The 55,875-nt window shown below is 62.9% G+C and carries 57 protein-coding genes (2 of these 57 running past the window's edge); 35 read left to right on the top strand and 22 right to left on the bottom strand.

All coding sequences use genetic code 11. The annotated features are described in order from the left end of the window. On the bottom strand, nt 1-708 hold the 5' portion of the coding sequence (locus CAQUA_RS08090; RefSeq protein ID WP_196823742.1) for a M23 family metallopeptidase. The gene continues 9 nt to the left of window position 1, outside the view; 708 of the gene's 717 nt are visible here — the first part of the coding sequence; the start codon lies at nt 706-708; its stop codon lies off the left edge, out of view. A 214-nt stretch (nt 709-922) separates the two neighbouring features. On the opposite strand from CAQUA_RS08090, the gene CAQUA_RS08085 reads away from it, so the two are divergent. From CAQUA_RS08085 to CAQUA_RS08060, 6 genes are all read left to right on the top strand, one after another. Further along, a complete protein-coding gene (locus CAQUA_RS08085; RefSeq protein ID WP_196823743.1) occupies nt 923-2,227 on the top strand; it encodes a cell division protein PerM in 1,305 nt (434 codons plus the stop codon). 73 nt (nt 2,228-2,300) lie between these two features. Further along, nucleotides 2,301-2,912 (top strand): phosphoribosylglycinamide formyltransferase, encoded by a 612-nt coding sequence (purN, locus tag CAQUA_RS08080; RefSeq protein WP_196825500.1) that lies wholly within the window; start codon nt 2,301-2,303, stop codon nt 2,910-2,912. Further along, a complete protein-coding gene (purH, locus tag CAQUA_RS08075) occupies nt 2,905-4,446 on the top strand; it encodes a bifunctional phosphoribosylaminoimidazolecarboxamide formyltransferase/IMP cyclohydrolase (RefSeq protein ID WP_196823744.1) in 1,542 nt (513 codons plus the stop codon). Before purN ends, purH begins: the two co-directional genes overlap by 8 nt. A gap of 134 nt (nt 4,447-4,580) precedes the next feature. Beyond that, nucleotides 4,581-5,345, top strand: a complete 765-nt coding sequence (locus CAQUA_RS08070; RefSeq protein WP_196823745.1) for a hypothetical protein — start codon at nt 4,581-4,583, stop codon at nt 5,343-5,345. Nucleotides 5,346-5,389: 44 nt separating this feature from the next. Next, nucleotides 5,390-5,845, top strand: a complete 456-nt coding sequence (locus tag CAQUA_RS08065; RefSeq protein ID WP_196823746.1) for a hypothetical protein — start codon at nt 5,390-5,392, stop codon at nt 5,843-5,845. Then, a complete protein-coding gene (locus CAQUA_RS08060) occupies nt 5,845-6,798 on the top strand; it encodes a serine hydrolase (protein WP_231375313.1) in 954 nt (317 codons plus the stop codon). The genes CAQUA_RS08065 and CAQUA_RS08060 overlap by 1 nt, the downstream gene beginning before the upstream one ends. A 219-nt stretch (nt 6,799-7,017) precedes the next feature. Here the strand turns inward: CAQUA_RS08060 and rpsR are convergent, their stop codons facing one another. From rpsR to rpmB, 4 genes are read right to left on the bottom strand one after another with little or no spacing between them, the layout of a single operon-like run. After that, a complete protein-coding gene (gene rpsR, locus CAQUA_RS08055) occupies nt 7,018-7,266 on the bottom strand; it encodes a 30S ribosomal protein S18 (protein ID WP_196823747.1) in 249 nt (82 codons plus the stop codon). Between the two features lie 18 nt (nt 7,267-7,284). Then, entirely contained in the window at nt 7,285-7,590 is a 306-nt protein-coding gene (gene rpsN, locus CAQUA_RS08050; RefSeq protein ID WP_196823748.1) for a 30S ribosomal protein S14, read from the bottom strand. Between the two features lie 2 nt (nt 7,591-7,592). After that, nucleotides 7,593-7,757 (bottom strand): 50S ribosomal protein L33, encoded by a 165-nt coding sequence (gene rpmG / locus CAQUA_RS08045; protein ID WP_196823749.1) that lies wholly within the window; start codon nt 7,755-7,757, stop codon nt 7,593-7,595. Continuing rightward, entirely contained in the window at nt 7,757-7,993 is a 237-nt protein-coding gene (gene rpmB / locus CAQUA_RS08040) for a 50S ribosomal protein L28 (protein ID WP_196823750.1), read from the bottom strand. The genes rpmG and rpmB overlap by 1 nt, the downstream gene beginning before the upstream one ends. Before the next feature lie 437 nt (nt 7,994-8,430). On the opposite strand from rpmB, the gene CAQUA_RS08035 reads away from it, so the two are divergent. The 7 genes from CAQUA_RS08035 to CAQUA_RS08005 all read left to right on the top strand — a co-directional run bounded on the left by CAQUA_RS08035 (nt 8,431) and on the right by CAQUA_RS08005 (nt 13,500). Next, nucleotides 8,431-8,706: a type B 50S ribosomal protein L31 gene (locus CAQUA_RS08035; protein WP_196823751.1), complete on the top strand. Its 276-nt coding sequence runs from the start codon at nt 8,431-8,433 to the stop codon at nt 8,704-8,706. A 30-nt stretch (nt 8,707-8,736) separates the two neighbouring features. Continuing rightward, complete coding sequence (gene rpmF / locus CAQUA_RS08030; protein WP_196823752.1) at nt 8,737-8,910, top strand: 50S ribosomal protein L32; 174 nt, start codon at nt 8,737-8,739, stop codon at nt 8,908-8,910. 254 nt (nt 8,911-9,164) lie between these two features. Beyond that, complete coding sequence (locus tag CAQUA_RS08025; protein ID WP_196823753.1) at nt 9,165-9,863, top strand: response regulator transcription factor; 699 nt, start codon at nt 9,165-9,167, stop codon at nt 9,861-9,863. 1 nt (nt 9,864) lies between these two features. After that, the gene (locus CAQUA_RS08020) at nt 9,865-11,313 is read left to right on the top strand and encodes a HAMP domain-containing sensor histidine kinase (RefSeq protein WP_196823754.1); all 1,449 of its coding nucleotides are present in this window, start codon (nt 9,865-9,867) and stop codon (nt 11,311-11,313) included. A 76-nt stretch (nt 11,314-11,389) separates the two neighbouring features. Further along, complete coding sequence (locus tag CAQUA_RS08015) at nt 11,390-12,658, top strand: S1C family serine protease (RefSeq protein WP_196823755.1); 1,269 nt, start codon at nt 11,390-11,392, stop codon at nt 12,656-12,658. Nucleotides 12,659-12,755: 97 nt separating this feature from the next. Next, nucleotides 12,756-13,322 (top strand): MogA/MoaB family molybdenum cofactor biosynthesis protein, encoded by a 567-nt coding sequence (locus CAQUA_RS08010; protein ID WP_196823756.1) that lies wholly within the window; start codon nt 12,756-12,758, stop codon nt 13,320-13,322. Nucleotides 13,323-13,350: 28 nt separating this feature from the next. Further along, nucleotides 13,351-13,500: a hypothetical protein gene (locus tag CAQUA_RS08005; protein ID WP_231375314.1), complete on the top strand. Its 150-nt coding sequence runs from the start codon at nt 13,351-13,353 to the stop codon at nt 13,498-13,500. A 66-nt stretch (nt 13,501-13,566) separates the two neighbouring features. Here CAQUA_RS08005 and mscL read toward each other — a convergent pair whose 3' ends face one another. From mscL to CAQUA_RS07990, 3 genes are all read right to left on the bottom strand, one after another. Next, the gene (gene mscL / locus CAQUA_RS08000) at nt 13,567-14,010 is read right to left on the bottom strand and encodes a large conductance mechanosensitive channel protein MscL (RefSeq protein ID WP_196823758.1); all 444 of its coding nucleotides are present in this window, start codon (nt 14,008-14,010) and stop codon (nt 13,567-13,569) included. Between the two features lie 71 nt (nt 14,011-14,081). Further along, entirely contained in the window at nt 14,082-14,798 is a 717-nt protein-coding gene (locus CAQUA_RS07995; RefSeq protein ID WP_196823759.1) for an SAF domain-containing protein, read from the bottom strand. A 153-nt stretch (nt 14,799-14,951) separates the two neighbouring features. Next, nucleotides 14,952-15,563 (bottom strand): 5-formyltetrahydrofolate cyclo-ligase, encoded by a 612-nt coding sequence (locus CAQUA_RS07990; protein WP_196823760.1) that lies wholly within the window; start codon nt 15,561-15,563, stop codon nt 14,952-14,954. A gap of 113 nt (nt 15,564-15,676) precedes the next feature. Here CAQUA_RS07990 and CAQUA_RS07985 point away from each other — a divergent pair, with 113 nt between their 5' ends. The 6 genes from CAQUA_RS07985 (at nt 15,677) to CAQUA_RS07960 (ending at nt 21,443) form a co-directional block, all read left to right on the top strand. Then, on the top strand, nt 15,677-16,672 hold the full coding sequence (locus tag CAQUA_RS07985) for a UTP--glucose-1-phosphate uridylyltransferase (protein WP_196823761.1): 996 nt from the start codon (nt 15,677-15,679) through the stop codon (nt 16,670-16,672). 6 nt (nt 16,673-16,678) lie between these two features. Continuing rightward, nucleotides 16,679-17,959, top strand: coding sequence for a molybdotransferase-like divisome protein Glp (gene glp, locus CAQUA_RS07980; RefSeq protein ID WP_196823762.1), 1,281 nt, complete (start codon nt 16,679-16,681; stop codon nt 17,957-17,959). Further along, on the top strand, nt 17,956-18,654 hold the full coding sequence (locus tag CAQUA_RS07975) for a GNAT family N-acetyltransferase (protein WP_196823763.1): 699 nt from the start codon (nt 17,956-17,958) through the stop codon (nt 18,652-18,654). Before glp ends, CAQUA_RS07975 begins: the two co-directional genes overlap by 4 nt. A gap of 117 nt (nt 18,655-18,771) precedes the next feature. Further along, on the top strand, nt 18,772-20,097 hold the full coding sequence (gene sepX, locus CAQUA_RS07970; protein ID WP_196823764.1) for a divisome protein SepX/GlpR: 1,326 nt from the start codon (nt 18,772-18,774) through the stop codon (nt 20,095-20,097). A 115-nt stretch (nt 20,098-20,212) separates the two neighbouring features. After that, on the top strand, nt 20,213-20,755 hold the full coding sequence (locus CAQUA_RS07965; protein ID WP_196823765.1) for a hotdog fold domain-containing protein: 543 nt from the start codon (nt 20,213-20,215) through the stop codon (nt 20,753-20,755). Between the two features lie 46 nt (nt 20,756-20,801). Further along, nucleotides 20,802-21,443: a DUF305 domain-containing protein gene (locus CAQUA_RS07960; protein WP_196823766.1), complete on the top strand. Its 642-nt coding sequence runs from the start codon at nt 20,802-20,804 to the stop codon at nt 21,441-21,443. A gap of 38 nt (nt 21,444-21,481) precedes the next feature. On the opposite strand, the gene CAQUA_RS07955 is transcribed toward CAQUA_RS07960, so the two are convergent. Together CAQUA_RS07955 and CAQUA_RS07950 are read right to left on the bottom strand one after the other, a co-directional pair. Beyond that, nucleotides 21,482-23,167, bottom strand: a complete 1,686-nt coding sequence (locus CAQUA_RS07955; protein WP_196823767.1) for a thiamine pyrophosphate-dependent enzyme — start codon at nt 23,165-23,167, stop codon at nt 21,482-21,484. Between the two features lie 33 nt (nt 23,168-23,200). Then, the gene (locus CAQUA_RS07950) at nt 23,201-23,695 is read right to left on the bottom strand and encodes a DNA-3-methyladenine glycosylase I (RefSeq protein ID WP_231375315.1); all 495 of its coding nucleotides are present in this window, start codon (nt 23,693-23,695) and stop codon (nt 23,201-23,203) included. Nucleotides 23,696-23,916: 221 nt separating this feature from the next. Here CAQUA_RS07950 and CAQUA_RS07945 point away from each other — a divergent pair, with 221 nt between their 5' ends. Both CAQUA_RS07945 and CAQUA_RS07940 read left to right on the top strand, forming a co-directional pair. Next, complete coding sequence (locus CAQUA_RS07945; RefSeq protein WP_196823769.1) at nt 23,917-24,324, top strand: DoxX family protein; 408 nt, start codon at nt 23,917-23,919, stop codon at nt 24,322-24,324. Beyond that, nucleotides 24,317-25,018: a zf-HC2 domain-containing protein gene (locus tag CAQUA_RS07940; protein ID WP_196823770.1), complete on the top strand. Its 702-nt coding sequence runs from the start codon at nt 24,317-24,319 to the stop codon at nt 25,016-25,018. Before CAQUA_RS07945 ends, CAQUA_RS07940 begins: the two co-directional genes overlap by 8 nt. 76 nt (nt 25,019-25,094) lie before the next feature. Here CAQUA_RS07940 and pmt read toward each other — a convergent pair whose 3' ends face one another. Further along, complete coding sequence (gene pmt / locus CAQUA_RS07935; protein WP_231375316.1) at nt 25,095-26,804, bottom strand: protein O-mannosyltransferase; 1,710 nt, start codon at nt 26,802-26,804, stop codon at nt 25,095-25,097. Here pmt and rsmI point away from each other — a divergent pair. The 11 genes from rsmI to ppk2 all read left to right on the top strand — a co-directional run bounded on the left by rsmI (nt 26,731) and on the right by ppk2 (nt 41,060). Continuing rightward, the gene (gene rsmI / locus CAQUA_RS07930) at nt 26,731-27,588 is read left to right on the top strand and encodes a 16S rRNA (cytidine(1402)-2'-O)-methyltransferase (protein ID WP_196823772.1); all 858 of its coding nucleotides are present in this window, start codon (nt 26,731-26,733) and stop codon (nt 27,586-27,588) included. The two genes, pmt and rsmI, sit on opposite strands and share 74 nt — an antisense overlap. 104 nt (nt 27,589-27,692) lie before the next feature. Then, nucleotides 27,693-29,474: a BCCT family transporter gene (locus CAQUA_RS07925; RefSeq protein WP_196825502.1), complete on the top strand. Its 1,782-nt coding sequence runs from the start codon at nt 27,693-27,695 to the stop codon at nt 29,472-29,474. A gap of 20 nt (nt 29,475-29,494) precedes the next feature. Beyond that, nucleotides 29,495-31,414, top strand: coding sequence for a methionine--tRNA ligase (gene metG, locus CAQUA_RS07920; RefSeq protein WP_196823773.1), 1,920 nt, complete (start codon nt 29,495-29,497; stop codon nt 31,412-31,414). Between the two features lie 17 nt (nt 31,415-31,431). Next, nucleotides 31,432-32,271 carry a TatD family hydrolase gene (locus CAQUA_RS07915; protein WP_196823774.1) on the top strand — a complete coding sequence of 280 codons (840 nt, stop codon included), beginning with the start codon at nt 31,432-31,434 and terminating at the stop codon, nt 32,269-32,271. A 62-nt stretch (nt 32,272-32,333) separates the two neighbouring features. Further along, complete coding sequence (locus tag CAQUA_RS07910; protein WP_196823775.1) at nt 32,334-33,473, top strand: resuscitation-promoting factor; 1,140 nt, start codon at nt 32,334-32,336, stop codon at nt 33,471-33,473. Between the two features lie 9 nt (nt 33,474-33,482). Next, nucleotides 33,483-34,364: a 16S rRNA (adenine(1518)-N(6)/adenine(1519)-N(6))-dimethyltransferase RsmA gene (gene rsmA / locus CAQUA_RS07905; protein WP_196823776.1), complete on the top strand. Its 882-nt coding sequence runs from the start codon at nt 33,483-33,485 to the stop codon at nt 34,362-34,364. Further along, a complete protein-coding gene (locus CAQUA_RS07900; protein WP_196823777.1) occupies nt 34,364-35,392 on the top strand; it encodes a GHMP family kinase ATP-binding protein in 1,029 nt (342 codons plus the stop codon). The genes rsmA and CAQUA_RS07900 overlap by 1 nt, the downstream gene beginning before the upstream one ends. Nucleotides 35,393-35,513: 121 nt before the next feature. Then, nucleotides 35,514-36,125, top strand: a complete 612-nt coding sequence (locus tag CAQUA_RS07895) for a hypothetical protein (protein ID WP_196823778.1) — start codon at nt 35,514-35,516, stop codon at nt 36,123-36,125. A gap of 5 nt (nt 36,126-36,130) precedes the next feature. Next, nucleotides 36,131-38,023 carry an ABC-F family ATP-binding cassette domain-containing protein gene (locus CAQUA_RS07890; protein ID WP_196823779.1) on the top strand — a complete coding sequence of 631 codons (1,893 nt, stop codon included), beginning with the start codon at nt 36,131-36,133 and terminating at the stop codon, nt 38,021-38,023. Nucleotides 38,024-38,105: 82 nt separating this feature from the next. Further along, nucleotides 38,106-40,130: a neutral/alkaline non-lysosomal ceramidase N-terminal domain-containing protein gene (locus CAQUA_RS07885; RefSeq protein ID WP_231375319.1), complete on the top strand. Its 2,025-nt coding sequence runs from the start codon at nt 38,106-38,108 to the stop codon at nt 40,128-40,130. A 54-nt stretch (nt 40,131-40,184) separates the two neighbouring features. Next, entirely contained in the window at nt 40,185-41,060 is an 876-nt protein-coding gene (ppk2, locus tag CAQUA_RS07880; protein ID WP_196823780.1) for a polyphosphate kinase 2, read from the top strand. 95 nt (nt 41,061-41,155) lie between these two features. On the opposite strand, the gene CAQUA_RS07875 is transcribed toward ppk2, so the two are convergent. The 9 genes from CAQUA_RS07875 to CAQUA_RS07835 all read right to left on the bottom strand — a co-directional run bounded on the left by CAQUA_RS07875 (nt 41,156) and on the right by CAQUA_RS07835 (nt 51,895). Further along, nucleotides 41,156-42,397: an HNH endonuclease signature motif containing protein gene (locus tag CAQUA_RS07875; RefSeq protein ID WP_196823781.1), complete on the bottom strand. Its 1,242-nt coding sequence runs from the start codon at nt 42,395-42,397 to the stop codon at nt 41,156-41,158. Between the two features lie 253 nt (nt 42,398-42,650). Then, on the bottom strand, nt 42,651-43,253 hold the full coding sequence (locus tag CAQUA_RS07870; RefSeq protein WP_196823782.1) for a DNA-3-methyladenine glycosylase: 603 nt from the start codon (nt 43,251-43,253) through the stop codon (nt 42,651-42,653). Between the two features lie 2 nt (nt 43,254-43,255). Next, nucleotides 43,256-44,107, bottom strand: a complete 852-nt coding sequence (locus CAQUA_RS07865) for an HtaA domain-containing protein (RefSeq protein WP_196823783.1) — start codon at nt 44,105-44,107, stop codon at nt 43,256-43,258. 180 nt (nt 44,108-44,287) lie between these two features. Beyond that, complete coding sequence (locus CAQUA_RS07860) at nt 44,288-45,220, bottom strand: HtaA domain-containing protein (RefSeq protein WP_196823784.1); 933 nt, start codon at nt 45,218-45,220, stop codon at nt 44,288-44,290. Between the two features lie 70 nt (nt 45,221-45,290). Then, nucleotides 45,291-46,748, bottom strand: a complete 1,458-nt coding sequence (locus CAQUA_RS07855; RefSeq protein ID WP_196823785.1) for an HtaA domain-containing protein — start codon at nt 46,746-46,748, stop codon at nt 45,291-45,293. Nucleotides 46,749-46,850: 102 nt separating this feature from the next. Further along, entirely contained in the window at nt 46,851-47,660 is an 810-nt protein-coding gene (locus tag CAQUA_RS07850) for an ABC transporter ATP-binding protein (protein ID WP_196823786.1), read from the bottom strand. Next, nucleotides 47,657-48,733 carry a FecCD family ABC transporter permease gene (locus tag CAQUA_RS07845; protein ID WP_196823787.1) on the bottom strand — a complete coding sequence of 359 codons (1,077 nt, stop codon included), beginning with the start codon at nt 48,731-48,733 and terminating at the stop codon, nt 47,657-47,659. Before CAQUA_RS07845 ends, CAQUA_RS07850 begins: the two co-directional genes overlap by 4 nt. Further along, nucleotides 48,733-49,800 (bottom strand): heme/hemin ABC transporter substrate-binding protein, encoded by a 1,068-nt coding sequence (locus CAQUA_RS07840; RefSeq protein ID WP_231375320.1) that lies wholly within the window; start codon nt 49,798-49,800, stop codon nt 48,733-48,735. The genes CAQUA_RS07845 and CAQUA_RS07840 overlap by 1 nt, the downstream gene beginning before the upstream one ends. 43 nt (nt 49,801-49,843) lie before the next feature. Then, on the bottom strand, nt 49,844-51,895 hold the full coding sequence (locus CAQUA_RS07835) for an HtaA domain-containing protein (RefSeq protein WP_196823788.1): 2,052 nt from the start codon (nt 51,893-51,895) through the stop codon (nt 49,844-49,846). Between the two features lie 131 nt (nt 51,896-52,026). On the opposite strand from CAQUA_RS07835, the gene CAQUA_RS07830 reads away from it, so the two are divergent. Next, entirely contained in the window at nt 52,027-52,476 is a 450-nt protein-coding gene (locus CAQUA_RS07830; protein ID WP_196823789.1) for a hypothetical protein, read from the top strand. Here CAQUA_RS07830 and CAQUA_RS07825 read toward each other — a convergent pair whose 3' ends face one another. After that, entirely contained in the window at nt 52,477-53,154 is a 678-nt protein-coding gene (locus CAQUA_RS07825; RefSeq protein WP_231375321.1) for a biliverdin-producing heme oxygenase, read from the bottom strand. A 155-nt stretch (nt 53,155-53,309) separates the two neighbouring features. Between CAQUA_RS07825 and CAQUA_RS07820 the strand changes: the two genes are divergently transcribed. Together CAQUA_RS07820 and CAQUA_RS07815 are read left to right on the top strand one after the other, a co-directional pair. After that, a complete protein-coding gene (locus CAQUA_RS07820) occupies nt 53,310-54,320 on the top strand; it encodes an enoyl-CoA hydratase/isomerase family protein (protein ID WP_196823790.1) in 1,011 nt (336 codons plus the stop codon). A 10-nt stretch (nt 54,321-54,330) separates the two neighbouring features. Next, entirely contained in the window at nt 54,331-55,770 is a 1,440-nt protein-coding gene (locus tag CAQUA_RS07815; protein WP_196823791.1) for a glyceraldehyde-3-phosphate dehydrogenase, read from the top strand. A gap of 11 nt (nt 55,771-55,781) precedes the next feature. On the opposite strand, the gene CAQUA_RS07810 is transcribed toward CAQUA_RS07815, so the two are convergent. Further along, nucleotides 55,782-55,875, bottom strand: partial view of a glycosyltransferase family 4 protein gene (locus CAQUA_RS07810; RefSeq protein ID WP_196823792.1) — the 3' portion only. Its footprint extends 1,064 nt past the window's final position; only the last 94 of its 1,158 coding nucleotides appear in the window; its start codon lies off the right edge, out of view; its stop codon occupies nt 55,782-55,784.

Genomic DNA, 55,875 nt, shown 5'->3' with positions numbered 1-55,875 from the left:
GATGCCACGGGCAGCCAGCCACGGCACCGGGTCGATGGCGCCCTCGCCGGTCGGGTGGACCTCAAAGTGAAGGTGGGAGCCGGTGGAGAAACCGCGGGAACCCATGCCGGCGATCTTCTGGCCAGCGGTGACGCGCTGACCAGCAGCGCAGTCGATGGTCTCCATGTGGCCGTAGACGGTCACCGTGCCGTCGTCGTGGCGGATGCGGACCCAGTTGCCAAAGCCCTGTGCCGGGCCGGCCTCAATGACGGTGCCGTCCATCACGGACACGATCGGCGTCATAACAGCGTTGGCGATGTCGATGCCGTTGTGCATGGAACCCCAGCGCATCCCGAAGCCGGAGGTGAAGGCGCCCTCGGCGGGCTTGACGGCCATGGGTGCGCGCGCAGCCTGGTCAGCAGCCTCCCGGACCTCTTGGTACTTAACAGCCTTCCCCAGCTGTTCAGCAAGGTTGTCCACGGGCTTGTACTCGCTGATAGCGAGGATCTGCGGTGCTGCGATCGGGTCGGTAGCCTCGGCGGCATCCGCATCATTAGCAAGCTGGATATCGGACGGCTTAGCAGAGGCGTTGTTAGCGGCAGCTGCGGCAGTGACGCCGGCTGTGGATACAGCGCCGGTGGTGAAGGCGACGAGAGCGACGCGGCCCTTGTTCGGGGTCTGCTTACGGTGCTTGCCTTTGTACGCTGCCGGACGTGACGACGAGTTCACATGTACCTTCTTAGATCTTCCCGCGGTAACGATTGCTTCGTGGAATCGTGACCTAGTTGTTATCTACTCGACGTAACACTACTCATGGTTCGAGCGACATTCAACATATTTCTTACGGATTTCTCAGAACCTGGCGTCTACCTGGATCGCAGGCAGGTATTTAATCGTGTCGAGTGCCGTCTGCACGGCGTCCTCATGGGAGAGTAGGGGAGCAATGAGCAATAAGTCCAGTCCGCGTTCACGCACCCCGTCGTCCGCACCGTCGTCTGCCCCGTCGCACCCCCGCCGCAAGCCCCGTGCTGTGCGGTCACATCAGGATGCGCAGGCGAACGCAAAGGCCGCGCAACCTGCGACGATGCAGGAGCGCCTGAAGAAGATCGCCCCGGTGGTGGCAGTTCCGAATGTGGTGATGGTCTTGGCCATCATCGCCCTGAGCCTGGCCGGCTTGTTGCTCGGTGGCCACAAGCTCTCGGCGCTTCCTGCCACTATCGCGGAATCATGGTTCATCATGCATGCCGCGCCACTGGAATTCGATGGGGTGATTCTGGGCACACTTCCGCTTATGCCCGCTATCGCGGTCATCGCGTTCCTCGCGTGGCGCGTCCGTACGTCCACCATCAGTGCCGGGCGCAGCGTTGGGCAGCGTGGCCGAAGCAACAGTGGTCCCGTGAATCGAGCGAGCACAACGCCATCGGCTGAGCTGGACCTGCAGGACCTTTACGCTCTAGCTGCGCTGAGCGTCCTAATTCCCATCACTTTGTCGGGCATCGCCTGGTTCATGGTGATGGATGCATCCACTGTCTTCCCGGTAGCCACGCCGAACGTGTTCAAGGCCCTGTTCATCCCAGCCTTCGTGCAATTGCTGGGCGTTGTCTTTGGGCTACGTCCCGCTCAGTGGCGTGAGATCTTCCGTCAGGTCGGGGCGCCCGAATGGATCGTCGATGGGATCATCGACGGTCTGCGCCTGTGCGGCCGAATGTTCATGGCCGCAGCCGTGGTTTTTGTCATCGCCTTGTTCGCTTCCTACCCCCGCGTGCATGACCTGGTCAACCAGTACCCAGCGTTGGACGGCGGTAGCATCGCCGGGATTACGGCCGTGAGCTTCCTCTACGCGCCAAACGCCGTGATCGCCACCGCCGCGGTGCTCATGGGCGCGCCGTTTGAATTCGGCAACGGATCGGTTTCCCTTTTCGCCGCCAACCACGTTCCACTGCCACCGCTGCCGCTGTTCGGCGCGCTCCCACCGACGGTGTGGCCATGGGCCCCGGTCCTCATGCTCGTTCCGCTCGCGGTGTTCATCCACCACGCCCTTGGGGCCAATTCCCGCACGGAAGTCATGGCGGTTACCGCGGGCACCGCCGGAATCGTTGCCCTGATCAGCGGGCTCATGGCTGGTGGCGTTGCTGGCGCGTACGGCTGGGTCGGCGCCAACCCCTGGGTCTTCGCTTTAGGGGCACTCGCGTGGGCAGCGATCGTCGGCGGGGTAGCGCGCGGTGTCATGCAGTTTCGTTCCAACTAGGGTTCGCTCCAGCTAGGCAGAGTGAATCGGGCAGCACCAAGTAGACTGAGCAAACGTGGCAGAAACTTTCGGCATGGTGGGTAGAACACGCGTCGCCGTCTTGGTATCCGGAACAGGCACGTTGCTGCAATCGATCCTGGATAACCAGGGGCAGGAGTACTCGGTCGTACTCGTGGTTGCAGATGTTGCCTGCGCGGCGTTAGATCGCGCTGAAGCGGCGGGAGTTCCCACCGCGGTAGTGCCGCTCGGGGCAGACCGCGAGGAATGGAATAAGCAGTTGGCTGCGGCCGTCGATAAGCATGCTCCTGACATTGTTGTGTCGGCTGGTTTTATGAAGATCGTCGGTGCGCCGTTCTTGGAGCGCTTCGAGGGCCGGCTGATCAACACCCACCCTGCGCTCCTGCCGTCTTTTCCCGGTGCCCATGCGGTGCGTGACGCGCTTGCGTACGGCGTCAAAGTGACGGGAACGACCGTCCACTACATTGATGCCGGCGTGGATACGGGCGAGATCATCGCTCAGCGTGCCGTGGACATTCGCCCGGATGAGACTGAAGAAGACTTGCACGAACGGATCAAAATTGAAGAGCGCGCCCTCATCGTGGACGTTCTCCGCCGCGTGCTTCCCCCTGCTAATGACCCAAATGACCCCAATAACCACGGAAAGGTTCGGTTTGCAAATGGCTGAGACGACAGAAATCATCCCGATTAAACGAGCGCTGGTCAGCGTTTTTGACAAGACCGGGCTGGAAGATTTGGCCCGCGCGCTGGGTGAGGCGGGAGTGGAGATCGTCTCCACCGGATCGACCGCAGCGACCATCAAGGCCGCGGGGGTTGATGTGACTGAGGTCGCGGACCTGACCGGCTTCCCCGAGGTGCTGGACGGCCGCGTGAAGACGTTGCACCCGCGCGTCCACAGCGGCATCCTGGCAGACCTGCGCAAGCCAGACCACGCTGACCAGCTGGAAGAGCACGGTATTGAACCGTTCCAGCTCGTGGTAGTCAATCTGTACCCGTTCGAGGAGACCATCGCGTCCGGCGCGGGCTACGACGACGTTGTGGAAATGATTGACATCGGCGGCCCCGCGATGGTGCGCGCTGCGGCGAAGAACCACCCGTCCGTGGCCGTGGTTGTGAACCCCGAGGACTACTCGCAGGTGGCCGACGCAGTGCGCGGCGGCGGATTCTCTTTGGATCAGCGCCGCGAGTTCGCGTCCAAGGCCTTCACCCACACCGCGCGGTATGACACCGCGGTCAGCAACTGGTTTGCGCAGCAGCTCGGCCGCACCACGGAAAAGCAGCTCCGCTACGGGGAGAATCCACACCAAAGCGCTCATCTGCTTATCGACGAAGGCGGGGCCGGCCTTGCCAGCGCCACCCAGCACGGCGGCAAAGAGATGAGCTACAACAACTACCAGGACGCCGACGCTGCGTGGCGTGCCTGCTGGGACCACGAGCGCGCGTGCGTGGCGATTATCAAGCACGCCAACCCGTGCGGCATCGCGGTATCGGATGAATCCATCGCGGATGCGCACAAGAAGGCGCATGCCTGCGACCCAGTGTCCGCATACGGCGGCGTGATTGCCGTCAACCGTGAGGTCACCCTGGAACTCGCCGAGCAGGTGAAGCCGATCTTCACCGAGGTCATTGTTGCTCCCGGCTACGCGCCGGACGCCCTAGAGCTGCTGCAGACAAAGAAGAACCTGCGCATCCTGGAAGCAGAGCAACCGTTGCGCGAAGGCAAGGAGATCAAGCAGATCTCCGGCGGCACCCTGATCCAGGACCGCGACATCTACCAGGCTGAGGGCGACGACCCAGCCAACTGGACCCTTGCCGCCGGTGAGCCGTGCGACGAGGCCACCCTGGCCGACCTTCAGTTCGCCTGGAACGCGATCCGCTGCGTGAAATCCAACGCGATCCTAATCGCCCGAGACGGCGCCAGCGTGGGTGTGGGCATGGGCCAGGTCAACCGCGTCGATTCCGCGAAACTGGCCGTGGACCGCGCCAACACGCTTGATGAGGGCCGCAACCGCTCCAACGGTGCCGTCGCCGCCTCCGATGCGTTCTTCCCCTTCGCCGACGGGTTCCAGATCCTCGCCGATTCCGGTGTGACAGCTGTTGTGCAGCCGGGTGGCTCCATCCGCGACGAGGAAGTCATCGCCGCCGCCAATGAGGCCGGCGTGACCATGTACCTCACGGGGACACGTCACTTCTCCCACTAAGGGGTGGCTATTTGACACCCCGGAGGAACGGACCACCCCGGGGGAACCGACCACCCCGAAAACTGCCAGAATGTGCGCATTAGTCTGCACAATCGGGCACAATAATTGACGGATCAAAAGGTAAGGAGCGCATCATGTCGAACAATGAGTGGCCCAGCTTCGGCGGCAACGGAGGAAATTTCGACGACAGCGTCGACGATTTTGAAATTCGCTACGACGCGCCGCGAAGCTCGCAGTCAAGCGATTCCACTGCCCAGAACGCCGCATACGATGCGGGCTCGACCCGATACGATGCGCCCGTCAGCGAACCATACGGCGCGCCCGCCGCAGCCCCCGCGCAGTCCGGCCCGGACCCGTTCTACACCGGGTACATGCCGCCGGTGCAGCCGCCCGGATACGTCACGGAGAAGAAGGGCAACAACGCCGCTCTCTGGGCGCTAGTAGCGGTTCTTGCGCTGGCTCTCGTCGGCGGTGGCGCGTATGTCTTTGGCAAGCAGGGCGGCACCAACACCGCCTCCGGCGGCAGCGACGTCCCAGTGCCGCAGACCCCCGAGACATCTTCTTCCGCTTCCAGCGACGACTACACCTATGAAGAGGACACCGAGGAAGAAACCACCACTAGCTCCCGCAAGCGAAAGTCAACTTCGCCCGCCCGCGAGGCAAACGACACGGACTGCAATTTCTCCAACTACAGGCGCGAAACCAGCGTCACGTCGCAGGCCTTCGCGGAGCAGGTGTACTACGCCTTCGTAAGCGCGTGCCGGGCAGAAGATTCCTACAATGTCACGGTTGTAGCGAACAGTCCGGTAACGGGCTACAACTACACAATGACGTGTGGTCAACACAACGGTGGTGTGTTGTGCTCCGGTGGTAACAACGCGCAGGTCTACATCTACTAACTGATTCTTACTCCACTACCCTTAACAGGAAGCGGAGCCCTACCATGATGAACCAGACTTCAGCTCACAGCAATGCCGAAGACGGCAGCACCGTTGCAAAGAGAAACAGCAGGAAAACCGCACTGATTGCCGCGATGTCCGTTTTGGGTCTTGCTCTTGTTGGTGGGGGCATCTACGCGTGGAGCCAGCAGGCAAACGACGGCGAGAATGCAGCAGCTCAGGGTGATTCACAAACAAGCGAGACCGCACTTGTGGCAGCGAATGAGGGATCGGTGTGCGACATGGTTGGACACAAGCCTTTCACCTCGAATACGTCTCCAGGCTTCGCCGAGCAAGTGTTCAATGACTTCGTCACCGCCTGTGAGGCTGAGAACAAAGTGTCGGTTATGTTCGAATCAGAAAGCCAGATCACGGGAACGTCAATTGAGATGGCTTGCAAAGAGTACGACGAAGGTGTGCTGTGCACCGGCGACCAAAACGTAGAGGTATACATCTGGTGATGAGCAGGACCGCGATGACCCGTAGGGCAGGATTGACCGCAGCGGTTACTGCCGTTGCTCTTCTAACCGGCTGCACAATAGGGGAGCCCGGTAAGGGCGACAACGGGGCGTCGGGAAGCGCGCAAAGCGAAGAAGCCGGCCAGCCGCAAGTCTACGTGGACCCCAACGACCCGGAGAAGAAGAAAAAGTATGCGCCGCCAAAGGGTAGCGGAGAGCCCGGGGCTGCGGTGACAGACGATAACGCCAAGTCCCTCGGTGCTAGCATCAACCAAGCTATCCAGGAGGTGGTCGCTCAATACGGCGGCCAAGCTGCGGTTGGTATCGCTAACGGCGATGGTGCAATTTCCGTCGGCGATGCGTTAGATTTTCCTGCCTGGTCCACGATCAAGGTGCCCATCGCTATCGCCGCGCTACGCAGCAACCCGAACATGAGCGCGCAAGCGGCGTCGGCTATCCAGGTCTCTGACAATGAAGCGGCTAAAGCGCTGTGGGCCTCCATCGATCCTGCAGAAGCCGACAAGGTTCTAGCCGAAGGCAACAGTCCCGTTCAGATCCAGCGCGAAGTAACTCGCCCTGAGTTCACCCCGTTCGGACAAACCATCTGGAAGCCGACCGACCAAGCGAAGTTTGCGTCTAACCTCAAATGCATCGCCGGATCTGAAGAGGTACTGGGATACATGGGCCAGATCGCGGCCGACCAGCGTTACGGCCTGGGACAGATCGAAGGCGCACGCTTCAAGGGCGGCTGGGGTCCGACGCCGGACGGCAAGTACGTCGTACGCCAGTTTGGTCTCGTCCCCGTTCAATCCGCGGACGGCAAGAACTTCGACGTCGCCATCGCGATCACCGTGTTCCCTGCCTCCGGGACCTACCAAGATGGCCAAGCGATGGCCAACGCCCTCGTTGAAAAGCTCCGGCCGGTGCTCAAAGACGCGCCGATCGCGCGCTGCTAGCTCCAGCGGCGCTAGCGAATCGAAGCGGTATACTTCGATGCATCTGACATAATCCGCAACTCGCTGACCTGCGTGTTTACGGGCGCGATTCACCCAGATTTCATCGAAGTATACTGCCACGATCGAAGGCGCCCGAAGACACCGGGGAGCGCCACAGGAAATAAAAAACGCCCCCCGGATCACCGGGGAGCGTGTGTCGAAGTTACCGCGTGGGTACCACTAGCGAGTGGTGAACGGCAGGAGAGCCATCTCGCGTGCGTTCTTCACAGCGGTAGCGACCTGGCGCTGCTGCTGCGGGGTCAGACCCGTGACGCGACGGGAGCGGATCTTGTGGCGGTCGGAGATGAACAGACGCAGGGTCTCAACATCCTTGTAGTCGACTGCCTCAATGCCCTTGGCCTTGAGCGGGTTCTTCTTCGGGCGGCGGGACTGCTCCATCCGCGCCTTACGGTTAGTGTTGCGCTTCATTGATGCGTTTCCCTTCTATTACCACGAAGACTTGCGGACACCCGGGAGCTCACCGCGGTGGGCCATCTCGCGCATACGAACACGGGAGAGGCCGAACTTGCGGAGGTAGCCACGGGGGCGACCGTCGTGGGAGTCGCGGTTGCGGAGGCGAGCCGGGGAGGCGTCGCGCGGCTGACGGTTGAGCTCAAACTGAGCCTCGAGACGGTCCTCGTCGGACGTCTCCGGGTTGCGGATGATCGCTTTGAGCTCGTTGCGGCGTTCCGCGTAACGAGCGACGATCTCTTTGCGCTGGTTGTTCTTAGCGATCTTGGACTTCTTCGCCATATTTATCGCTCCTCGCGGAATTCAACGTGCTTCTTCACAACCGGGTCGTACTTCCGCAGGGAGATACGGTCCGGGTTGTTGCGCTTGTTCTTACGGGTCACGTAGGTAAAACCGGTGCCCGCGGTGGACTTGAGTTTGATGATCGGACGAACGTCGTTCTTTGGCATTAGACCTTCTCCCCTCGAGCGCGGATCGCGGCCACAACGGACTCAATGCCGTCGCGGTCGATGATCTTGAGGCCCTTCGTGGAAACGTTCAGCGTGATCGTACGGCCCTCAGAGGGCAGGTAAAACCGCTTCTTCTGCACGTTGGGGTTCCAACGGCGCGAGTGGCGGCGGTGCGAGTGCGAGACGGTCTTGCCGAACGACGGCTCCCGTCCCGTGACCTGGCAATGTGCCGACATGGGTTTCTTCTTTCTCCTTGCCGCCCAAACCCACTAGCTACTAGATGCCGCAAAAAGCATCGGGACAAGCCCAAACAAAAGTGAGGAATCGGCCTAAATGTGAGGATGGCCGTGTGCCTGGGATACCCATGGGTAGCTGGTTGACTTAGGCGTATACGTGTACTTCGACAACAGCGAGAGTCAACCCTACACGCTTACGGGCCATAAACCTAATCGCTATTAGCAGCACGCTTATCGACGAAAACCCCCACAGCGCGCTCCGACGATTTTTGATTAGGGCCTTTGGTCTGTACCATATTGCGAGTTGTACAGTTCGCACCCAATTCAGGCACGATCCTTACGTCTAGCCGGGGCATACCCGTTACCGGGCACGCTTTCCGAAGCTTCTGTTGTAAGGAACCGACCTGAAGTTACTACCTTGAGGGATACGAAGAAACATGAAGAAAGATATTCACCCTGATTACCACCCGGTGATTTTCCAAGATGCCGGTACTGGTCACCAGTTTTTGACTCGCTCCACCGTCACCTCCCCGCGCACCGCGCAGTGGGAAGATGGCAACGAGTACCCGCTGATCGTCGTGGACGTCACCAGCGAGTCCCACCCGTTCTGGACTGGCGCTCAGCGCGTTATGGACACCGCCGGCCGTGTTGAGAAGTTCAACCGCCGTTTCGGTGGCATGGCCCGCCGCAAGAAGAAGTCCGACGCCAACTAATCACTGGAAGCTTTGTAAGGAGGAAAAACAATGGCAACACCAAAGTTCCGTAAGTCCCGTTCCAAGACTCGCCACCGCCGCTCCCAGTGGAAGGCTGACAACGTCGCTCTGCAGGAAGTGAAGATCGACGGCCAGACCGTGCGTATTCCGCGCCGCCTGGTCAAGGCTGCTGAGCTCGGCCTGGTTGACGTAGAGCAGTTCTAAGAAGCACAAGGCTTCTTAGAAGGCTAGGGCTTCTTAGAAGAAACTAGAGCTTCATCGATAGCGCCGGCCGTGGGGTACAGACCTCACGGCCGGTTTCTCTTTGCGCAATAAGTTTGCGCAAAGAGGAAGAGTTTGCGCAGAAGAGTTTGTGTAGAAACTTAGCGCAGACAAAATTTACTAAGAATTTTGCTATGAAAAGTTTCGGCGTCACCTAATTAACGTCTATGTAACCTAAATGGTTCATAATATGAAGTATGAAAATTCTGGTTGCGGACGACGAGCAAGCGGTGCGCGAATCCCTCCGCAGGTCTTTGCAGTTTAACGGCTACGAGGTCGTGCTCGCTGAAGATGGCGAAGAAGCGCTTGAGAAAATTCGTACGGAGCAACCGGACCTCACGGTGCTTGACGTCATGATGCCGAAGCTCGACGGGCTAGGGGTATGCCGCACGCTGCGGTCCTCTGGGTACGAGCGCCCGGTGTTGATGCTCACCGCACGTGACGGCGTGGCTGATCGCGTTGCGGGCCTTGACGCTGGGGCGGATGACTACCTGCCGAAGCCTTTTGCACTTGAGGAACTGCTCGCGCGTGTTCGCTCGCTCATGCGTCGCGCGAAGGCGGAAGCGATTCAGCCGGTCAACGAACCTTCGGCGGTCCTCAAATTTGAAGACCTGCTCCTAGACACCGATACGCGTGATGTGCGTCGCGGCGACCGCGCGATCTCCTTAACGCGCACGGAGTTTTCCCTTTTGCAGCTCCTTATGGAGAACCCGCGCCGGGTTCTTTCGCGGCAGACCATTTTGGAAGAGGTCTGGGGATATGACTTCCCAACCTCCGGTAACGCGCTTGAGGTGTACGTTGGCTACCTTCGTCGTAAGACTGAGGCGGGTGGAGAGGGCCGCCTGATCCACACGGTCCGTGGCGTCGGATACGTCTTGCGGGAGACGGCTCCGTAACATGCTTCTCCGCCAAGCCGCCGAAAGGGCGGTCAACGTTGGCGGTGATGGCACGCCACCGCGGCGGCAACCTCTCATCGCCCGGCCTCGTTCTCACCGCAGCCGGATTTCCATGCTCGCTGGAGCTGGCGTCGCTTTGGCCGTGGGGACCACGTCGTTGATCACCTACTTTGGTGTTGTTAATTCCCTGGGGCAGCTCTACACCAATGAGCTCGATGCCAAGGCGATGAATCTCGCTTCCGCTGTGGCCACAGTCGACGACGAACGGCTTCGGGACGAGCTGTTGTTCTTCCGCCGCACCAACCCCGGTTACCGGGTGGCTGTGTCCCCGGAACCGCATACTGCTTTTATCGGGGATCCGATTCACGTCGACCGCATGGCGCGGGCTGGCCAAGGTGAGACAACTCAGTCGACGACAACCGTTGGTGGTGAGTGGATCACCGTTATACGCCAAGATTCCGGCCAAACCGTAGCCCTCGCCCGAAGCACGGGCACCTATGAGGTGTTTCGCGGGGCGCTCATGGGTCTGCTCATGGGCATCGTGGGTTTGGGAATTCTGCTCGCCGCGGTAGCCGCAGCGGTGATTGCGCCGGCCACGGTCCGGCCCGTCGAGAAGCTTCGGCGCTCTGTGGAGGGCGTGACCAGCACGGACGAGCTGAAGCCGATCGATGTCGAGGGCGAAGATGAACTCGCGCGGCTCACGCTGTCGCTCAATGACATGATGGCCTCGTTGAAGGAGTCTCGCGTGCGGCAGACCCAGCTCGTCGCGGACGCCGGCCATGAGCTGCGCACGCCGTTGACGTCCATGCGCACGAACATTGAGCTGCTCATGCTTCTCTACCGCACTGGCCAGGAGGCGGGCATCTCAGAGGAGGACCGCAAGGATTTAGAAAGCGATGTCCTGGCGCAGATGGATGAAATGGCGACTTTGGTCGGGGACTTAGTCGATCTTGCGCGAGAAGATCTGGCGGAGGCGCCGTTTGAAGACGTCCGCTTCGACGGTCTGCTCCACGACGCGCTCGAACGCGTTCAGCGCCGCCGCCCGGATGTTCGCTTCCAGTTCCACGCCGACCCGTGGGTGCTCGAGGCTGATCGCTACTCCCTGTCGCGCGCCCCCGTGAACCTGCTGGACAATGCCGCGAAGTGGTCGCCCGAGGGCGGCACCGTGCGCGTGTCCCTTCGCGCGGCCAAGCGCAGGGCCGTGCTAATTATCGACGACTCCGGGCCGGGCATTGCGCCCGAGGAGCGGGAGAAAGTCTTTGAGCGCTTCTACCGGGCGCCCGAGTCTCGGTCCATGCCGGGGTCTGGCCTTGGGCTAGCGATCACGAAGCAAGTGCTGGACCGTCACGGGGCGAAAATCTTCGTCGAAGAGTCCGACGACGGTGGTACGCGCATGCGCGTTGTTCTACCGGGCCATCCCCCGGTAGACGAGGATCAAGCCTCACAGTAACCTTTAAGCAACTGTTACGTTGAACGGTGTTCTGCCGTAAGAGCAGCCACAGCGCACCAAGGGACAATGATCGACCATGAGTACACCGTATAACCCCAACATCCCTGGGGGAGAGCCTTTCCCGTATCCCCCCGCCGATAGCCAGCAGCCACAGGTCACCGCGGATCTTGGTGGGGAGCAGGTGTACAACGCCGCGCCGGGTGTGCCGGGCAACGATGGTTTCGGCCAGCAGCCACAGGTTGCGCCATACCGTGCGCCCGAACCGAAGAAAGCAGGCATTGGTGTAGGAACGGCGATCGCGTTGTCGCTGGTCGCGGGTCTCGTTGGGGGAGCGGGAGCCGGGTACGCCGTGGGGGCCCTGAACAACAATGCCGCGGGCACGAACTCCGTGACTGAGGCGCTGCGCAAAGATACGGACTCTGCCCCCGCGCCAGACGGCTCCGTGGAAAAGGTCGCCACCGCCGTCTTGCCAGCGGTGGTGTCCATTACCGTCCGCGGTCGCAGCGGCGGGGCAGAGGGATCCGGGTCCATCATTTCCGCCGACGGCTTTGTGCTGACGAATCACCACGTCATCGCCGGGGGTGCGGATGGCCGCGCGGAAATCGAGGTCATGCTTAACGACGGCACGAAGCACCCAGCCCGGTACATCGCCTCCGATGTGGACACGGACGTGGGGGTCCTGCAGATCGAGGGCGTGTCAAACTTGCCGACGATCGAGTTTGGTGATTCCGACAAACTCCGCGTGGGCCAGGACGTGGTGGCGATCGGTTCGCCGCTCGGCTTCTCGGCGACTGTGACGTCGGGCATCGTCTCTGCATTGAACCGCCCCGTGCGCGCTGCCCAGGGTGGCGGCGAGAGCTCGCTGATGGACGGCATCCAGACCGATGCCGCGATCAACCCGGGTAATTCCGGCGGGCCGCTGGTGGACATGCAAGGTCGATTGATTGGGATGAACTCCGTCATCGCATCCATGGCGCAGACGGAATCCGAAGCTGGGTCGATTGGCCTTGGCTTTGCAATTCCGGCGAATTTCGCCCGCCGTGTAGCAGATCAGCTGATCAATGAGGGCGAAGCCCGCCAGCCGATGATCGGCGTGGAGGTGGACTCCCGCCAGTTCGGTGACGGCGCGTTAATCAGGCGTGTTTCGCCCGACAGTCCAGCGGAACGGGCAGGCCTGAAGGAAGGCGACCGCGTGATCAAGATCAATGACCGCGTGATCGAATCCTCGGATGCACTCATCGCAGCAACCCGATCCTGCGACTTTGGTGAGACCATCACGCTCACCGTGATTCCAAGGGGTTCTGAAGAGCCCGAAACGGTAGATGTAACTCTGACTTCAGAGTAGATTTTTATTAGCCGGGTGGAAACCATGAACTACGTGTTTTCCCCCAGCGGATAAACACCACTTTCCACGCTTCACGCCGAGCTTTCAGGAGATCGCCATGCCGGGCACATTGGACGCGCTTGACCTCAACGAACCTGATGACGCGTTTCTTCTGGCCACCGAGGCCGAAGAAGACGTTCCTTCCCAGCCACGCGCCTTAGCGGTTCTAGTCACCGACCATAAGCACGGCGGGGCTATCGACGAAGGAACTGACCAGCTGGTCTACGAGCTGCTCAACGAAATCGGGTTCCAGGTTGATGCCGTCGTGGGCGTGAAGTCCAAGAAGTCTGACATCCGTAAGGCGATGGAAACCGCCGTCATCGGCGGCGTGGACTTGGTGGTCACTGTGGGCGGTACCGGTGTCGGTCCGCGTGACAAAACTCCGGAAGCAACCCGCGCAGTGATTGACCAACTCGTCCCCGGCGTGGGCCAGGCTGTCCGTTCTTCTGGCCAGGCATGCGGCGCGGTGGACGCGTGCACCTCCCGCGGAATCTGCGGTGTCTCCGGCTCCACGGTGATCGTGAACCTCGCGCCTTCGCGCGCGGCAATCCGCGATGGAATCTCAACCATCGCGCCGCTGGTCAAGCACCTGATCTGCGAACTGCACCACTACAGTGTGCAGTAAGCCCGCCGGCCGTGGGGGCCGGCGTCGCGTGATCCGGCGCAGTGACGCGCTCGATTACGACCGCACCGCCGACCGGCCGAGCACGATCGAGGCTCCCCGGGCTCCGCACCCCGATGAAGAGCGTGAGCGCCGGGAGTTTTACGAAAACGAAAAGCCCCCGCACTACGGCGGAGGCTAGACTTCGCTCCTTCGCGCGCACCTGCGCGCGAAGTGTGCGCGAAGTGGGAATAAGACGCGGTAAGCGTTACAGGGAGTGGCGCGGAGCGTCCGTGCCAGCAGCCGGACCAGCGGTGCCGCCCTGGTTAGCAAGGATGTCGCGGATGTCCGCGAGCAGCTCCTGCTCGGTCGGTGCCGGTGCCTCAGGGTCGATGCCCTTAGCGTTCTTCTGCAGCTGGTCGAGCTTGTTCATCGGTGCAACGATGATGAAGTAGACCACAGCAGCGATAAGCAGGAAGTTGATTACGGCGGTGATCAGAGCGCCGAAGTCAACGAAGGTTGCGTCGTTGCCGGAGATGATGTGGAAGCCCAGACCGGAGAAGTCTGCGCCACCGAGGGAAGCGATCATCGGGTTAATGATGTTGTCGGAGAAAGAGGTCACGATTGCGGTGAAGGCAGCACCGATAACCACACCGACCGCGAGGTCGATGACGTTGCCGCGCATGATGAAGTCTTTGAATCCAGAAAGCATGGTTGACACCCTAAACGCTGAATGCGAAAAAGTCCTAGTGATCGGATAGGCCTCGGCCATTCCCGTCGGTCCTAGGAGCGCGTTGCACTTAGCACAAGAGTTAACGGGGAGTTGAGTGATGCGGCAGCAACGGCGGTTGCGTCGTCGGAACGCAGGAGAAGCAACACCGTGCCTTGGCCCTGCGTTGAGGCGAGCGATGAGGCCGCGTTCTGGCCGGATGACCTGCTGCTTTCGGAGTCGCCGGGACCCGCCGGCGCGCCCGCGAGGACCACGTGGCCGCCCCGCGCAATCACGCGAGCGGATCCCGCGTCCGCCCGAGGCGGGCCGTGTCGATCATTGTCGCTTTCATGGCTTGGATCACGGAATTGCTCGGCTGTAATTGTTACCACGTCGACGACATCACCGAGGTGCAGCATGGGGATCACATCAGGTTCGGCGAGTTTCACGGGCACCATCGTGTAGCCATCGCGTTGGTCGGGAGGTGCGTCGGCAAGCAATAGGCTCACCAGATCCGGGCCGATCACCCGCGAGGTTGTGAGAACCTCCCCTGGAGAAATGGGTGATGCCAGCACCTGTCCCGTGACGGCGTCCACGTCACGGACCGCTGAATCAGGGATGAGGTGCTCCGGCACCGGTGTGAGCGTGACGTCCCCGTCTCCCAGAACTGCGCCGGCGGGTTTCGCGGTTGTTGCGACGGCAATGAGCGGATCGGTTTTAGCGCGGCTGCCTAGCGCACTGGCACACGCGATGAGGATAAGAACGCCGGCGATGAAGCGGCGGAGAATCACCGATCGCCGATAGCCCGGTGTGGCAAGGCTGCTTCGCAGGCGCTCCACAACGGCGGCCGATGAGGATTCCCCCGCTGCGGGTCGGTATGTAGCTGAGTGTTTTAGCGAATTGTTTGTGCGCGCATAGTCCATATCCATTGGACTCAAAAACGCCTACTCAGGTTCCCTCAGCTCCAAAAATTTCTGGCTCGGGGTGATCACCGCGGTCACGGGAATGTCGTGGGCATCGTGGGGGAGTGCGTCGTGGACTTCGTCGTCGTACAGCAGTGCGATGAGCGGGCAGCTTATCGACGACTCCACCAAAGCGCGGTCGTAATACCCAGCGCCCTTGCCAAGACGGTTGCCCCGTCGGTCCACGCCGAGTGCGGGAAGAATAATTGCGTCGCATTCGCTCAAAACTGTGCTGGGGAAGTGTGGCCCGGTAGGTTCTAAGATTCCTAAGGCGCCGGGGCGCAGGTCGGGGCTCAGGTCTGGGCGCGTTTCGGGGCGAAGCGGTGCCCACCGAAGGGTTCCGTCGTTAAGCGAAAGTGGCAAAAGAATCCTTGCGCTGACTTCGCCCAAGGCTTTGAGCAATGCCTCACCGCCAGGTTCGGACGGCAGGGGCGAATACGCGGCTACGGTAGGCCCTTCGACCCCAAGTGCCGCGATTGTGCGCGCTGCGTGGGCGGCGATGGCTGCGTCGAGCTCACGCTTTTCTGGCGTACCGGTTAGCGCGCGGCGACGTGCGGTGGCTGCCTGGCGGAACTGATCCTTTGTACCGGTCATGGCGTTTGTCCTTTCCGCGCGTGTCTGTCGGGCGAGCGCAATTTTCTCAAGTGTTGTGGCGCGCGTGCCAGGCTACGCCGTTTGGCTGATCGTAGTGGGTATGGTGGTTATTTATGCAGAATCCGAACCGGCACCCCAACGGGGCTCATGACAACGCTCCCACAGTCAAAACCGTGATTGTTCCGGCGGCTGGGATGGGCACCCGATTCCTTCCTGCTACGAAGACCGTGCCGAAGGAATTGTTGCCGGTGGTGGATACGCCGGGAATTGAGCTCATCGCAGAAGAAGCGGCCCAGGCTGGCGCAAGCCGCTTGGCCATCATCACCGCGCCCGGCAAAGCTCAGGTGATGGGGCACTTTGGCAGCTTCGAGCACCTGTGTGAAACGCTGCGTGCGCGCGGCAAGGATGAGCAAGCCGAAAAGGTGGAGCGTGCGCAGAACATCATCACCGCCGTGTCCGTGATCCAGGAGGAGCCGCTGGGCCTTGGTCACGCCGTCGGCTGCGCGGAATCCGTGCTGGAAGACGATGAGGACGCGGTGGCCGTGATGCTCCCGGATGACCTGGTGCTGCCCGCGGACGACGCGGCTGGCGGCAGCGCGGAGGGCGAGGCCAAAAGCGTCATGGAAAAGATGGTCGAGGTGCGCAATGCGCTCGGCGGCTCTGTGCTGTGCGCGTTCATGGTCCCGCAGGATGAGGTCTCAAACTACGGCGTTTTTGACGTCGCGGAGGTCGATCCCGCCGCTGGCTTCCCCGCCGATGAGGTCAAGCGCGTCGTGGGGATGGTGGAGAAACCCGACGCGGCTGACGCTCCGTCGAACTACGTGGCCACGGGCCGCTACTTGCTCGACCGCGGCATCTTTGACGCGTTGCGGCGAATCACTCCGGGCAAGGGCGGGGAGCTTCAGCTCACCGACGCCATCGAGCTGATGATCAGCGAGGGCCACCCCGTCCACGTTGTTGTCCACCATGGCGGGCGCCACGATCTGGGCAACCCGGGCGGATACATCCCGGCTAACGTGGACTTTGGTTTGCGCGACCCGAAATACGGTCCGGGCCTGTACAAAGCGATTAAGCAGATCATCTCCGACTACGAGAAAAGGCAAGGCTAAACGCCCATGCGCAGTGTTGACGAGCAGCTGGCGATGGTGATCGACGCCACGCCCACCCCGGAGCCGATCCGGGTGGGTATCACCGACGCCTTGGGTTTGATGTGCGCCGAGGAAGTCGCCGCCACAACTGCGCTGCCCGGCTTCACTCAGGCCGCGGTCGATGGGTACGCCGTCCGCGCGGTCGACGTCGGCGGGACGCGGGGCATTTCGCCTATCGACGATCGCGATTCCGACGAGGACCCCCGCGCTGAGCACGAACGCTCGTTGCCCGTGCTCGGTGAAGTGGCTGCGGGATCCCAAAAGCCGCTGCGCCTCCAACCGCGCCAGGCCGTGCGGGTGGCAACCGGTGCGCCGCTGCCGACCTTGGCCGACGCTGTGCTTCCCCTCGAGTGGTCCGATCGCGGCCGCAAGCGCGTCAGCGCCTACCGGCCGGTGCGCTCCGGTGACTTCGTGCGCAAGCCGGGGGACGACATTTCGCCCGGCGATTTGGCCGTTCGGGCGGGAACCGTCCTTGGCCCGGCGCAGATCGGCCTGCTTGCCGCCACCGGCAAGGAAAAGGTGTTGGTCTACCCGCGCCCCCGCGTCACCGTCATGTCCTACGGGCTTGAACTGGTCGACATCGAGCGCACCCCGGGTCTCGGCCAGGTCTACGACGTGAATTCCTACGCTTTAGCCGCAGCCGCCAAAGACGCCGGTGCGGATGTCACCCGCGTGGGCATCGTCAACGCTGAGCCACGCAAGCTCAAAGAGCAGATCGCCTACCACGCGTCGCGCAGTGAAATCCTGGTCATCACCGGTGCCGTCGGCGGATCGTCCGCCAAACCCATCCAGGAAGCGCTGGGCGAACTCGGTGAGATCGACACCACCCGCGTTGCCATGCACCCCGGCTCCGCCCAAGGCTTCGGCCTAATCGGCCCGGAACGCGTGCCCACTTTCCTTCTGCCGCCCAACCCGGTGAGTGCGTTGGTGATCTTTGAGACGTTGATCCGGCCGTCGATACGCACGGCGCTTAGCAAGCGTGTGCCGACGCGACGCGTGGTGAAAGCGCGGTCGCTGGGGCCCATTGAATCCATTGCGGGCCGCGTGGGCTACTTGCGTGCCCGCCTCATGCGCGATGCCCACACCCGCGACTACCTGGTGGAATCGATCGGCGGCGTGGGCGGCGCGCCGGCGCACCTGCTGGCGGGGCTCGCTGAGGCGAACGCCATGATCCGCATTCCCGAAGACGTCACGGACATCCGCCCGGGCGATGAAGTTGACGTGATCTTCCTGCAGCAGCGCGCATGATCAACTTTCTGGGGTTCCTGGCACCTGGGTTTCGCAGCCCCGCCAGCGGGCAGCGCCACGCCATTCATCCCGGCTGGCCGGAGTCGACCCCGATCGTGCGGCTGACGTCGGGGGAGAGGGTACAGCTTCGGCCGCTGCAGCTTTCCGACGGCGGGGCCTGGCGCTATCACCGCCTCCACGACGAGCCGACCCTGCGTCCCGTGGAGCCGACCGTGCGCGGCACGTGGGATGAGGCCCATTCCGCCCCCGCATGGCGCGCGAATTGGCGCAGCCTGCGGCAGCTTGCTCACGACGGGACCGTAGTGCCCTTTGTCATCGAGGTCGACGGTCGATTCGCTGGCCAGGTCACCCTGGGCAACATCCAGCACGGCGCCGTCAGCGAATGCTGGATCGGCTACTGGGTGATCTCCGAACTGTATGGCCGCGGCGTCGCCACGGCCGCCTGCGCGTTGGGGACGGACCATGCGTTCGCGCGCGTGGGGATGCATCGCGTCACCGCGACCTACCTGCCGTCGAACCCCGCGTCCGGCAGCGTGCTGAAGAACTGCGGCTTCCGCGAAGAGGGTTTTCTGCGCCGCAACCTGCATATCGACGGCGCCTGGCGCGACCACCACTTCGTCGCCCAAAACCGCGACGATCTTCCCGGGTCTGCCGTCCGCCGCCTGGAGCAGGCGCGGCGCCTCACCGTGCAGTAACCGCGCCCGCCGGGTGGTTTTTGGGTCTATGCCCGGCGTGGGGCGCGGATCTGCCCGTCGCTGAACGATAAGTTCAGTAATTGGAAAAATGTCTTTAAGCAGAAAGGTGGGCGAACCGTGTCCGGAAGCCTGAGCCTGATCATCATCCTGATCGTGGTCGTGTGGGTCATCGTGCTGGCCCCCATCGTCTTCGGCAGCAAGACACCGATTCGCCGTTCCGGTGAGGGATTCAGTGAAACCCGCGTCCTGCACGAAGGCGGCACCGCCGCGCAGGTTCAGCGCCGCAAACCGCGCTTGAGCAAGGCCGACATTCACCGTCACGAGGAGCCCGCGGGGCAGGGGGGCTCCACCCGCGTCGAGATCGCTGTGCCCGAAGACCGCAAGGCCGCCGAGACACCTCGTGAACTCGAGGTTTTAGAAGGCTCCGTCATTGAAGACACCGACTCGGATACTGCCACCACGCCCGCCGATCAGCGCGAGCCCACGGACGCACGCGACCTCGAGGTCGTAGAAGAACTGGACGGTCTCGATGAGGAAGCCGTTGAGACGCTCGAGCTTTACGACGACGACGTCGACGCCCCCCGCGAATACGACATCGACGATTCCTACGAATCCCCCGAGGACTTCGGCTACGGCTCGACCGTTGTTCCGCTTGACCTTGACGACGTAAACACCGACGAGGCCGAAAAAGACGCCGATGCCCCTGAAAGCGCCAGCGCCGGGACCGCCGCCAGCGAAAACGCCGAAGACCACGAGGAAGCCTCCGACGCACCGGCGCAGCCTGCCGCCGCCGCAGACGCCGACGCGGAGGATCGTGCGTCCGCGTCCGCGTCCGTGTCAGATGACGCCTCCGCCGAACCTTCCGCCGATAATTCCGAGGAACTGTCGGACGAGCTCACCGAGGAAGACCTGGCGTTGGCCCGCGCCCGCCGCGGCCGCGGCTGGTGGGACCCGGAAGCCGAGCAGCGCCGCCGCCTGGATCGCCAAAAGCGTCGTCAGCGCACCGTCATCGGTTTGATCGTCTGCACCGCGGTGGCGTTGTCGCTGGCTATCGTGTTTGGTGGCTGGGTGTGGCTCGCGCCCGTCGTCACGCTGGCTCTCATGGCGTGGTACCTGATCACCTTGCGGACTCTGGTGGAGCAAGAGAAGGCGTTGCGTGCGCGCCGTTTGCGCCAGCTTCGACGCGCGCGGTTGGGCGTGGTCTCCTCCGATGAACACGCGCCGCTGCCGTCCTACATGCGTCGCCCGGGTGCGGTGATCGTGGAAATCGATGACGAGAGCCCGGATTTTGCTAACCTCACGGACTTTGACCCCGAGGCAGAGCCCCTCGTGGTCCGTGAGGACGACAGGATCCGCGGTCGCGCCACTGCTTCACGACGATCGGCCTTCGAACCCAAGCCCGAATCTCCCGAGCTGGAACCCGGAGCGCTGCGCGTGAGCTAACCGGCGCGAGCCCGGCTGCGCGAGCCCGGCTGCGCTGGCCCGGCTGCGCCGGCTCGGCAGGAATGAACGCCCAATCTTCCGCGGGCCGCGCGGTGGCCGCGTTAGGATAGTTGCCATGACTGACGTGACCACCGCAACCGCCGATACCACCAACGACCACGCACAGGTAAACCCCAACCCGGGACCGTCCGCGCAACTGTGGGAGAAGTTCAGCGACAGCGCATTCAAGCGCGGCATCTTCTCCCTGTTTTACTCCGTGAAAGCCCCGTACTTCCGCACCGTGATGCCGCGCGTGCGGGAAGCTGTGCCGGGCCGCTGCGTCGTACGTTTGGGCAAGTGGTGGGGCGTGCAGAACCACATCGGTACTTTCCACGTGATCGCCGGACTCAACGGCGCCGAGGCCGCCATGGGGCTTCTCGCCGAGGTTTCCGTTCCGGACACGCACCGCTGGATTCCGCGCGGCATGCGCGCCGACTACCCCGCGAAGTCCACTGGCGGCCTGACCATTACGGCAACCGCTGACTTCCCCGATTTCTCCACGATCACTCGCGAGACCGGCGGCCAGCTGGTCACCGTGGACTGCAAGATTGTCGACGATGCTGGCGTCGAGCCCATCACCTGCGAAATCGACATCTGGGTCACCGCCAAGAAGAACTAGCCTCCCCAGCAGCGTCACATACTTCAGGCCTAGGAAGGATTTATTCATGACAAGAACGCCATTACGGCGTTGCATTACCAGCTTGTTTGCAGTTGGGCTTCTGGGAGCCAGTGTGGTCTCATGTGCCGAACAAGACCACGACGCCACAAACGCCCCCCACACCGAGACGGATGGTAACGCGGAAACAGCCGGCACTAATCAACCCGCAGAAGTCAACGGGGTGGATTTACATTTTATTGGGATGATGACACCTCATCACCAGCAAGCCGTAGAGATGAGTGAGATCATCTTGGCCGCCGACGGCACCAGCGCAGCTACAGCGGACTTGGCCGACCGGATTAAAGTCGGGCAGCAAGAAGAAATCGACACAATGGTCGGCTGGGCTGAGCAATGGAACCAACATGACCTTATGGCACATCACGCTCCGCACATTGCCAATGGCATGATCACTCCAGAACAGCTTGACGAGCTAAAAACTCTTGAGGGCGAAGAAGCAGACACCCGGTTCCTCCAGCTAATGCATTTTCATCACGCAGGAGCCGTTGCCATGACCCAAGACCAAATCGACAACGGCGGCTACCAGCCTTTAATTGACCTAGCCCAACAAATGATCGACATTCAAACCGCTGAGATGCGTGAGATGGAACAACTCCTAGAAGCCAAAGGCGAAAGCCTTCTGACCGAGTAGCCGGAATGGCCCGGGCTTAGGCCGGCATCGCGCCGTCGCTAGGCTTGCTTGGAGCCCCGCGGGGCAGCCTGGTCCTGCGCGACCACGACGTGGACTAAGGCCACGCGGCCACCTTCGACCTGTGCGATGGCTTCATCGAGGACGGCTGGGATCTCGTCGCTGTTGTCGACGCGGCGGCCCCAGGCGCCGCAGGCCTCCGCCATAACGCAGAAGTCTGGGTTTTCCAGCTGCGTGCCCACGACGCGATCAGGGTAGTGCTTCTCTTGGTGGGCGCGGATGGTGCCGTATTGGGCGTTGTCCAGAAGCACGATGAGCAGCGGGGTGTCGTAGCGTACGGCGGTGATCAGCTCGTTGCCGTTCATCATGAATTCGCCGTCGCCGGTGAACACGACCGTGAAGCGATCAGGGAATGCCAACTTTGCGGCGATGCCGGCCGGCAGGCTGTAGCCCATCGAACCCAGGCGGTTGGCGATCATCGACGGGTACTGACGTGTGGGGAAGAACCGTTGCGGCCAGAAGCAGTGGTTGCCGGCGCCGAAGGTTGCGATGGCGTCATCGGGCAGGCGGGCGGTGAGCTCAGCCATGACGTCGTAGAAGTCAGCGGTGCCGTCGGGTTCGTCGAAGCGGTCCCCGGGTGCGGGGATGCGCGAGAAGTCTTCCTGGATCGCGCGCGCAGTGGTGAACCACGTGGAGGAGGAATCCCCGGCGCTGGCGGCGGCCCCGGCGTCGGGCGCGGTGAGGCGCTGCTCGAGCCGCTCGAGGGACTGTGCAAAGACCTCCGGGGAGGCAATGATGTGTCGGGTTACGGCGCCGGAATGCCCGCGCAGGGTTGTGTCCGGGGTGATCACAATGTTGGTCGCATCGTAGTCCTGCCGCAGGCTGAAGTTGTCGGTGGGTTTGTCCCAGAGGACACCGCCGATGGTAATTAGGAGGTCGGCGTTGTTGAGCAGCTCCGCCGTGTCGTCGCTACGCGCGGTGCCCAGCCACCCGGCGTAGGCGGGGGAGTCGAAGCTGATGCGGTCGCTCGATCGGGTGTCGTTGACCACGGGAATCTGGTGCGTTTCGGCGAAGTGCTGCAGCGCCGCGCAGGCGTCCGGCGTCCAGCCTTGGCCGCCCTCCAAGATTAGGGGGCGCTGCGCACGGGCGAGCTGTTCCGCAATCACGTCCAGATCCTCGTCGCTGACAGCACCGCCGGACACCGTGATGGGCGGGGCAATCTGCCCGGTGAACTCCTCGGTGAGAACATCTTCCGGCAGCCCCACGACCACGGGCCCCGGTCGACCCGATTGCGCCAAGAAGAACGCATTCGACACGATGCCGCTGGCACGCTGCGGGTCGTCGACCACGAACACGCCCTTCGTGATGTCGTCGAACCACATGTTCGGATCAAATTCCTGGAAAGACTCCCGGTAGCGATCCGCCTGCGGGATCAGCCCCACGAACATCACCAGTGGCACCGCGTCTTGCCACGCGGCGTAGACGCCGATCTTGGCGTTCGCGGCTCCTGGCCCGCGGGTGGTCATGACGACTCCCGGGGTGCCGGTCGCTTTGCCGTACGCGTCGGCCATGTACGCAGCCCCGCCCTCATGGCGGCAGATGATGGGGGTGATGGCGCTGTCATACAGGCCGTCGAGAAGCGCTAGGTAGCTCTCCCCAGGGACGACGAAAGCGTGGCTGACCCCGTGTTCTTGCAGTGTTTGGGCAATTGCGGAACCTACATGCATGGCGCCCATGGTAGGTCAATTGCCCGCGCGTGGTCACCAGACGCCGGAGGAACCGCGGCGCCACGAATCGATCAGATGCGTATCAATGATGCCAGTTGATTCCATGAGCGCGTACATCGTCACCGGCCCCACGAACGTGAAGCCGCGCGCCTTGAGGTCTTTCGCCAAAGCTACGCTTTCTTCGCTTGTCGACGGCACCTCTTCCATTGTCACCGGCTCCGGCGTGGTGTCGGGTTTATAAGACCAGATGAGTTCACCCAGGTGCATTCCTTCTTCGCGCAATGCCAGGGTCGCCTGCGCGTTAGTGATGACGGAGCGGAGTTTGGCGCGGTTGCGGATGAGGGTCTCGTCGTTAAGCATGCGCTCGATGTCTGCCTCTGTCATCGCGGCCACGCGGTCGGGGGCGAAACTGTGGAAGGTGGTGCGTAACGCGTCGCGCTTGCGCAAGATCAGCTTCCAGGACAGGCCGACTTGGAAGCCTTCGAGACAGAGACGTTCGAACATGCCCTGCTCATCGCGGATGGGCATGCCCCATTCGGTGTCGTAATAGGATCGCAAAAGCTCGTCGGTGGCGGCCCAGGGCGGGCGGCGAAGTCCGTCGTCGTGCCGGTTGTGGTGGTGGGTGCGGTGTTGGTGTTTAGGAAATCGTTCATATTCATTAGACGCATAAAACCGCTTCCAGGTTCCCTTAAGCGGCGAAACTTTTTCCTATGCGTGTCGCCGGGGGTGTGGGTTGTAGGGTTAGTGCCATGGATCGCCCCGCTGTTCGAGACACCGCCCTTCTTTTGCTGCGCGCGGTGTTGGCGGCTGTCTTCATTTCCCATGGGGTGCAGCGGTTGTTCACGCGCGGTGTGACGGCGTCCACGCGCGAGTTTGCCGTGTTGGGGATTCCGCAGCCGAAGCTGTCCGTGTACCTGGTGGGCGTGACTGAAATCCTTGGCGGGGTGTTGCTTCTGATTGGGTTGCTGACCACCGTGGTGGCTGGGCTGCTCGCGCTTTTGGTTCTGTTGGCGGGGTACTTTGTGCATTTGCCCAATGGGTTCTTCGTGGCCAATGGCGGCGCGGAGTACGTGCTGGTGTTGGCGATGGCGCTGATCATGATCGTGGTTTTCGGGTCCGGCCGCGCGAGCGTCGACGGGGCGTTGGTCAGTGATTAGCCACGATGAGGTGCAGGCGGCGCTGTCCGCGCGTATCGACGGCGAGGAGAGCACCGTTGATGCAGCCGTAGTCGAAGCCCACGTTGCCCACTGCGATAAGTGCCGGGCATATTGGGAGCGGGCCGTGGCGCTGAGCGACAACTTCGGCGCGGCCAACGCCAACGATTTTTCCCCGCCCGTTGATTTGGCGGATTCGATCCTCGCCGGTGTCGAAGGGGAATTTCAGCGCGTGGCCGCCCGGCGGCAGGTGGGCGTGGCGATTGCCCGTGTTGTTCTGGCGTGCCTGTCCGCGCTGTACGTGGTGTGGGCTGGCCGTCTTGTTGTGGAAGCGAGCCGGTTTAGCGTGGAGACCGCGGCCGGTGATGTCGCGGCCGCGGGGGCCGATCCGATGGTGGGCACGCTTCTCATCGGCGCCGCCGCCGTGCGTATTGGCATTGCTGTTGCGCTGCTGTTTGCGGCGTGGAAACCTCAGCAGCTGATTGGCGTGCTCATCATCGTGGGGGCGATGCTGGGGTTCACCTTGGGCTTCACGGTGCTCGCCGCGGTGTCTGGGACCCACCAGATGCCGTGGGGCGAAGTTAGCACGTTGGCTGTCACGTGCGCGGCGTTGTGCGCGCTGTGGGCCGCTGATTCTGGAGTGTTTGCCCGGCGGCCGTGGCGCCAGCTGGGCGCGAGCCCGACGTCGTGGGCCTAGCCGCTTTTCCGGCCTCTTCCTTTTCCTTCGTGGAAATTTTCGTGCGGGCCTTTTTTCCTTCTTCCTTCGTGGAAATTTATTTCCACGAAGGAAGCCACATGATCTGCTCGTAGTAGCTGTCCGGGATTGTGAATCCGTAGAGGATGGGGGAGAAGTACAGGTACATTCCTACGACTAGGGCGAGGTATCCCATGACGGCGACGTGGCCCCAGGTGATGGGGTAGCCGGCTAGTTTGCGCAGTTGGGGGACTTCGGTGCCTCGTTGTGCCAGGTTGCCCAGGGCGAGTGCTATGAGCACGATCGTGAACGGCACGAGCGGAGCTGCGTAGAAGAAGTACATCTGGCGGTCGAAGGAGGCCAGCCACGGCAAGAAGCCAGCGGCGTAGGCGATGAGGGGGACGATGACTCGGCGGTCACCACGGCTGAACCACACCCATGCGGCCCACAGCAGGATGGGGACGGTGAGCCACCAGATGGCTGGTGTGCCGAAGAGGTAAATCATTTCCCGGCATGTGTTTTCGCCGCATTGGATGTCCGTGGAGGAGTAGTACAACACCGGGCGCGATGCCACGAGCCAGGACCACGGTTTGGAATCCCACGGGTGGGAGTGGCCGGAAGAAGAGGTCAGTTCGGAGTGGAACTTCAACACGGAGAAGTGGTAGTACAGCCACCCGCTGGCGGCTTCGGGCAGTTTTTCTAACCAGGGCCAGTCGCTGCCGGCCACGGTGCCGTCGGCAAGCGCGTGGCGGTAGACGGAGGTCTCTGAGGCGAACCACGCGCGCCATGACCAGATGTACAGCACCGCGGGGATCAACACGATCGACGCTAGTGCCGACGGCACGTCACGCAGCAAAGTGCCCGATACCGGTTTGGCCACGCCGTAGCGTTTGCGCAGCCACAGGTCCCAGAACGACGACAAAAGGCCGAAGAACGCGATGTAGTACAGCCCCGACCACTTCACCGACAGCGCCAAACCCAGCAAAACGCCGGTGGCAAAGCGCCACCACCTAAAGCCCATTCGCGGGCCAAACGGTCCGGACTGCGCAATTGTGCGTTCACCGTAGGCGGCGTGCATGCGTTCGTGCACCTGGCGCATGTCGCCTGCCAGGGTCCACGCCGCCATGACCACGAACAGCAGAATAAATGCATCCAACATGCCAAAGCGGGGGATCACTAACAACACACCGTCGCAAAGCGCGATGATGCCCGCGAACAGACCAACCTGCCAGGACTGCGACACGCGACGCGCGAGCTGCATGATGAACACCACGGTCAGCGCACCGAACAGCGCGCTGATCACGCGCCACCCCAGAGGCGTGTAGCCGAAGATGAATTCGCCCACTGCCAGCAGCTGCTTGCCCAGCGGCGGGTGAACCACTAAGCCGTAACCGGGGTTGGACTCGATTCCGCCTAGCACCGGGTTCATCCAGGATCGAACGATGTCCCATCCCTGCGGCGCGTAGTGCTTCTCGTCGAAAACTGGCGTGCCCTCAGACACGGCGTTGGTAACGCCCACGTAGCGCGTGAAGAACGCCAGAACCGTAATCACCGCGGTGGTGATGGTGTCCTTGCGCGTCCACGGCCGCCGAACGGGCGCAGTGGGGCGGGGCGCCCTGAGTTTCCGCGGAGGCTTCGCGTCGGTGGCGTGTGCGGTTCGCGGGGAGGGATCACTAGCGATGGCGGTACTCACGCATGAGATCATACTGGGTGTTATGACACCTCCCGTTTCCACCACAGAACTTCCCACCCACGGTGTGATCATTGCCGCAACCCCACTGGGCAACATCGGCGATGCCAGCGACCGTCTCCGCGCCGGGTTGGCGCACGCGTCAGTGATCGCGGCGGAGGACACGCGTCGCTGTTATTCGTTGGCGGCGGCGCTCGGCGTGGAGATTTCGGGCAAGGTGGTCTCCAACTTCGACCACAACGAGGCCAAGCGTGTCGACGAACTTCTGGCCGCCGCCCGCACCGGCGTCGTGCTGGTGGTGACGGATGCGGGGATGCCGTTGGTCTCAGATCCCGGGCACAACCTCGTCGCGGCGGCACACGATGCCGGCGTCCCGGTGACGTGCTTCCCTGGGCCCTCGGCGGTGCCTACGGCGCTCGCGCTGTCCGGGCTGAACGTGGGGCATTTCATCTTCGACGGGTTCGCGCCGCGCAAGCAGGGGGCGCGCCGCGCGTGGCTTCAGTCGCTTGTACGTGAGCGTCGCGCGGTGTGCTGTTTTGAGTCGCCTCACCGCATTGAGCAATTGCTTATCGACGCCGCGGACGTCCTCGGCCCCGACCGCCGCGCTGCCGTGTGCCGTGAGCTGACCAAGACCTACGAGGAGGTCAAGCGTGGAACGCTCGGGGAACTTTCCGAATGGGCAGCCGGTGGCGTGCGCGGGGAAGTCACGGTGGTGATCGAGGGTGGTGCTGCCGAGGCCCCGCGCCCGGAAGAACTCGTCGCTGAGGTCGAGGCACTAGTCGAGTCCGGTGAACGTCTCAAAGACGCAGCCAAGCGCGTGGCCAAAGACAATGGGCTGAAAAGCGGGGAGCTCTACGACGCAGTTCTCGCCGCGCGCGCGTGAGGATAGCACAGAAACTTAACGTTCATCTTCGGGCCCAAGTCACGTTATCCTGCGAGAGTTCTAGATTTTTCTTACATACGTGCAAGGAGAACCCTATGACTCGCATGGAACAGCGGGAACCGAATTCAGAGGCTGAACCCTCCGCGACGAGTGAGCTCGCCGCGATGATGGAGGCGGAAAGCTCAGGTGCCACCTCTGTGTCCGCTTCACCCGCGGCCGCAGAGGAGGAACCCGTCCGCGAATACGAGGCCGAGGATGCCCCGGTCCAGTGGGCAATCGTCGCGCCGATCGCTGCGATCGTCATCGCGATGGTCACGTGGGGGCTGCTCGCCCCCGACGGGTTCTCCGCGTTCGCGGATGCCGCGTTCGGCTGGGTGATCGCGAACCTCGGGTGGGCATTCGTGCTCTTCGGCACGGTGTTCGTGGTGTTCGTTCTGGTAATCGCGCTGTCCCACTTTGGGGACATCCGCCTCGGCGCTGATGATGAACAGCCGGAGTTTAGAACCTCCTCGTGGATCGCCATGATGTTCGCTGCCGGAATGGGCATTGGTCTGATGTTTTACGGGGCCTATGAGCCGCTGACGATGTACCGCGATGGCGTCCCCGGCCACCAGCCAAACGAGGTCGGTGCGGCCATGGCCCAGACGATGTTCCACTGGACGTTGCACCCGTGGGCCGTCTACGCAATTCTTGGGCTGGCCATTGCCTATTCCACCTACAGGATCGGGCGCAAGCAGTTGCTGTCGTCTGCGTTCGTTCCACTGATCGGTAAGGAGCGCGCCGAAGGATGGATGGGCAAGTGCATCGACGGCTTTGCAATCTTTGCGACGATCTTTGGTACCGCGTGTTCCTTGGGCCTCGGCGCTCTTCAGATCTCCTCTGGCCTGCAATCGTCTGGCTTCGTGGACGATCCATCGATACAGGTCACGATCGGTATCGTGTCGGTTCTCACCCTGGCGTTCCTCCTTTCTGCCATGTCCGGCGTTTCTAAGGGAATCCAGTTTTTGTCTAACGCGAACATGATCATCGCGGCCGTGCTGGCAATCTTCGTGTTCGTATTCGGTCCGACGGTGGCTCAGCTCAACATGGTTCCCACGGCCGTGGGCAACTACTTGAAGAACTTCTTCGAAATGGCGGCTCGCACGGCGGAAAGCGCCGATGGCGGCGCGGGCGAGTTCCTGTCAGGTTGGACCATTTTCTACTGGGCGTGGTGGATCTCCTGGTCGCCGTTCGTGGGCACCTTCTTGGCCCGTATCTCCCGCGGCCGCACGGTCCGGCAGTTCTGCCTTGGCGTTCTCATGGTGCCTTCAGGCTTATCGACGATCTGGTTCGCCATCTTCGGCGGCACCGCCATCAAGCTTGAGCAAGCCGGTGAATCAATCTACGGCGAAGGCACGAGTGAAGAGCAGCTGTTCAACCTTCTGCACACCTTCCCCGGTGGCTTCATCATGGGTCTTTTTGCACTTCTCTTGCTGGCTACGTTCTTTATTACGTCTGCTGACTCCGCGGCCACGGTCATGGCGTCTTTGTCCCAGTCAGGCAAAGCGGACGCGAAGCCATGGTTGGCAGCAATGTGGGGCCTTGCCACCGCATTCGTCGGCTTGACCTTGCTGATCACGGGTGGATCCGACGCGCTGAACTCGCTGCAATCGGTCACCATCGTTGCGGCGACACCGTTTTTGTTCATCTTGTTCGCCCTCATGTTCGCGATTGTCAAGGACATGCGCAATGACCCGAATTACCTCGACAAACTGGAAGAGCAGCGCTTCTACCGCCAACTGGCTATCGAACGGCGTCTGCACAGGGAAAAAGTTGAGGAGGCCCAGCGCGCTCGCCAGCTGAAGAAGATGTTGACGCCGAAGGCGCGGGCAGAAGGCCGTCGATAAGCATGTGCTCGACATAATTTATGCTGGAGGCTATGACTGACACCTCTACAAACGTGCTCGTGTGCGTTGCGTGGCCCTACGCGAACGGGCCGCGCCACATCGGCCACGTTGCCGGATTTGGAGTTCCCTCGGATGTTTTCGCGCGCTACCAGCGAATGCGCGGCCGCAACGTGTTGATGGTGTCAGGCACCGATGAGCACGGCACGCCGCTGCTGGTCCAGGCGGACAAGGAAGGTGTGACCGTCAAGGAACTGGCGGATCATTACAACCGCATCATCGCCGATGACTTGGCGGGGCTGGGGCTGTCCTATGACTTGTTCACGCGTACGACGACGCGGAACCACTACGCCGTGGTGCAGGAACTTTTTAAGGGCCTCTACGACAACGGATACATGATCAAGGAGACGACCCGCGGGGCGATTTCGCCGTCGACGGGGCGCACCCTGCCCGACCGCTACATCGAGGGCACCTGCCCGATCTGCGGGGCGAGCGACGCACGCGGCGACCAGTGCGACAACTGCGGCAACCAGCTCGATCCGACGGAGCTGATTGATCCGGTGTCGAAAATCAACGGCGAGACGCCGCAGTTCATTGACACCGAGCACTTCATGCTGGACCTGCCCGCGCTGGGCGACGCGCTCAAAGAGTGGCTCTCCACGCGCGAGGACTGGCGGCCGAACGTCCTGAAATTCTCCCTGAACCTCCTGGAAGACATGCGCCCGCGCGCGATGACGCGCGACATCGACTGGGGCATCCCTGTTCCCGTCGAGGGCTGGGAAAATGACCCAGGCAAGAAACTCTACGTGTGGTTTGACGCGGTGATCGGATACTTGTCCGCCTCCATCGAATGGGCCGCGCGCAGCGGCAACCCCGACGCGTGGAAGGACTTCTGGCAGGATCCCGCCACGCGCGGCTACTACTTCATGGGCAAGGACAACATCACGTTCCACTCCCAGATCTGGCCCGGTGAGCTGCTTGGTTACGCCGGCGCGGGCGCGAAAGGCGGCGCAGTGGGTGAGCTGGGCACGCTCAACTTGCCGACGGAGGTTGTTTCCAGCGAATTCCTCACCATGAGCGGGTCGAAGTTCTCCTCGTCGAAGGGCGTGGTGATCTACGTCAAGGACTTCCTCGCGGAGTTCGGGCCAGACCCGCTGCGCTACTTCATCGCCGTTGCGGGCCCGGAAAACAACGACACGGACTTCACGTGGGACGAGTTTGTTCGCCGCATCAACAACGAGCTGGCCAACGGCTGGGGCAACCTGGTCAACCGCACCGTGTCCATGGCGCACAAGAACTTCGGCGAAGTGCCGCAGCCGGGCGAGCTAGAAGACGCCGACCGGAGGATCCTTGACTTGGCGGAGCGGACGTTCGCCGAGGCCGGCGACGAACTGGAGCTGGCTCACTTCAAGGCCGCCATTACTAAGATCATGCACGTCGTCGGCGAGGCGAATGCCTACATCGCGGAGATGGAGCCGTGGAAGCTAGCGAAGGATGAGACGCAGCGTGAGCGCCTGGCCACCGTGTTGTGGACCGCGCTGCAGGTGGTCTCCGACTGTAACACGATGCTCACCCCGTTCCTGCCGCACACCGCGCAGAAGGTCCATGAAACGCTCGGACGCGACGGGACGTGGGCTGCCACGCCGCGCGTTGAGGAGGTCGTGGATGACTTTGCGGCGGCGGGCGCGGCGGGCTCAGCCAGCGCGGCGGGCGCGGCGGGCGCGGGCGCTCCCCAGTGGCCCGCGCTCGACCTGGTTGGCGTGGGCCTGCCCGAGGCGGGGCAGAGCTACCCGATCATTACCGGCGACTACGCCGACCAGCAGGCGACATGGTCCCGCGTGGATGTTGCGCCGGGGACGCCGTTGGCGAAGCCGCAGCCGTTGATCGCGAAGCTTGACCCGGAGCTGGCCGAAACCGGACCGGCCTGGGCGCCCGTTCAGTAGCGGTAGGCTGGGGCGCCATGGCTAAAAAATCGCGCCCCACGCCCACGCCCGCCGAGCGGATTGACGGTCTGATTGACGCGCACACGCACGCCGTGAGCAACCGCGAGCTCACGGCCGAAGAGATCGGTGCGGTGATGGATCGGGCCCGTAAGGCAGGCGTTGAGCGCGTCTGCACCGTGGGCGATGGGCTCGATGAAGCGGAGTTCGCGCTGCGGGCCGCGCACCTGCATGACGCGGTGTACGCAGCGTGCGCGATCCACCCGACGAGGGCGCATGAGCTTGACGACGACGCCCGCGCGCGCCTTACAGAAATGGCCGCCGATGAGCGCTGCGTTGCGGTGGGGGAAACCGGGATTGACACATATTGGCTCACCCACGATCCGGAGCGCACGGCGCCGCTTGAGGTTCAGGAAGAGGCGCTGCGCTGGCACATTCAGCTGGCGGTGGATTCCGGCAAGGCGTTGATGATCCACAATCGCGAGGGCGACGCGGAGGTGTTGCGCATTCTCGACGATGCGCCGCGGCCGGACCACGTGATGCTGCACTGCTTTTCCTCGCCCATCGACGTGGCGCGGGAGGCGATCGCGCGCGGTTACGTGCTGTCGTTCGCGGGCAACGTCACCTTCAAGCGTAACGACGAACTTCGCCAGGCCGCGGCCGAAGCCCCCGTGGGGCAACTGGTCATTGAGACGGATGCGCCGTACATGACTCCCGAACCATTTCGTGGCGCGCGTAATGAACCGGCGCTGATCGGGCACACAGCCAAAGTGGTTGCTGATGCCCGTGGGATGGATGTTACGGATCTTGCGCGCGAGGTCAGCGGTACTTTTGACCGGATTTATGGAGTAGGTCACTAACGGCGTATTTGTTGCCGCCAGATAATTGCGAGCGTGTCATCTTTACCGTATCGTGACCTTTTATGTCGCCTCGCCATCGAATCAATAAACGTAGTTCCACCCGTGTCGTACTTGCCTCCAGTGCCGTTGGTGCAATGGTTGTTGGCGGCGGCGCAACGGCGTTCGCCGCGCAGAAGAACGTCACGGTGGACGTCAACGGTGAGACCGTTGAGCTGAGCACGTTCTCTAAGGACGTTGACGGCGCCCTGTCGGCGGCGGGCATTGAGCTCGGGGACAAAGACGTTGTCTACCCGGCGCCGAGTGAGAAGCTGGTCAACGGCGACACGGTCACGGTGCGCACCGCGAAGCCCGTCGCCGTGGTCATCGACGGCCAGGCCCAAGAACTCGTCTCCACCGCGGTCACGGTGGATGACCTTCTCTCAGAGCTCCCTGACGCCGTGGGCGGTTCTTCGCTCAACGTCGATGGGGCACAGAAGCTTACCGACGGGATGACAGTCGACGTCACCACCCCAAAGATCGTGGAAATCGTTGATGGTGGACAGTCCACGTACACCGCGCAGGCTGCGAAGACGGTTGGCGAGCTTCTTGCAGCCCGCGGCGTGGCAGTGGACTCGAACGACCGAGTGAGCCCGTCCCTGGACACCCCGGTGAAGGGAAACATGAAGATCACGGTCGACCGTGTTTCTGTCGTGGAGACCACCGACACCGTGGAGTTTGACGCGCCCGTGAAGTACGTCGAGGACGATTCGATCGAGCCGGGCAAGGAAGAGGTCCGCGAGAAGGGCTCCAAGGGCGAGAAGAAAGTCAGCAAGCGAGTCGTGACCGTCAACGGCAAGGTCGCGGAGGAGACAATTTCCGGCGAGCGCGAGACCCGCCCCGCGAAACCGAAAGTGATCTACCGCTCGAAGGAGACCGCCGGAGGCAACACCGGCACCTCCGCCCCAGCTGTTGCTGATGGTTCCGTCTGGGACGCCATCGCGCAGTGCGAGTCCGGCGGCAACTGGTCCATCAACACCGGCAACGGTTACCACGGCGGCCTGCAGTTCGCGGCGAGCACCTGGACTGGCTTCGGTGGCGGCGCCTACGCGCCGACGGCTGACCAAGCCACCCGTGAACAGCAGATCGCCATCGCGCAGAAAGTCCAGGCCTCCCAGGGATGGGGTGCGTGGCCGGCGTGTACGGCAAGCCTCGGCATCCGGTAACGGTTTCGCGTGACATCGCCCCAGCTTCTGGGCCCAGCGGAGATCCGCGCGCTCGCCGATGAGCTCGGCGTCGCCCCGACGAAAAAACTGGGCCAGAACTTCGTCCACGACCCGAACACGGTGCGGCGCATCGTCGACACCGCCGCGCTCGATCCCTCCGATACCGTCATGGAAGTCGGCCCGGGCCTGGGATCACTCACCCTCGGCCTGCTGGACGTGGCCAATAGCGTCATCGCCGTGGAGATCGACCCGCGCCTCGCCGAACGCCTGCCCCGCACCGTCGCCGAATTCGCCCCCGATCATGCCGCGAATCTTTCAGTGATCAACAAAGACGCCCTCGCGCTGGTCCCCGGCGATTTGCCCACTGCGCCCACTGAACCCACCGCACCCACCGCACCCACCGCGCTCGTGGCCAACCTGCCCTACAACGTCGCCGTGCCGGTGTTGTTGACGGTGTTGGAGAGGTTTTCGTCGATAAGCAAAGTGCTCGTGATGGTCCAGCTAGAGGTCGCGGAACGGCTTGCGGCGACCCCGGGGACCAAAATTTACGGCGTGCCCAGTGCGAAAGCCGCGTTCTACGGCGACGTGCGGCAGGCGGGCACGATTGGCAAAAACGTGTTCTGGCCAGCGCCGAACGTCAATTCGGGGCTCGTGCGCATCAACGTCCGCGACAAAGGCTGGCCGCGGGAGGCGCGCACTGAGGTCTTTCCGCTTATCGACGCAGCCTTCGCCCAACGCCGCAAAACCCTCCGCGCCGCGCTGAGCTCCGTGTATGGGTCTGCCGCCGATGCTGAGCGCGCGCTTGTGGCCGCCGGAATCGATCCCACGCTGCGCGGGGAAAAACTCGCGATCGAAGATTTCGTGCGCCTCGCTGGGGTAGGGGTGCAGTAATGGCGCGGGTGTTTCAGGCGAGCGCGCCGGGCAAAGTGAACCTGCACCTCGGGGTGGGTGCCGCGCGGCCCGATGGGTACCACGAACTATCGACGGTGTTCATGGCCGTGGACCGCGTGGAAACCGTAACTCTTACGGAGCAACCGGGTGTTGTCACGACCGACGGCGGCGTCGTGGCCGCGATGAACACGACCTTTCGTGTCGAACCGCCAACGGAGAACATCGATGGTCCCGGCAACCTCGCGTGGCGCGCCGTCGAGACAGCTGTGCAAGCAGCCGTAGCCGCCGCGACCGCCGACGCCGCGGGCGCCGCCGACGCGGGCGCCGACCCACTCCTGCGGCCGCCCGCCGAACGGCTGCCTGCCGTGCGCATCGACGTGGACAAAACCGTGCCGGTAGCCGGGGGCATGGCCGGGGGATCGGCGGATGCGGCGGCGGCGCTGATCGCGGCGAATGCCTACCTTGCTCACCATGTGGAGGCGTTGCCGCACGACACGCTCGTGGCAATTGGGCGCTCGCTGGGTGCGGACGTTCCGTTCTGCATGATGGGCGGAATCGCCTTGGGTACCGCGCGCGGCGACGAGCTCGTTTCCATGATGGGCCGCGGCGAATACTGGTTTGTCTTCGTGAACCCGCGGGTGGGGCTGTCCACCGGGGCGGTGTTCGAGCGTCTCGACGAAATGCGGTACAACTCGCCATCTTTAGTTCCCCGCATGGAAACCGGTGCGCTGGCTAGGGCGCTGATGAGCGGTGACCCTCGGGAAGTTGCGGCGGCGATGCACAACGACCTCGAAGCGGCCGCGGTGTCCATGGAACCGGGATTGAAAGGGCTTGCGGACGTTGCCGTCCGCGAGGGCGGATTGCGCGCCATGGTGTCCGGATCCGGACCGACTCTGGCCGTGCTCTGCGAGGACCAGGCCCGCGCCCACCACGTGTGCGAGCGCCTGCGCGCCCACACGCACTCCGGCGACCACACCGGCGACCTGGAAATTTTCGTCGCTCGCGGCCCCGTGCCCGGCGCCCACTAACCATTCAGCAACGCGGGCGCGCAAACTAGGGCGCGGGAACCTTTTACGCCGCCGCGTCATTAAACGTGCGAGAGTAGAAAACAGCATCCTCGTGATCCCTAGTGAAAGAGAAAAGACACCCATGCGTACTCGATCCCAATTGATGAAGCTGCGTACCTCCACCGTTGCCGCTGTTGCCGCCGCGTCAGCCACAGCGCTACTTCTCACCGGCTGTTCGGCTGGCGTCGAAATCTCCAATGTCAAGCCGACTGCGACCGCGGAAAAGAAAGATGACGTTTCTTCGAAGGGGTCATCAGAGCGGTCGACGAAGAGCACGGCGTCGGAGAGCGGCGGTGAGTCGTCGACAAGCAAGCATGACGGCGTCTACATGACCAGCTTGTCTGAGGTCTTGCGCAAGAACCCGAATGCGACCGAGCAGCTCCTCGAGGACGAATTCTCTGAAGCTGAGATGGAGGAGCTGGAGGCGTACTTCGACATGGGCGAGGACATCTACATGTTCCTTGAGATCACGGGGGAGAAGTGTTCGGTGTCCATGTCGGAGACCGGTAATTTCGCGGATGCGGAGGACCCCGAGTTCTGCACGATCGACTACGAAAAGGGCACTCTGGACACGGGCGATGACGACGTGGATGGCACAATTAAGTTCCGTTCCAACGGTGATGCCACCGTGGTGATGAGAGACGAGGAAATTACCATGACGATGGTGTTTAAGAAGACAGAGGGGGCCGCGTAATTTAAGTGGCGAACTTAATCAACCTAGAGAAAGTCTCTAAAAGTTTTGGGCTCAAGACGCTTCTCGACGGAGTGTCTTTAGGCGTTCAGACCGGCGACCGCATCGGGGTGGTCGGGCTCAACGGTGGCGGCAAGACGACGCTGCTGGAAGTGCTGACCGGCATTGAGGAGCCTGATTCTGGGCGTGTCTCGCACGCCAATGATCTGCGCATGGCCGTGGTGACGCAGCGGTTTGAGCTCGCGGACGACCTGACGATCGGGCAGGTCGTCGTGGAGCCTCTGGGCCTGGAGGTCTACGAGTGGGCGTCGAACGCGAAGGTGCGCGAGGTGCTAGCCGGGACCGGCGTCGCAGACCTGGGGCTGGAGACCCGGGTGGGGGAGCTGTCCGGTGGGGAGCGGCGCCGCGTGAATCTTGCAGCGGCGCTGGTGCGCGACTTGGACCTGGTGGTGCTCGACGAGCCCACGAACCACCTGGACGTCGAGGGCGTGCAATGGTTGGCTGACCATTTGCTGAGCCGAAAAATCGCGGTGGTAGTGGTCACCCACGACCGCTGGTTCTTGGACACCGTGGCCACGCTCACGTGGGAGGTCCACGACGGTACCGTCGATGTCTACGAGGGCGGGTACAACGACTGGACTTTCGCCCGCGCCGAGCGCGCCCGGCAGGCCGACGCGATCGAGCAGCGCCGGCAAAACCTCGCGCGCAAGGAGCTCGCGTGGCTCCGCCGCGGCGCGCCCGCCCGCACGTCCAAACCGCGATACCGCATCGAGGCCGCGGAGAAACTCATCGCCGACGTGCCCGCGCCGCGCGACACCGTTGAACTCATGGCTTTCTCCAAGCAGCGCCAGGGGAGGGTCGTGGTGGAGCTCGAGGACGCGACGCTGAACGCGCCCGCCGCCGCCGGGGCCGCCGCCGCCACCGCGCCCGCCGCGCACGGCCGCACTCTCCTCGACCGCGTCACCTGGCGCCTCGCGCCGGGCGAGCGGATCGGCCTCGTGGGCGTCAACGGGTCCGGCAAAACGACCCTGTTGCGCGCGCTGGCAGGCGATTACCCGCTCACTCACGGCAAACGAATCGAGGGCAAGACCGCCCGGATCGGTTGGTTGAGGCAGGAGTTGGATGACTTGGATCCGTCGAGACGCGTGCTCGACGCGGTGGAAGACGTCGCGACGTACATCACCCTTGGCAAGAAAGAGCTGTCCGCATCCCAGCTCGCGGAGCGGCTGGGGTTTTCCGCGAAGCGGCAACGCACGCCCGTCGGCGACCTTTCGGGCGGTGAGCGCCGCCGCCTTCAGCTCACCCGCGTGCTGATGGCCGAGCCGAACATTTTGCTTCTCGACGAACCCACCAACGACCTCGACATCGACACCCTCCAAGAACTCGAAGATCTCCTCGATTCGTGGCCGGGTACGTTGGTGGTGATTTCGCACGATCGGTACCTGATCGAGCGCATCGCCGATTCCACGTACGCCCTGTTTGGCGACGGCAAGCTGACGCACCTCCCGGGCGGCATCGAGCAGTATTTGGAGCGTCGGAAGGCGGCCGGCGCGGGTGCTGGCGGTGCGGGGACGCTGAACCTGGGCGCGGCTGGCGGCGCGGGCGGTGCCGGCGGCGCGGGCGCCGGGGGCGCGGCGGGCGCGGGCGGGGGCGGCGCGGGCGGCATGAGCTCCAAAGAAAAACGCGAGCTGAACAAAAAGATGACCCAGCTCGAGCGAAAGATGGCCAAGCTCGACGAGCAAGCAACGGCGCTGGAGGCCGAGATCACCGAAATGAGCCAAGAGGCTGCCCCCGATTTCGGGGCTATCGGGGACAAAACAAATCAGATCGCAGACCTAAACTCCCAGCGTGAGGGGTTGGAGATGGAGTGGTTGGAGATCGTCGATAAGCTTGAGCAATAAATTTGTGATTTCCGCCACGCAAAGCGATTAATGGTTGTAGGCTTCCGTTAAGTTTTTTTCAGCAAACTAACGGAGTTTTGAAATGGCCTTCACACGCCGGACATTCCTTGCAGCTAGCTCACTCACCGCAGCCGTAGCCGCGGCGAGCACGTGGCCAACCGCAACCGCCGATGACAAAGCGCGCGGCGTCACGCTTGAAGTCGGCCGCGGCATGGCGGACATGACCGGCGAACCGCTCGGCGCGGGCATGAACGGCTACGCCGTCAGCGAGCAAACAACGACCGGCATCCGCTTCCGCCAAATGGCGCGCGCGTTCATCTTCGTGGATCCGTCGGGTAGCCGCACGCTGTTCATCGTCGGCGAGTTCGGCCTGATGTTCCAGTCGATCCAGCGTGAGGTGCTGCGCCGCCTGAACGACAAGTTCCGCGGGCTGTACCACGAGGGAAACACCTTCATCACCGCCACCCACACCCACACCGGCCCGGGCGGAACCTCCGGGCACTTGATGGTGGACCTGGTCACGATGGGTTTCCGCCCCGTCACCTTCGAAGCCACCGTCGAGGGCATGGTGGTCGCCGCTGAACGCGCGCACGCCGACATCCAGGAAAGCGACGTCTACTTCACCCGCGGGGTGGTCACAGAAGCCGGCGCGAACCGTTCCTTCCAGGCGTTCAAACGCAACGAAGACGACGCGCTTGAGCTGTTCCCCAACGGCGTGAATCCTGAGTCGCACACGCTCCACATCGCCCGCGGCGGCGAGGAGGTCGGCTTGATCAACTGGTACGGCCTTCACGCCACGTGCTTCGGGCATGAGCACACGCTTATCGACGGCGACCACAAAGGCTGGGCCTCCTGGAAAATGGAAACGGACCACGGCGTGGTGCACAGGGATCCCGCGAAGCACACCTTCGTTGCAGCGTTTGCGACAGGCGGGCAGGGCGACATCACGCCGAACATGGGACTGGTGCCCAAATCGGGGCCGGGTTTTCAGGACGAGGCACTGAGCGCGAAGATCCTCGGGGATAGGCAGATTGAGGGGACGAATGGGCCCGTAGTTACGACTGGCGGCGGGTCAGTGACCGGCGTTGCGCGCGTGCGCAACGTGCACAAGTGGGTGGACATGCGCTCGTTCGTGGTGGACGGTCGCTTCACCGCCGACGGGCAGGACAAGAAGCTGGGGCCCGCGGTGCTTGGCGCCGCATTCGCAGCGACGAGCCAGGAAGACGGCGGCCCGGCGCTGGTCTTCAACGAAGGCGAGCGCGGCGGCAACGAGTGGGTCAAGGGCCTGACCAAGATGTTCGTCACCGACGAAATGCGCGAAATCCACGGCAACAAGGAACAGTTGCTGTTCATGGGGTACGTCGATGGCATGATCCAGCAGACGCTCATGTACTCCATCACTGAGATCAACGGGGTGTTCATCCTCACCCACTCGATGGAGCCGACGACGATGGCCGCCTACCGCATGCGCCGCCACGTTGCGGGCGTGCTGGGCGTGCCGATCGAGCGCGTTATCTGCCAGGGATACACCTCCGGCTACGCGCACTACGTCACGACGCCCGAGGAGTACGACAACCAGGACTACGAAGGCGGCGCTACCATTTTCGGCCGCCACCAGCTCGACGCCATGATCCAGGTTTTCGACGAACTCGCCGTTGCGCTTCGCGACGGAACACCCGTCGACCCCGGCCAGCCCGCCGGCGACCTGACCGGGCTCATCCCGAAATCCCTGGCTGGCAGACCCGGGATTGACCGCGCGGATTGGGGGAAGAAGTTTGGTGAGGTGATCGTCGATACGCCAAACGTGCGCGTGGGGCAGAAAGCCTCCGCGACATTCGCTTTCGCGAACCCCAACTCCAACCTGCGCCTCGGCGACGGCTACGTCGTGATCACCAACGCGCAGGGCGCGGTCGTAGCCGATGACTTCCACGCCAATACGACCGTGGAGTTCATCAAGAACATGGACGTGGTGAACGCCCGCGTCACCTGGGACACCGAGGGTTTCGCGCCGGGGACCTACACGCTGAAGTTGCGCGGGACGTCACGCGATGCCGAGCGCATACTCACCCCGTTTGAGGGAAGCACCACCGTGACAGTCCACGCGTAACGGTGCAGCTGCTCGGCTTCGTCGATAAGCATGGGGCTCGTAAACTAGGAGTTTATGAGTAAATCCAAGCCCCCGAAGCTATCCCGCGAAGCGTACGAGAAGGAATTGCGCAGGCTCCAGACAGAGCTGGTGGCGATGCAGCAATGGGTGGTCGAGACGGGCGCCCGGATCGTCATCGTGATGGAGGGCCGCGACGCCGCCGGCAAAGGGTCGGCGATCAAGCGCATCACTCAGTATCTGAATCCGCGTGTCTGCCGCATTGAGGCGCTGCCCAAGCCCACCGAGCGCGAACAAACCCAGTGGTACTTCCAGCGGTACGTGGAGAAGCTGCCGGCTGCTGGTGAGATCGTGATCTTCGACCGCTCTTGGTACAACCGCGCGGGCGTCGAGCGCGTCATGGGCTTTTGCACGTCGCAGGAGTACCGGCGGTTCCTCCACCAGGCGCCGATCTTCGAGCGCATGCTGGTCGAGGACGGGATTCTGCTGCGCAAATACTGGTTCTCCGTCTCCGACGAGGAGCAGTACCGCCGCTTCGTGTCCCGCAAGCAGGATCCGCTGCGCCAGTGGAAGCTGTCGCCGATGGATCTGGAGTCGATTACCAAGTGGGAGGAATACTCCCGCGCGAAGGATGAGATGTTCATCCACACCGACATTCCCTCCGCGCCGTGGTACACCGTCGAGAGCGAGGACAAGAAGCGCTCGCGCATCAACGTCATTTCGCACCTCTTATCGACGATCCCCTACGAGTACATCGAACCCGACCTACCCGAAATCCCCGAGCGGCCCTCCGGTAGCACCTACGTCCGCCCGCCGCGCGACGAGTTCCGCTACGTGCCCGACGCCGCCGCGAAGCTGGAGAAGAGCTCGAAGTCTGACAAGCACAGCAAAAACAAGCACAGCAAAAACAAGCACAGCAAAGACAAGCACTAACCTTCGCCACGCACGCGAATAGGGCACAGCGCGCTGGCTGCGCGGTGTGATCGCTGTGGTGTGATCGGGGTGGGGTCGCCGCGGGATTCTTGATACTACGGCGGGCCGTTCGTTGATGCCGTTGGGCGGTTCCGGCGGCCGCGGGCGCGGCGGCGGGGATCGCCGAACAAAGAGATCATCGCCCCGGACGCGTAGTGAGGGTGCGGGTTAGGCACCGTGTACCCCTTCGGCGAGCGCCACATGGGTGTACCGCGCAGCCGGATCATCGTTCCAGCGTTGCGAGGTCGGGCCCCGCCGCGGGCGGTGCCGCGGGTGCTGGGGTGGGGCCCGTCGTCGTTAATTGCGTTGTGGTACGAGCACAACATGGTCAGGTTGTCCATGTTTGTCTCCCCGCCGTTCTTCCACGCGGTGATGTGGTGGACTTGGCAGTAATCTGCGGGCACCTTGCACCCGGGCACGGGGCAGACCGGCGTGGTGGCGCGTGCTAGGTCGCGCTGCTTGTCGTTGGCATAACGGCTGGCCCGGTAGAGATTCACTGGTCCCTCGGTGGGGTGGAACGTCGCCGCTTCAAGCCCGAATTCCGGATTCGCGTAGTACTTGTTGAGGAAGTCGGCGCCGGTGATGGTGGTGCCGTCGGTAAGCGAAAGCTCGACGTCATCCAGGTCGCCGCGGATGATCTTTGTCCACTCCGGCAAGGGGATGAGGAGCAAGGGGCGCGGAGCGGCGAGTGGAATGCCCGCGCCGTCGCCGTCGCCCGCGGGGGAGAGACCACCGCGCATGAATGCGACGAACGCCGTGAGCATCTGCGTGGCTGTCGGCCGTGTGATGTGGGGGGCGTCGGGGGACTTGGTGGCCGCGATGGCTTTCGCGTACTGGTGGATCGCGTGCTCAAGGTCCGCGACGAAGCGCTCATCGGCGGTGATGTGGACGCTGCGCTTACCCATCTTCGACGCCGTGACGCGGAAGGAATCCTTCGGGGGAGTGGCCGCCGTGGGCACGATTTCTTTGGCGCGGCGATTTAAAGTGTCGTAGCCCCCGCGAACGCTGAGCAACTCCATGCGCAGCTCGCGCTGCTGCTTCTTGTCGCTGACGCGCGCGAGGTGCTGCTCTATTAGCGCGAGCTGGTGCAGCGAGAACTTACTCGCGCGGGCCTTCTCACGCAGGGCCTTTTGGTAGCGCGTCGCGCGCGTGGGACCGTAGTACACCGCATGGAGGGCGGCCCACGCTTTCGCGTCCGACGGTTTGAACCCCGCCTCAATCGCCGCAGCACGGTCAAAGCCCGCAAGCGTATCGACGGCGCTTGCCCCCATTGCCTCAACCAGTGCTGCGAAACTCATACTTCGTATGATTGGGGGCTTTTCCGCGCACGTCAAGGGGTATTTTTGGGGCTGTGGATAACTTTCGCGGTGGGAGCATGCTGGGCGCTTCGCGGACGGTCTTTTGATGGCTGCGAGAGGAAAATCGGGGGACTTATCCACAGATTGATTGTCGTGTCAGCAGTTATCGGCGGGGCGTGCGGTAATGTGTTTGGCCGCCTTCTTGGAAACGGGGGTGGTAGCGGGGGTAGCCGACCGGGGCTGCCGCGGCGGGTTAGCGATCTGCTTGGGGCTTCGGGCGCCCGCGCGGAGGGCTGACGGTGGGGTCGCCGGGGATCCAGAAGCGCAACGTGGCGTCGGCGTTCTTGCTGATTCCGATGCGTGGGCCCGCGACCCACTCCGGTTCGTGGGCGCGGTCGGTAACGCGCACGGGGACGCCGTTATCGGCGAGCGTGAGGTCCAGCGCTGCGCCAAGGTTGCCGGGCCCGCGGGCAAGATTGGCGAACTCGATGTCCCTTTCGGCCGGGCGGCCGCCGCGGATGCCCTTGCGCGGAGCTTGTCGACGCTTCTGAGCGAGCTCCTCACCGCGAATCACCTCGCCGGCGCGGAGCAGACATCCGTGGCCCGTGCCTTCCGGCGCGCACACGATGTTTCCGTTGAGGTGGATGCCGTACGACAAGTAGACGTAGAACCGTCCCGGCGGGCCGAACATCGCCGCGTTGCGGGCAGTTTTGCCCCGGTAGCCGTGCGCTGCCGGGTCGTCGGTGCCCAGGTAGGCCTCCACCTCCGTGATACGTAAAGTCACGCCGTTGTGGGAAAGGAAACACCCCAGCAGCTGCGGTGCGACCACGTCTGCTGGGGCGGAAAAATCGATCACGGTTAGAACTGGATGTTCGGCATTGCGAACGCAGCGACGCCGAGGATAGCGGCGATGGCCGTGATCACGCCGAGAACGATGGCGACGATCTTCTGCGTCTGCGAAGAGCCGCTCGGAGTGGTGTCCACCTGTGGCAGCTCGGCGTTCTTGTAGACGACGACGCTGACGTAGCCGTCGTCAAGCTTTTGGCCGTTCTTGTAGTTGAGGAGGGACTTTTCGAGGCCGTCGCGGGCGACAGTCGAGCGGTTCTGTGCCTTGAAATCAGTGCCCGGCTTGATGGCGCCCGGAAGGATGAAGTCGACCATGGCCATGTTGGTGCCCTGGTCCTCGACGAACCTGCCCTGGCCCTGACCACCCCGGCCGGACATGGTGAAGTCGGCATACAGAGTGGCTTTGTTGTTCTTGAACTCCACGCGGAGGTTGGAGTAGGTGACATCCAGGCCCCAGGCCCCGTCCTTGCCGAGTCCCTTGTAGGCGCGAACGGTCGCCGTGCCGTCAAGCTTCAGGGTGCCTGAACCGTCGGCACCGATCTTCGACCCGTCGGTGTCGATGGGGAACACGAAGCTGTCGTCGGACTTGTAGGCACCGCCGGTGGTCGTGAACTCTGCTTTCGCGAGCGGGCCCTCGAGGTGCTTCCAGAAGCTGCCCTTCATGTTCCACGTAACGTAGCCGTCTTTCGTGGCAGGCTGTTCAGCAGCGGGCTGGTCAGAAGCCGGTTCTTCGGAGGTAGCTGCGGCGACCGGGATGCCAGGAGTCGCGAGCTCCTCCGGGGCGGCCACGGCATGGGGAACGGGAAGTGCGGTGCTGACAGCCACAACCGTTGCGGCAGCGACAAGACGTGTACGAAGGCTCATGCGAGTCTCACTTTCTCGGGTTGGATTCTCGGGTCAGATCCGAGTTGGGGCCGGCGATTGCCGGGGTGTAACGCTTCAAACTTTAGTATGCCGCGCCCAGCGTCGTGCACGGGGGTGCGAACGAGCATGCCTACCAGCCGGGCGTGGGGTTGTCCTTGGGAGGGGATTAGAGGGAGGGGATTAGAAGGGGAGCGGAGGAAGCTTCGGCGGCTGGAAGCCGAGAATATCGCCCATGCCTTTCGCAATGCCTGCAAGAGCGACCGTGAGACCGCTCACCGCCAGAAGGATGGCCACGCCGGTGATGATCCTCTCGAGAAGCGACCCCTTCTCTGTGGAAGAAAGTTCGGCGAGCTTCGCGTCGAAGTCTTCGACCGAAGAAGTCGCATCACCCGCGTCGGCGGAACTCTCATTGGAACTGCCGCTGGAACCAGCCGTTTGCCCGCCGCTGTTCAGCGTGATGTTAAGCGGCGCATCCTTGAACTCAAGGTTTTGGTTGTAGGCGAGAAGTGAGTTGTAGCCGCCGTCGCTAAGCGTCATGCTCTCAACGCGCGCGCGGTAGGTGCCTCCGGAGATTTTCTTGGGCAGCGTAAACCGGGTGAGCTCCGCATCATCGACTTTTTCGTTCTTGGGCTCTTCGTTGGGAAGGCCGCCTTGGACGTGATAGTCCGCAGTGATCTTGGCGTCAGTGCCGTTCGTGACGACGATCTTGAAGTCTTTGTAATTCAGATCCAGCCCCCATTTGCCCTCGACCGGAATCGACATGTGCCCGTAGAACTGCAGCTCCCCGTCGAGCTGAATCACCCCGTTGCCGTTACCGTCAACGTGGGATTTTTCGGCGTTGACGGGGAAGCGGAGGTTGGTGACCTTCTGCTTACCGTTCTTGAGCGGGACAACGCCCTGGCTGGTGAGGATCCGGCCCTCCGCAAAGCCTTGGATGTAGTCGAGGTAGGACGCCTTGATCGGCCACTGGACAGTGCCCGAGGTGATACGTGGCTGTGTTTCGGAATCTTGGGCTGCGGCGCTGGCGGGGGCGACAAAGCTTGCGACAGTCAAGGTTGCCGCCGTGGCGACAGCAGCCGCTGCACGGGTGCCGGTGGTGTGGGCGAGGAACATTGGGATCCTTCCTAAAAAGAAAGTGGGGGCCACCGCAATCGATGGACCCCACTTTAGTTGGAGTGGTTTCTTAACGGAACTGGCGCATGATGCTGTCCAGTGCGCCACGGAACTGGCGCATGATGCTGTCCAGTGCGCCACTGTTTATGAACCCGATGATGCCGATGATGGCTGCGAGAGCGGCGAGGACGCCGATCACGATACCGGCGGTCTTAGCTTTCTCCGAGGAGCCGGCGTTCGGTGCCGGCTTGCTGGTGTTGGTCGGCTCGGCCGGCTTGCTGGTGTTGGTCGGCTCGGCCGGCTTGCTGGTGTTGGTCGGCTCGGCCGGCTTGCTGGTGTTGGTCGGCTCGGCCGGCTTGCTGGTGTTGGTCGGCTCGGCCGGCTTGCTGGTGTTGGTCGGCTTGGCCGGCTTGCTGGTGTTGGTCGGCTTGGCCGGCTTGCTGGTGTTGGTCGGCTTGGCCGGCTTGCTGGTGTTGGTCGGCTCGGCCGGCTTGCTGGTGCTGGTCGGCTCGGCCGGCTTGCTGGTGTTGGTCGGCTCGGCCGGCTTGCTGGTGTTGGTCGGCTCGGCCGGCTTGCTGGTGTTGGTCGGCTCGGCCGGCTTGCTGGTGTTGGTCGGCTCGGCCGGCTTGCTGGTGTTGGTCGGCTCTTCCGGCTTGCTGGTGTTGGTCGGCTCGGCCGGCTTGCTGGTGTTGGTCGGCTCTTCCGGCTTGCTGGTGTTGGTCGGCTCTTCCGGCTTGCTGGTGTTGGTCGGCTCTTCCGGCTTGCTGGTGTTGGTCGGCTCTTCCGGCTTGCTGGTGTTGGTCGGCTCTTCCGGCTTGCTGGTGTTGGTCGGCTCTTCCGGCTTGCTGGTGTTGGTCGGCTCTTCCTTCTTCTTTTCAGCGAACTTCAGCGTGCCGCCGAAGGCGTCGGCCTCGGGCTTGTATTGCTCAGAGTAGGCGATGAAGGCGTCGAAGCCGCCATCCTTGAGGCGGCCTTTGTTCACCTTGAAGTCGAACTCCTTGCCGGCTTCGGGCTTGATCGGAGCAACGAGCTCGTACTCGGCGATAAGGGCGTCGTCGGCGGGGGAGTTCTTGGAGCCTTCACCGCCGGGGAGCTCGCCGACAGAGACGTAGTCGGCGAGCATCTGCATCTTTTTGCCGTCGACCTTGAGCTTGATGTCGGAGAAGTTGAGGTCAAGACCCCAGCCGCCATTCGCGCCCAAGCCCTTGTGGCCATAGAACTGGATCTTTCCATCTAACTCGATGGTGCCGTTGCCGTTTGCGTCGAGCTTCGTGTCGTCTGCATTCACGGGGAGTTTGAAGGCTTTGGTCTTTTCGCCGTTCAGGACCTTTTCCGCACCTTCAGAAACGTGGATTTCGCCCTTGGCGAATCCCTGGATGTAGCCCAGGAAGCTGTCTTTGATCGGCGTTTCCACAGAGCCGGACTGGACGACGGGGGCGGGGTCTGCGGCGTGGACTGCTTGCGGCGCAACGAGTGCGGTTGCTGCGATGGCTGCGGCGCTCATGCCTGCGATAAGGGATCGTTTCATGTACCTATTTCTTTCGGTTTCGGAGCGAGAAGTAAGGACATACTAACCTTAACTACTCGATCGTTAGTTTGCAATCCTTTTATTGATACTCTTCAGGATTTTTTAGGAGTTTCTCGTACGGCCGAAGAGAACGGAGGAACCTGCCGTAATTTCTTCCCGCCCGGGGGTGACGAAGATGCCGTTGGCGGTGCGCTCCACCGTGATCGGCCAGTTGTAGACCTCGCTTAAGACGTCGTCGGTGTAGACGTCGTCGCGGCCGCCGGAGGCGACGAGTCTGCCTTCGCGCAGACAAATGAAATGGTCGCAGTACTGGGCGGCGGCCTGGAGGTCGTGGAGTACGACGATGACGGTTTTGCCGTGCTCGGCCAGAAGTCGGATGGTTCCCAGGGTGCGCTGCTGGAAGCGGACGTCCATGGCGGCGGTGGGCTCGTCGAAGAACACAACTGGTGTTTGCTGCGCCAGGATGCGGGCGAAGGCGACGCGGGCGCGCTCACCGCCGGACAGCGTGGTGACATCGCGGTCTTGGAGGTGGGTGACACCGCCGATGTCCAGTGCAGCGTCGACCACGGCTTGGTCGGTTGCGGGGTCACTGGTCTTGCTCCACGGTGTGCGGCCCATTTCCACGACGTCGCGGACGAGGAATGAGAACGCCACGTTAATGTCTTGGAGCATGACGGAACGTGTTTGCGCGAGTGTCCTCTGATCGGCGGTGAAGGCGTCGACTCCGTCGAGGGAGACTGACCCTCGAAGTGGCGGCTCGTCGCCGGCGATGGCTGACAACAGGGTGGATTTTCCCGCGCCGTTGGGGCCGATTAGGGCGGTGACGTGGCCGGCCGGTGCGGTGAATGACACGTCGTCGAGAAGCGTTGTGCCACTTTTGACCACTGTAATGTTGGAGGCTGTGACGGTCATGCGCGCTGCCTCTTCCGGATCATTTGGCGCAGGAGGAAGAAGAAGGTGGGGCCGCCGATGAGTGCGGTGAAGATGCCGATGGGCAGGTCGGCAAACGGGATCAGACTGCGCGCGAAGATGTCGGCTGATCCGATCAGGAGGGCGCCGCCGAGGGCGGAGGCGGGCAGGAGGATGCGGTTGGAGGGGCCTGCGACTGTACGGATAATGTGCGGGATGACGAGCCCGACGAAGGCAATGAGCCCGGCGAACGATACGGCTGCTGCGGTGAGCAAGGTCGAGAGAACGATTGCGGCGATGCGCAGGCGGGAGACATTAATACCGACGTGGGTTGCGGCGGTGTCGCCAAGTGCCAGCAGGTCCAACTTGCGCCCGAGCAGGAAAGCGATCAGGGTCACGGTGGTCACAATCAGCGCGACGATCCCTGTGTGCTCCCACTTCGCGCCGGAAAGCGTCCCCATCTGCCAGAAGATGATCTGTTCGCGGGCGCTGGTTGGGGCTAAGAAGACCAGCATAGAGATCGCCGCACCGGCGATGGCGTTGGCGGCGATACCCACTAAGACTAGGTTGATCACTTGCACTTTCCCGGCGGTGCGCGAGAGTTGATAAACAATGAGTGTGGTGAGCACCCCGGCCACGAAGGCGCACACGGGCACGGACCACACGCCCAAGGTGCCGGTACCGAAAACGATGGCGGCTGCGGCGCCGACTCCGGAGCCGCTAGTGACGCCGATGATGGATGGTTCGGCTAGCGGGTTGGAAAACACCGCTTGCATGAGCGCACCACCCAAGCCCAATCCGGCGCCGACAAACAGGCCAAGCACGAGCCTAGGAAGGCGGATCTGCCAGAGCACGGAGGAGTCTAGATCGGTGGCATTCATGGGGCCGGCGATCAGGATTGGCCACAACTCGCTGATCGGTAATTCGTATTGGCCGACCATGACGGAGAAAACGGCGGTCACGAACAAAAGCGCGATGATGACGACAAATAAGGCGACGCGCCGCACGCGCCGTTTTCTAAAGGTGCGCGCGGCTGTAAGACCCTCCGCGGGGGAGGGTTGGTGCTGTGTGGTCATTACCCTTCACCGTACAGCGCGTGCGCGGCGCGCAGTAAAAGCTCCGGGGTTTGGGGGCCGTAGGCGAGTGAGTCGCCGTCTGGAAGCGTGAGCACGCGTTTGTTCTTGCCGGCCTGCGTTTGGGCAACACCTGGGCGTTGCAGCAGGCCGTCGATCTCGCCTGTGGAAGTCAGTCCGCCGTTCATCATGATGAACATTTCGGGATTGACTTTCGCTAGGGCCTCTGGGCTTGCTGGTGACGGGGCGCCGATGCCCTGCTGGGTGTTCACATCCACACCGCCGAGCGCTTCGATGAGGTCTTTGGTGTGGTTTTCGTCGCCGAGAAGGTAGAACACGCCGCCGGTGCCGCGGGCATAGAGGAAGGACATGCGCAGCGGCTCGTCCGGCACGACCTTTGCGATCGCTTCACGCGCCTGCTCGAGCTCTTTCTCGGTGCGTTCGGCCAGCTGGTTGCCAAGCGTGGGCACGCCGACGACGGCGGAGAGGTCGCGAATGTCTTGGCCGATGGAATCCATCTTGCGCTCCGGCTGCATGACCACGGTGGTCACGCCCGCGTCGCGGATCTGGTCGATGGCTTCCTGCGGGCCGATGGAGTGGTCGACGATGACCAGCGTTGGTTTGAGGTTGAGCACGGCCTCGGGGTTGAGCGTGTGGCCGCCTTCGGTCACGACGGGGAGGTCTTTCAGTGAGTCCTCATCCGAGCTCACGGTACGGCCGACGATATTTTCGGAAAAGCCCAGACCGCGAAGGGTCTTGGTGTAGGTGCCGTAGAGGTCTAGCGCGAGAATGCGCGAGGTGTCGGTGACTGTGACGTCGTAACCGTCGGCGTCGGTGAGTTCGACGGGCAGTGCTGGCTTGGGGTCGTCGGTAAGCGGCTCGACCTCCGTGAGGTTGTCAACGCGAGCGACCCCAGTGGCGGCGTGGGGGTCACCGGAGGCCTGGAGAGAGTCGGCGAGCTCACTGTTTTGGGTTTGCACGTCGGTGGGGTTGTCCCATGAGGCGCAGCCAGTGAGCATGAGTGCCCACGTCAGCGAGGCCAGCAGAGCCCCCAGCAAGGATTTCTTCATCTTCAACACGAGCCTTTCGCTTATCGACGCCTTTTTGCTTCCACTAGTTGCGCACCGCGAACCGCGCGAGCACGCCGCCGGAAGCGAGGAAGGAGGCCAGCAAGGTGATCGTTTGTGCGATTGCGGAGTCGTCCCACCCGCCGGTCACGCCGTCGTCGGCGTTACCGTTTTTGATGTTGAACTTGCTGGTGCCGGTGCCCTTGCTTTCGCTCGTGGCGTCGATTCCGTCTTGCTCGTCGAACACGCTGCCGTCGGCTGAGTCGCCACTGTCAGCTGCGGTAACGGCGGACGCGGATTCGCCGCCTGCGGACCCACCGCTGCGCAGGGCGGCAGCTTGAGCAGCCGAACCACCCTGGCCGGTGGCCGCGCCGGAGACGCTGCCGCCCTGACCTTGGGCGCAGTTGGGCTTGCCGCCCAGCTGTGCGGTAAATGAGATCGGGTCGAGCGCATCGCCTGTCGGGTAGAACTGGGCGAACGCTTCCGCGCCAGCGGCTGTCAGCGAGGTGGATGCGGTGCCGGACACTGAACCTTCGGACACATCGAGCTGGCTGAAAGCGAGGTTCGCCAGGACAACGCGGCCGTAGTCGTGCGGGTTGCCCTCGACATCGTTGGACTTGACGTTCAAGATGAGTTGGCCGGAGTTACCGGCGAACTGGATCTCCATGTTGGAAAACTGGGTGTCCAGGATGCCGTTGTGGCCGGTAAAACGGATGGTGCCGGGGAACAGAATCGTGCCGGATTTCTTGTTCACGTTGACCGCACCGGAGTTACCGGTCCACTGAAAGGCGTTGTTGGTGTCGCCCACTCCGCTGAGCTGCCATTTGCCTTTGGCGATGGTGCCGCGGATGTAGTTGCGGAAGGACTGGCGCACACCCCAAGCGGCCTTGGCGCTTTGCACGCCGCGGGAGCCGTCGTCTTTGCAGACATCCCCGGATCCGCTGCCGCCGCCAGCTGCTGTGGTGGCAGTCTTGGCGGTGCCGGCGTTTCCGCCGCCTGCACCCGCGTTGCCGCTTGGTGCGCTGGCACCACCACCGGTGTTGCCGGTAGCGCCGCCAGCGCCGGCGCCACCACCGACGGGCGAGCCGGATTTCGTGGACACTGGTCCGACATCAGCGGCCGAGAAAGGTGCTCCGCCCCCGGCAGTCCCTCCGGTTGCGCCTGCACCGCTGGCTGTAGTGCCGCTGCCACCGCTGCCTCGGGCTGCCGCCGCTCCGCGCGGGCGGAACAGCTTCTCCGAGTTGTCCAGGACGTTGTTGGAGTTGACGATCAGGCCGTTGATCTCGGTAAGCGTGTCGTTGACCGTGCCCAAAAGGGCGGCCGGTCCATCCTTGGCGTTGGAGCGGGTTGCACCGCCGCCGGCGCCGCCACCACCGGAGATGGACGGGCCTGCTGGCGGAGCACCTGCAGTATCGCTCACAGAGAACGTGGCGGTCAGGTCGTCGAGGTCAGATCGGCTCTCGTCGTAGAAGTTCGCGAAGATCTCGCGCCCGAAAGGCGTGAGCGTGACGTTGGTGCCGTTGACCGTGACGCGGTCCTTGGAAAAGTCGGCGCCGCTTAGGGACAGTGTGGCCAGAACCTTGTCGCTGCCGGTGCGCGGCGGGTCGGGGATGGCTTTCGTGTCCATGCCCTTGAACTCCACTGTCTTGTAATCCACAACTAATTCGGCGGAGCTGCCGTTGAACTGCAGCCTGATGTTGCTCAGTTCCAAGTCGAGCAACGGACCGTTACCGTAATTGTGGCCGATGAAGCGGACGCTCTCATTGAACGCAATCACGCCGGAGGTGGGGGAGGACAAGCTGGACTTTGTGGCCGTGAAGTTGAATGGTGCGGCTCTGCGGCCGGATTGCTTGCTGGCCACTTCTTGGCCGTTGACGTAGATCGCGCCCTTGGCGATGTTGCCCACGACATAGCCGCGGAAGGATTCCTTGACTCCCCAGGTCATGGTGCCGTTTTGTACCTGGCGGTGGGTGTTAGCGGCGCCAGCCTCTTGCGCCCCGGCCAGCGGTGCGGCCACGTCAATGACAGCGGGAAGCGCGCCGCCCATCACGGTCAGCGAGGCTGCGGCGGAGACGGCGGCGAGCTTGGTCCATTTCATGAGGCGGATCCTTTCGGACGTGAGGGTGTGTACTATCGTGGGGTTCGAGATCAACATTTGAGATGTCAACCTTTTGGATTAGTATTCAGGTTAGGCTAACTTTATCTAAAACGAAAATCCTAGGGAAGTGAATGAGTGTGACCTACCCCGACTCCACCCACGTTTTTCAGCGAATTTCGCAGGACCCCGCGCGGGATCCGGCGTGCCGGATCAAGTTTGAGGCCTGGGAACAGGGGGCCATCGTGATCGCTACGGCTGTGCTCGCCTACGGGGGTGCGACGGGCGGCACGCTGGTCGCGTTGGCTGGCGTCTTGGCCCTGCTGATCGTTGTGGTGGTCATGTCGCGTATGCCTGAGCGCCGTGCGCGGAAGGAGGAAAAAGAGCGCTTCCCCGACGTCGAGTTCGCCGGTGGCGGTACCCGTGCCGGGCTGGCGCTGGGTGTGGGCTGGCTCCTGGTAATGGGCGTTGCATTCGGTTTTCTGTTCTTCTTTCCAGCCGATTATGTGATGACTGGAGGGGCGATCGCGGCGGGGATCAGCGCGCTCATCATGTGGGGCGCGCTGACAATCGCGAACCAGTAGTTAGGCGTCGTTAAGCGTCGCTAGGTCGTTGAAGACGGCGGTGTTGCAGGCGAAGGCCTCGCGGGCGGCGTCGAGAAGCTCCTCGCGTTCGTCGGCATCGATGGGTAGGGAGTCAAGCGCGGCCTTGTAGGCCTTGCGGTAGGGAGGGGTCTTGCCGATGGCCGCGAAGTCGTAAAAGGTGAGCTGCTCCGCCGGGATCTCGTAAGCGTCGGCCAGCATGCGGGCAATCGCCTGGCCGCCGGTGATATCACCCAAGTAGCGCACGTAGTGGTGGGCGACCACCGAGGCGGCCTGCGCGGCGCCGAGAGAATTCAGTGTCGCCACGTAGCGCTGGGTGGCCGGGGTGGGGGAGATGACTTCGCGCCAGTCCGCGCCGATCATCTCTGCCAGGTCGTGCTCGAGGGCCGACAGACGCTCGATCCGCGGATCGGCGACAGACGCCACAGCCGGGGTGGCCGAGGTGCGGCGCACGGCCTCTTCGAGCGCGGAGTAGATGAACCAATACTGCGACGTCAGGTTGACCACGTCCGCGTACGCCAACTCGCCGCGCATGAGGTCCGTCATGAAGGTGGATTTCTCGGCGGTGTCGTGGGTTGCGGCGGTGGCTTCCTTGAGCTCCACCGACAGCGGGAGCGGCATCGGGCGCGACAGCGTTTCGGCGGTCAGGGTGGTTGTCATCTCTAATCTCCTCGGAAATGAGTTAAGTAAGTGTTGCCTAACTGAGTATCACCTAACTTGGCGCGGATGCAAGGCTGGAGGGTGAGGATCAATCGAAGGTCGACCTCCCCCGTTACCCCCGAACGGGAGTGGGTTTCTCATGGAACACTGGTTGCATGGACGAGACGATTATCGAAACCCGCAACGCCACCGGCGTGATCACACTCAACCGTCCGAAAGTGCTCAACGCGCTCAGTGCGCAGATGATTGCCGACATCACTGCGGCGCTTCGGAGTTGGCGCGAGGACGACTCCATCACCCAGGTCATCATCGAGTCCTCCAGCGAGAAATTCTGCGCCGGCGGCGACGTTCGTGCTGCGCGCAAGCAGCTTATCGACGGCAACATCGAGGCCGTCGAAAACTACTTCGACGCCGAGTACGAGATGGACTACCTCATCGCCACTTACCCCAAACCCGTCATCAGCCTCATGAGCGGCGTCATCATGGGCGGCGGGCTCGGGCTCACCGCGCACGGCAGCCACCGAGTGGTCACGCGCGACGCGTTCGCCGCCATGCCGGAGATGAAGATCGGCTACTTCGTCGATGTGGGCATGACCCACCTGCTTCAGCGTCTACCAGGCCATCCCAGCCAGGCCCTGGCGGCGTTTATCTCGCTCACCGGCTACCGGCTCAGCGCCGACGACATGATGGACACCGGCCTGGCCACCCACCTCGTTGGATCCGCGGAAGAGTTGGGGGAGCTACGCCAGGCGCTCATCAAAGGTGCGGACCCCTCCGGCAACGACACGGATTTCCCGTTCGCCGAGCCCGGGGAGTCTGAACTCGCCCAGCACTACGGCGTGATCGAGCAGACCTTCACCGGGTCGTGGCCACAGATCCGCGGCAACGTGGAAGAGGTGGGAGGGAGTTTGAAAGAACTCGTCGATAAGCATTGCGAGGGAGCCTCTCCGTCATCGCTGGTGGCGACCGCCGAGCTGATCCTCGCGAACGACCCGAAGAAGGTCGACCTGCGCGGGGCTCTGGACAATGAAGAGAAGCTCCAACGGGTGATCTTGCGCGAGCCGGACTTCGTCGAAGGCGTGCGTGCGGTGCTCGTGGACAAGGATAACGCGCCGAAATTCGCGCCCCAGCCGGACCCTGGGCACTACCGCGCGGTCCTTGGCTAGCCTTGAGGGCATGGACGATTGGAATAAGAAGCTTTCCCAGGCCCAGGAGATGCTGCCGCTGATCAGCTACCTCCACCGTGAGCACAACACGGTGACGTCGATCTACGGGCGAATTCTGGTGGGCATGACCGACATCGATGTGATCAAGGCGCACCGCTACGCGCGCCGCGTGGTCGAGCGTGAGCTGCCGCTGGAGGCGACCCTGCCGATCCTGCGTGAGCTGGCGACGATGAACTTGGGCACGAGCTCCATCGACGTGGGGCGTCTGGCCAAAAACTACTCGCGCACCGAGGGCGTGGAGCTGCGAGAATTCCTTGAGCAAGAGCTCGCTGAAGTGATCAGCGGGGACAGCCACCGCGCGCCGCACGACGTGGTGCTGTACGGTTTCGGCCGCATCGGCCGTCTGCTCGCCCGCATCTTGATCTCCCGTGAGGCGCAGTACGGCGGCGTGCGCTTGCGTGCCGTCGTTGTGCGTAAGAAGGGCGACGACGACATTGTGAAGCGCGCCTCGCTGCTTCGCCGCGACTCCGTGCACGGCGCGTTCAACGGAACGATCAGCGTTGATCATGAAAATGAGATCATCTGGGCCAACGGCACCCCGATCCAGATGATTTACTCCAACGACCCGGCCTCGATCGACTACACGGCCTACGGCATCAATGACGCGATCGTGGTGGACAACACCGGTCGCTGGACCGACCGCCCGGGTCTGTCCCAGCACCTGCAGTCCAAGGGCGTGGCGCGCGTGCTGCTCACCGCGCCGGGCAAGGGCGATGTGAAGAACATCGTCTACGGCATCAACCACGCGACTATCGACGACTCGGAGCAGGACCGCGTCCTGTCCGCTGCGTCGTGCACCACCAACGCGATCACGCCGGTGCTCAAGGTGGTCTCCGACCGCTGGGGCGTGAAGTTCGGCCACGTGGAAACAGTTCACTCCTACACCAATGACCAGAACCTGGCGGACAACTACCACTCTGGCCCGCGCCGTGGTCGCGCTGCCGCGCTGAACATGGTGATCACCAAGACCGGTGCCGCAAAGGCCGTGGCCAAGGCCCTTCCGGAGTTCGCCGGCAAGCTCACCGGCAACGCCATCCGCGTGCCCACCCCGGACGTCTCCATGGCGGTGCTCAACTTGGAGCTGAACCAAGAAGTCGACCGCGACGACGTGAACAACTACCTGCGCCGCGTCTCCACGGACTCTTCCCTGCGCCAGCAGATCGACTACATCCAGTCCCCGGACGTTGTCTCCACCGACTTCGTTGGCACCACGCACGCGGGCATCGTTGATGGCTTAGCGACGATCGTTTCGGGCAACCACCTTGTCCTCTACGTCTGGTACGACAACGAGTTCGGGTACTCCAACCAGGTGGTCCGCATCGTCGAGGAGATCGCGGGCGTGCGCCCGAAGATCTTGCCGGTGCGCAAGAACCCCGCGGAAATCCGCTAGCGTCCGCGCGCCTACCCGCGCGCCCGTCTGCTCGGGCGCGCGTCGCAGACACGCGAGTAGTAGTCGACGAGTTTTTCCGTTGCTGCGCGCCACGACCAGTTCTCG

Origin of the sequence: Corynebacterium aquatimens (assembly GCF_030408395.1) — a bacterium.
Lineage (GTDB): Bacteria > Actinomycetota > Actinomycetes > Mycobacteriales > Mycobacteriaceae > Corynebacterium > Corynebacterium aquatimens.
Note: the sequence above shows the minus strand (reverse complement) of the source record. Positions and strands in the feature narration are given on the sequence as shown.

Coding starts and splice junctions, on each gene's coding strand:
- CAQUA_RS08010 (WP_196823756.1), top strand. CDS start 12,756: ATGCCGGGCACATTGGACGCGCTTGACCTCAACGAACCTGATGACGCG.
- CAQUA_RS07875 (WP_196823781.1), bottom strand. CDS start 42,397: ATGAGTTTCGCAGCACTGGTTGAGGCAATGGGGGCAAGCGCCGTCGAT.
- CAQUA_RS08020 (WP_196823754.1), top strand. CDS start 9,865: ATGCTTCTCCGCCAAGCCGCCGAAAGGGCGGTCAACGTTGGCGGTGAT.
- CAQUA_RS07925 (WP_196825502.1), top strand. CDS start 27,693: ATGGAACAGCGGGAACCGAATTCAGAGGCTGAACCCTCCGCGACGAGT.
- rpsN (WP_196823748.1), bottom strand. CDS start 7,590: ATGGCGAAGAAGTCCAAGATCGCTAAGAACAACCAGCGCAAAGAGATC.
- CAQUA_RS08070 (WP_196823745.1), top strand. CDS start 4,581: ATGTCGAACAATGAGTGGCCCAGCTTCGGCGGCAACGGAGGAAATTTC.
- CAQUA_RS07845 (WP_196823787.1), bottom strand. CDS start 48,733: ATGACCACACAGCACCAACCCTCCCCCGCGGAGGGTCTTACAGCCGCG.
- CAQUA_RS08025 (WP_196823753.1), top strand. CDS start 9,165: ATGAAAATTCTGGTTGCGGACGACGAGCAAGCGGTGCGCGAATCCCTC.
- pmt (WP_231375316.1), bottom strand. CDS start 26,804: ATGTTGCCCAGTGGGGTTGCGGCAATGATCACACCGTGGGTGGGAAGT.
- CAQUA_RS07900 (WP_196823777.1), top strand. CDS start 34,364: ATGGCGCGGGTGTTTCAGGCGAGCGCGCCGGGCAAAGTGAACCTGCAC.
- CAQUA_RS07895 (WP_196823778.1), top strand. CDS start 35,514: ATGCGTACTCGATCCCAATTGATGAAGCTGCGTACCTCCACCGTTGCC.
- CAQUA_RS08060 (WP_231375313.1), top strand. CDS start 5,845: ATGAGCAGGACCGCGATGACCCGTAGGGCAGGATTGACCGCAGCGGTT.
- mscL (WP_196823758.1), bottom strand. CDS start 14,010: ATGCTTTCTGGATTCAAAGACTTCATCATGCGCGGCAACGTCATCGAC.
- rpmG (WP_196823749.1), bottom strand. CDS start 7,757: ATGCCAAAGAACGACGTTCGTCCGATCATCAAACTCAAGTCCACCGCG.
- CAQUA_RS07840 (WP_231375320.1), bottom strand. CDS start 49,800: ATGAAGAAATCCTTGCTGGGGGCTCTGCTGGCCTCGCTGACGTGGGCA.
- CAQUA_RS07815 (WP_196823791.1), top strand. CDS start 54,331: ATGGACGATTGGAATAAGAAGCTTTCCCAGGCCCAGGAGATGCTGCCG.
- CAQUA_RS07825 (WP_231375321.1), bottom strand. CDS start 53,154: ATGACAACCACCCTGACCGCCGAAACGCTGTCGCGCCCGATGCCGCTC.
- CAQUA_RS07910 (WP_196823775.1), top strand. CDS start 32,334: ATGTCGCCTCGCCATCGAATCAATAAACGTAGTTCCACCCGTGTCGTA.
- metG (WP_196823773.1), top strand. CDS start 29,495: ATGCTGGAGGCTATGACTGACACCTCTACAAACGTGCTCGTGTGCGTT.
- CAQUA_RS08065 (WP_196823746.1), top strand. CDS start 5,390: ATGATGAACCAGACTTCAGCTCACAGCAATGCCGAAGACGGCAGCACC.
- CAQUA_RS07860 (WP_196823784.1), bottom strand. CDS start 45,220: ATGTTCCTCGCCCACACCACCGGCACCCGTGCAGCGGCTGCTGTCGCC.
- CAQUA_RS07885 (WP_231375319.1), top strand. CDS start 38,106: ATGGCCTTCACACGCCGGACATTCCTTGCAGCTAGCTCACTCACCGCA.
- CAQUA_RS07865 (WP_196823783.1), bottom strand. CDS start 44,107: ATGAGCCTTCGTACACGTCTTGTCGCTGCCGCAACGGTTGTGGCTGTC.
- ppk2 (WP_196823780.1), top strand. CDS start 40,185: ATGAGTAAATCCAAGCCCCCGAAGCTATCCCGCGAAGCGTACGAGAAG.
- CAQUA_RS07850 (WP_196823786.1), bottom strand. CDS start 47,660: ATGACCGTCACAGCCTCCAACATTACAGTGGTCAAAAGTGGCACAACG.
- CAQUA_RS07960 (WP_196823766.1), top strand. CDS start 20,802: ATGACAAGAACGCCATTACGGCGTTGCATTACCAGCTTGTTTGCAGTT.
- CAQUA_RS08085 (WP_196823743.1), top strand. CDS start 923: ATGAGCAATAAGTCCAGTCCGCGTTCACGCACCCCGTCGTCCGCACCG.
- CAQUA_RS07820 (WP_196823790.1), top strand. CDS start 53,310: ATGGACGAGACGATTATCGAAACCCGCAACGCCACCGGCGTGATCACA.
- rpmB (WP_196823750.1), bottom strand. CDS start 7,993: ATGTCGGCACATTGCCAGGTCACGGGACGGGAGCCGTCGTTCGGCAAG.
- CAQUA_RS07830 (WP_196823789.1), top strand. CDS start 52,027: ATGAGTGTGACCTACCCCGACTCCACCCACGTTTTTCAGCGAATTTCG.
- CAQUA_RS07975 (WP_196823763.1), top strand. CDS start 17,956: ATGATCAACTTTCTGGGGTTCCTGGCACCTGGGTTTCGCAGCCCCGCC.
- rpsR (WP_196823747.1), bottom strand. CDS start 7,266: ATGAAGCGCAACACTAACCGTAAGGCGCGGATGGAGCAGTCCCGCCGC.
- CAQUA_RS07965 (WP_196823765.1), top strand. CDS start 20,213: ATGACTGACGTGACCACCGCAACCGCCGATACCACCAACGACCACGCA.
- CAQUA_RS07945 (WP_196823769.1), top strand. CDS start 23,917: ATGGATCGCCCCGCTGTTCGAGACACCGCCCTTCTTTTGCTGCGCGCG.
- CAQUA_RS07835 (WP_196823788.1), bottom strand. CDS start 51,895: ATGAAATGGACCAAGCTCGCCGCCGTCTCCGCCGCAGCCTCGCTGACC.
- CAQUA_RS08015 (WP_196823755.1), top strand. CDS start 11,390: ATGAGTACACCGTATAACCCCAACATCCCTGGGGGAGAGCCTTTCCCG.
- glp (WP_196823762.1), top strand. CDS start 16,679: ATGCGCAGTGTTGACGAGCAGCTGGCGATGGTGATCGACGCCACGCCC.
- CAQUA_RS08035 (WP_196823751.1), top strand. CDS start 8,431: ATGAAGAAAGATATTCACCCTGATTACCACCCGGTGATTTTCCAAGAT.
- purN (WP_196825500.1), top strand. CDS start 2,301: ATGGTGGGTAGAACACGCGTCGCCGTCTTGGTATCCGGAACAGGCACG.
- purH (WP_196823744.1), top strand. CDS start 2,905: ATGGCTGAGACGACAGAAATCATCCCGATTAAACGAGCGCTGGTCAGC.
- rpmF (WP_196823752.1), top strand. CDS start 8,737: ATGGCAACACCAAAGTTCCGTAAGTCCCGTTCCAAGACTCGCCACCGC.
- CAQUA_RS07855 (WP_196823785.1), bottom strand. CDS start 46,748: ATGAAACGATCCCTTATCGCAGGCATGAGCGCCGCAGCCATCGCAGCA.
- rsmI (WP_196823772.1), top strand. CDS start 26,731: ATGACACCTCCCGTTTCCACCACAGAACTTCCCACCCACGGTGTGATC.
- CAQUA_RS07955 (WP_196823767.1), bottom strand. CDS start 23,167: ATGCATGTAGGTTCCGCAATTGCCCAAACACTGCAAGAACACGGGGTC.
- CAQUA_RS07950 (WP_231375315.1), bottom strand. CDS start 23,695: ATGCCCATCCGCGATGAGCAGGGCATGTTCGAACGTCTCTGTCTCGAA.
- CAQUA_RS07990 (WP_196823760.1), bottom strand. CDS start 15,563: ATGACCGGTACAAAGGATCAGTTCCGCCAGGCAGCCACCGCACGTCGC.
- CAQUA_RS07915 (WP_196823774.1), top strand. CDS start 31,432: ATGGCTAAAAAATCGCGCCCCACGCCCACGCCCGCCGAGCGGATTGAC.
- CAQUA_RS07985 (WP_196823761.1), top strand. CDS start 15,677: ATGCAGAATCCGAACCGGCACCCCAACGGGGCTCATGACAACGCTCCC.